Source organism: Neobacillus drentensis (assembly GCF_021560175.1).
In the GTDB taxonomy this organism is placed as follows: domain Bacteria; phylum Bacillota; class Bacilli; order Bacillales; family Cytobacillaceae; genus Neobacillus; species Neobacillus drentensis_A.
Genome location: NZ_CP091110.1, coordinates 3643187 through 3700857 on the forward strand (window position 1 = coordinate 3643187; position 57671 = coordinate 3700857).

38 protein-coding genes (2 of these 38 running past the window's edge) are annotated in these 57671 nt (G+C 37.7%); 2 read left to right on the forward strand and 36 right to left on the reverse strand.

Annotated elements, in window-relative coordinates; all coding sequences use genetic code 11:
• From L1999_RS17125 to L1999_RS17140, 4 genes are all read right to left on the reverse strand, one after another.
• Positions 1-146, reverse strand: partial view of a response regulator transcription factor gene (locus L1999_RS17125; protein ID WP_235739654.1) — the beginning only. It extends 526 nt beyond the left edge of the window; only the first 146 of its 672 coding nucleotides appear in the window; it begins with the start codon at positions 144-146; its stop codon lies off the left edge, out of view.
• Between the two features lie 321 nt (positions 147-467).
• Positions 468-1763: a glycoside hydrolase family 1 protein gene (locus tag L1999_RS17130; protein WP_235739655.1), complete on the reverse strand. Its 1296-nt coding sequence runs from the start codon at positions 1761-1763 to the stop codon at positions 468-470.
• A 47-nt stretch (positions 1764-1810) separates the two neighbouring features.
• Entirely contained in the window at positions 1811-4444 is a 2634-nt protein-coding gene (locus tag L1999_RS17135) for a glycosylhydrolase-like jelly roll fold domain-containing protein (RefSeq protein WP_235739656.1), read from the reverse strand.
• 224 nt (positions 4445-4668) lie between these two features.
• Positions 4669-6072, reverse strand: a complete 1404-nt coding sequence (locus L1999_RS17140) for an MFS transporter (protein WP_235739657.1) — start codon at positions 6070-6072, stop codon at positions 4669-4671.
• A 443-nt stretch (positions 6073-6515) separates the two neighbouring features.
• Between L1999_RS17140 and L1999_RS17145 the strand changes: the two genes are divergently transcribed.
• Entirely contained in the window at positions 6516-7745 is a 1230-nt protein-coding gene (locus L1999_RS17145) for an AraC family transcriptional regulator (RefSeq protein WP_235739658.1), read from the forward strand.
• 48 nt (positions 7746-7793) lie between these two features.
• Here L1999_RS17145 and L1999_RS17150 read toward each other — a convergent pair whose 3' ends face one another.
• From L1999_RS17150 to L1999_RS17185, 8 genes are all read right to left on the reverse strand, one after another.
• A complete protein-coding gene (locus tag L1999_RS17150) occupies positions 7794-10094 on the reverse strand; it encodes a glycoside hydrolase family 2 protein (RefSeq protein ID WP_235739659.1) in 2301 nt (766 codons plus the stop codon).
• Positions 10095-10441: 347 nt separating this feature from the next.
• Complete coding sequence (locus L1999_RS17155; protein ID WP_430539974.1) at positions 10442-11092, reverse strand: response regulator; 651 nt, start codon at positions 11090-11092, stop codon at positions 10442-10444.
• 20 nt (positions 11093-11112) lie between these two features.
• On the reverse strand, positions 11113-12312 hold the full coding sequence (locus tag L1999_RS17160) for a sensor histidine kinase (RefSeq protein WP_235739661.1): 1200 nt from the start codon (positions 12310-12312) through the stop codon (positions 11113-11115).
• A 350-nt stretch (positions 12313-12662) separates the two neighbouring features.
• Positions 12663-13895, reverse strand: coding sequence for a cytochrome P450 (locus tag L1999_RS17165; RefSeq protein WP_235739662.1), 1233 nt, complete (start codon positions 13893-13895; stop codon positions 12663-12665).
• Positions 13896-14151: 256 nt separating this feature from the next.
• Positions 14152-15996, reverse strand: a complete 1845-nt coding sequence (locus L1999_RS17170) for an ABC transporter ATP-binding protein (protein WP_235739663.1) — start codon at positions 15994-15996, stop codon at positions 14152-14154.
• Positions 15989-17749 (reverse strand): ABC transporter ATP-binding protein, encoded by a 1761-nt coding sequence (locus tag L1999_RS17175; protein ID WP_235739664.1) that lies wholly within the window; start codon positions 17747-17749, stop codon positions 15989-15991. The genes L1999_RS17170 and L1999_RS17175 overlap by 8 nt, the downstream gene beginning before the upstream one ends.
• A gap of 24 nt (positions 17750-17773) precedes the next feature.
• Positions 17774-18271 carry a MarR family winged helix-turn-helix transcriptional regulator gene (locus L1999_RS17180; RefSeq protein ID WP_235739665.1) on the reverse strand — a complete coding sequence of 166 codons (498 nt, stop codon included), beginning with the start codon at positions 18269-18271 and terminating at the stop codon, positions 17774-17776.
• 203 nt (positions 18272-18474) lie between these two features.
• Positions 18475-18993 carry a PadR family transcriptional regulator gene (locus L1999_RS17185; protein WP_235739666.1) on the reverse strand — a complete coding sequence of 173 codons (519 nt, stop codon included), beginning with the start codon at positions 18991-18993 and terminating at the stop codon, positions 18475-18477.
• A 283-nt stretch (positions 18994-19276) separates the two neighbouring features.
• On the opposite strand from L1999_RS17185, the gene L1999_RS17190 reads away from it, so the two are divergent.
• A complete protein-coding gene (locus tag L1999_RS17190) occupies positions 19277-20509 on the forward strand; it encodes a cytochrome P450 (protein WP_235744377.1) in 1233 nt (410 codons plus the stop codon).
• Between the two features lie 291 nt (positions 20510-20800).
• Here the strand turns inward: L1999_RS17190 and L1999_RS17195 are convergent, their stop codons facing one another.
• The 24 genes from L1999_RS17195 to L1999_RS17305 form a co-directional block, all read right to left on the reverse strand.
• Positions 20801-21817, reverse strand: coding sequence for a DnaD domain-containing protein (locus L1999_RS17195; protein ID WP_235739667.1), 1017 nt, complete (start codon positions 21815-21817; stop codon positions 20801-20803).
• A 636-nt stretch (positions 21818-22453) separates the two neighbouring features.
• Positions 22454-24802, reverse strand: coding sequence for an alpha-L-rhamnosidase-related protein (locus L1999_RS17200; protein ID WP_235739668.1), 2349 nt, complete (start codon positions 24800-24802; stop codon positions 22454-22456).
• Between the two features lie 114 nt (positions 24803-24916).
• Entirely contained in the window at positions 24917-26431 is a 1515-nt protein-coding gene (locus L1999_RS17205) for an ABC transporter substrate-binding protein (RefSeq protein WP_235739669.1), read from the reverse strand.
• A gap of 181 nt (positions 26432-26612) precedes the next feature.
• Positions 26613-28223 carry a response regulator transcription factor gene (locus L1999_RS17210; RefSeq protein ID WP_235739670.1) on the reverse strand — a complete coding sequence of 537 codons (1611 nt, stop codon included), beginning with the start codon at positions 28221-28223 and terminating at the stop codon, positions 26613-26615.
• 8 nt (positions 28224-28231) lie between these two features.
• Positions 28232-29917, reverse strand: a complete 1686-nt coding sequence (locus tag L1999_RS17215; protein WP_235739671.1) for a sensor histidine kinase — start codon at positions 29915-29917, stop codon at positions 28232-28234.
• A gap of 247 nt (positions 29918-30164) precedes the next feature.
• Positions 30165-30290 carry a hypothetical protein gene (locus tag L1999_RS29655; protein ID WP_275677009.1) on the reverse strand — a complete coding sequence of 42 codons (126 nt, stop codon included), beginning with the start codon at positions 30288-30290 and terminating at the stop codon, positions 30165-30167.
• Positions 30291-30343: 53 nt separating this feature from the next.
• Entirely contained in the window at positions 30344-31603 is a 1260-nt protein-coding gene (locus tag L1999_RS17220; RefSeq protein WP_235739672.1) for a cytochrome P450 family protein, read from the reverse strand.
• Positions 31604-31905: 302 nt separating this feature from the next.
• The gene (locus L1999_RS17225; protein ID WP_235739673.1) at positions 31906-33843 is read right to left on the reverse strand and encodes a Tat pathway signal sequence domain protein; all 1938 of its coding nucleotides are present in this window, start codon (positions 33841-33843) and stop codon (positions 31906-31908) included.
• A gap of 93 nt (positions 33844-33936) precedes the next feature.
• A complete protein-coding gene (locus L1999_RS17230) occupies positions 33937-35325 on the reverse strand; it encodes an MFS transporter (protein WP_235739674.1) in 1389 nt (462 codons plus the stop codon).
• A 348-nt stretch (positions 35326-35673) separates the two neighbouring features.
• Entirely contained in the window at positions 35674-37224 is a 1551-nt protein-coding gene (locus L1999_RS17235) for a DUF5060 domain-containing protein (RefSeq protein WP_235739675.1), read from the reverse strand.
• Between the two features lie 275 nt (positions 37225-37499).
• Positions 37500-38957 (reverse strand): DUF5605 domain-containing protein, encoded by a 1458-nt coding sequence (locus L1999_RS17240; protein ID WP_235739676.1) that lies wholly within the window; start codon positions 38955-38957, stop codon positions 37500-37502.
• Positions 38958-39104: 147 nt separating this feature from the next.
• On the reverse strand, positions 39105-39839 hold the full coding sequence (locus L1999_RS17245; protein WP_235739677.1) for an SDR family NAD(P)-dependent oxidoreductase: 735 nt from the start codon (positions 39837-39839) through the stop codon (positions 39105-39107).
• Positions 39840-39894: 55 nt separating this feature from the next.
• Positions 39895-42303 (reverse strand): glycoside hydrolase family 3 N-terminal domain-containing protein, encoded by a 2409-nt coding sequence (locus L1999_RS17250; RefSeq protein ID WP_235739678.1) that lies wholly within the window; start codon positions 42301-42303, stop codon positions 39895-39897.
• Positions 42304-42498: 195 nt separating this feature from the next.
• On the reverse strand, positions 42499-44829 hold the full coding sequence (locus L1999_RS17255) for an alpha-L-rhamnosidase-related protein (protein WP_235739679.1): 2331 nt from the start codon (positions 44827-44829) through the stop codon (positions 42499-42501).
• Positions 44830-45005: 176 nt separating this feature from the next.
• Complete coding sequence (locus L1999_RS17260; protein WP_235739680.1) at positions 45006-45188, reverse strand: hypothetical protein; 183 nt, start codon at positions 45186-45188, stop codon at positions 45006-45008.
• On the reverse strand, positions 45182-47242 hold the full coding sequence (locus tag L1999_RS17265; RefSeq protein WP_235739681.1) for a beta-galactosidase GanA: 2061 nt from the start codon (positions 47240-47242) through the stop codon (positions 45182-45184). Before L1999_RS17265 ends, L1999_RS17260 begins: the two co-directional genes overlap by 7 nt.
• Positions 47243-47611: 369 nt before the next feature.
• On the reverse strand, positions 47612-48718 hold the full coding sequence (locus tag L1999_RS17270; RefSeq protein WP_235739682.1) for a family 43 glycosylhydrolase: 1107 nt from the start codon (positions 48716-48718) through the stop codon (positions 47612-47614).
• Between the two features lie 194 nt (positions 48719-48912).
• Positions 48913-50505, reverse strand: a complete 1593-nt coding sequence (locus L1999_RS17275) for a response regulator (RefSeq protein WP_235739683.1) — start codon at positions 50503-50505, stop codon at positions 48913-48915.
• A 31-nt stretch (positions 50506-50536) separates the two neighbouring features.
• Positions 50537-52075 (reverse strand): DUF5060 domain-containing protein, encoded by a 1539-nt coding sequence (locus L1999_RS17280; protein WP_235739684.1) that lies wholly within the window; start codon positions 52073-52075, stop codon positions 50537-50539.
• A gap of 256 nt (positions 52076-52331) precedes the next feature.
• A complete protein-coding gene (locus L1999_RS17285) occupies positions 52332-54038 on the reverse strand; it encodes a cache domain-containing sensor histidine kinase (protein ID WP_235739685.1) in 1707 nt (568 codons plus the stop codon).
• A 234-nt stretch (positions 54039-54272) separates the two neighbouring features.
• Positions 54273-55109, reverse strand: a complete 837-nt coding sequence (locus L1999_RS17290) for a carbohydrate ABC transporter permease (RefSeq protein WP_235739686.1) — start codon at positions 55107-55109, stop codon at positions 54273-54275.
• Entirely contained in the window at positions 55099-56058 is a 960-nt protein-coding gene (locus tag L1999_RS17295) for a carbohydrate ABC transporter permease (RefSeq protein WP_235739687.1), read from the reverse strand. Before L1999_RS17295 ends, L1999_RS17290 begins: the two co-directional genes overlap by 11 nt.
• A gap of 83 nt (positions 56059-56141) precedes the next feature.
• Positions 56142-57425: an ABC transporter substrate-binding protein gene (locus L1999_RS17300; protein ID WP_235739688.1), complete on the reverse strand. Its 1284-nt coding sequence runs from the start codon at positions 57423-57425 to the stop codon at positions 56142-56144.
• A gap of 231 nt (positions 57426-57656) precedes the next feature.
• On the reverse strand, positions 57657-57671 hold the end of the coding sequence (locus L1999_RS17305; protein WP_235739689.1) for a hypothetical protein. It continues 297 nt past the right edge of the window; 15 of the gene's 312 nt are visible here — the last part of the coding sequence; the start codon falls outside the window, past its right edge; its stop codon occupies positions 57657-57659.

The window sequence follows — 57671 nt, forward strand, 5'->3', positions numbered from 1 at the left end:
ATTAAATCATATAAACAGTTATACATTAGATCATAAGCTTCGCTAGGATTAAAACAACCTGTCGCATGGTAACCATTATCATTTATATAGGTACATACAATCTGATTGAGCTTTACGTCATCTTCAACCACCAGTATATTTGCCATCACATTTTCACGCCTTTCTATAAACTAACTCTTTTTCATACATGAAAAAAAACACTACAATCTAGTTTAAATATTTATCGTTTGCCACTATATCATATAAATGTTAAAGAAATGTTAAACAAAATAATATCAGTTGTAACAACTTCTTTATCTAAACTAGTTCGGTTGTGAGGTATTTAATAAGATTCCATTATCCTTAAATTTTCCATATAATTCAAGAATTCCCTAACTATTTTAGACTCAATTCACATAAATAAAAAATCCGCTATTCACATCGGAACGCGGATTTTATCATTTAATTCATTGTATTTACTTAAAACATTAAAGCCCAGACTTCTTTATATGTCCCAAATAGGATAGACTTTCCTTTGGATATCTAGTTTGTGTGGATCGATCAACTGCTATCAAACCAAATGTTTGAGCATAACCTAATTGCCACTCAAAATTATCTAATAATGACCAGTAGGTGTATCCAATCACATGGATTCCTTCTTCAATACACTGATATACCCCATTTAGTGCCCGTTCGATAAACTCGACTCTATCTGCATCGTTATCTGTAGAGATACCATTTTCAGTAACAATGATTGGCTTTTCCCAATGTTTCGCTACAAATCGAATAACATTACCTAACGCCTCTGGATAAAATTCATACCCCATTTTTGTTACTCTAGTATTCTCATCCGGTTGAACAACTCCATCTGGCCCATGAATCTTTCGAGAGTAATTTTGCACTCCTAAAAAGTCATCCTCTTGAAGAAACGGCAGATAGTTTAGAAAGTCCTCGTACTGCTCTTTTTCAACGGAGGATTCTCCACCAGGCAGCGCTTGATGATCATAAAGTGAAAACGTAATTCCGACCTTGATAGTTGGATTGACTTCTTTGATTACGTTTCTTGCTTTTTCATGGCATTTCATAATGATAAGTTCACCATTTTCCGTTCTTGGTGAAAGGAAAGGCTGCACTTTCCTCGGATCAATTCCGAAGGCTTCTCCCAAAGCACTAAAATATTGCTCCATTTTCGCTTTCATATCCACATTCAGACCAACTTGGACATCTACACTTTCCTCTTTTTTGCTCGAGTTCTTACTATTAGCACTTGTCATTCTTTTCATGATCTTGGCGATCTGCTTACCCATATTGGCCTCATTTATGGTACAAATATAAGGAATTAAATCGCCCAATTTTGAAACAACATAGCGACAATAATTCCCGAAGTACTCAATTGTTGATTCACTTTCCCATCCACCCTCGGATATCAGCCATTTAGGTGAGGAAAAATGATGTAAGGTCACAATCGGTGTCACATTATTTTGATGACAGAACTCTAGGACTTGTCTGTAATGTTCAATTTCATTTTGATCAAAGTTGCCTTTAGATGGTTCAATTCTCGCCCATTCAATTGAAAATCGATAGGTATTCAAACCAGCATCAACTAAAAACTGAATATCCTCTTTGTACTTATGATAATGATCCACGGCATCCAAGGACGGCTCTTTGTACATGGTCCCAGGGATATGTTCCATTGTCCAAAAATCACTGCTGACATTATTACCTTCCACTTGGTGTGCCGCTGTTGCAGCCCCCATCATAAAATCATTAGTAAATTTTCTCATCGTGATTCCCTTCCTGTCCTATTAATCTTTTATTATTATTACAACTATTATTCTTCAACCAATATACGAACGGGTCCTATCAGTCCGCTTGGCTCATGCTGTGCTACCCGCGAAAGCGTGTCAGGGTTTTCCTTCACAAGGGTATTAGTTACCTCGACAACAAGTGAGTTTCCCCCCTCTTGAAGAAATCCGCTTATTTCAAACTGATATGGAGCGGAAATCCGAACGCCTAGAGACTCACCATTTACGAAAACTTCAGCTGTTTCATAAACATCTCCAAGATCAATCACTACTCGTTTCTCTTCAGTTTTCCAATTCAATTCTGTTTCGTACCTCATAGTTCCAGAAAAAGTCTGCAAACTTTCAAGACGGCTTATATCTGATAACAATTCAAGTTGTCCCCAAAGGGTAAATCCCGGATATTGCAAAGACGTTGCGGTTGAAAGTGACCAATGACTTTCTACCGTAGAAGCAATTTGCAGTTTATTTAAACAAGGTCTACCCTCTATTCCTGAAAGGTCAGTACCAGAAACCACTACAATCGTTTCAAATGGTGCTAATTTAATAGAAACAAAAGACTTCACTCCCTCTGTGCGAACAGGAGCATCCCTGACAATATTCTCATATGCATCATAGAACAATACTTTCCCTGTAAGTGGCAGCTCCACCTCAGTCTCTATCTCATGAATAGGATGCTCATTAAAGAACATGAAGACATCCATTTCCTTTTGGTTCACATGATAATAACGTAAATATGGCTGGCGATCTTTTACTTGGATATCATAGAATCCAGTGTTTTTCATTTTTTCAGCTAGGCCCTCTAATAAAATGACTTCAACGTTTTCGTTTGCTCCTAAAAGCTCCATTACATCGTCTATTACTTCACCTTCACATGTACGTTGAGGTAATCCATCGATAAAGAAAATTGGAAGACCTTGTTGAGCAAATTCAGCAAATCGTTTTAGCACTCCAGTTGGTAATGCTTCAGAATAGGGAACGATTAAGCAATCAAAAGTTTCTTCTTGAGAAACAAGTTTTGCCTTTTGAACGTGTACATCCACTATAATGGCATCACATGGAAGAATATCGCAGTCGATCTGGTTTCTCATTAATTCCTTCACAGGCTTTTGAAAATACATAAAGTCACCTGACCATTCTGCTTCCGCATGATATAGAACAGCTGCAGATGCCACATGCGTACCGCCTGACAAGAGATGACTCATTCGATTGGTATACTGATTCAAATATTGATAATAACGGTATTGAGGATTTTTCCCTCGCGCATACATGTGCGGCGGACAATCATAATCCGGATACTCCTTCGGCGAGAAAGCGTGCGGTACAAAATAATTAACACCCCGAACAAGCATATGGTCAGTAAGCCATTTCATTAGTTTTAACCCTTCAACCCATCCATAGGCACCAAACACTTCTGCCATGGTACGTCCCTTCTTTTTCGGATCCAAATGGGCAAGTGAAACGGCCATTTTAGCCAATCCATAATTATAAAACTCGTTATCGGCTTGTCCCGAGAAACTTCTAGAAGGAATTTCATCGTAACCTGGATTAAGCTGCCAGAGTACAACGTCAAGTCCAGACATATCCTGTCCTCCCAATGCTCTGAAGAAATGCCCTGTACCAGCTCCTAATCTAGTATGTATATTGTTGTCCTCTAGAATATGGCCAATATACTCAACACCGTGCTCCCTGCACCAATCACCAATCTGCATGGTAAAATTTTCCGCATATAGCTTACTTACTAGATTCATATAACTGAAACGAATTTTCGACATCATCTCTCCGCCATCATGCCAAAGAAACGGTAAGTACTTCTTGAAGTCAGAACCAAACTCTTCTTCAAGCATTCGATCCATTTCGGCACTCCAAGGTAAAGTAACCCCTTTTTTACCAAGTTTTGATTCATAGTCAAACGTATCCTTATCATTATAGAAACCAGGTTCATCAGAGAAAAATCCCGCAATGGTATGCCCAAAGTCTTCACGATACCGATCGTAAAAGGCCTCATGGACGGTATCTATCAACACTCGAACCGATTCCTTTACCAAAGGATTCAGGTAATCCTTCTTCTTGGCATCTCCGTTTTTATCATTTTCAGTAATGGTGAAGATTCTCCAATACCCCTCTGGAACATCCCAGTAAAGCTTCCCATTCTCTACTTTTGCTGTTAAATCCTCAATGACGTCTGTTAATTCGCCAGTTTTCTGCTCACGTTTAATGGCTATTACTGCGGAAATGATGCCTCCACCTGTTTCGAAATAACCCGGAACGTAAGGCATTGGCGCTACCATAAAAGAACTGCTGCTTCGTGGTCCCACTGCATCAATATGATCGACCGAAATAAAAAGCCTGCGCAGTTCTTTAGGGGCATCCTTCAAACGGCCCGCTGCATGACCGGTTGGAAAATGGTCGTCGTCAAGGATCCATACACGCATATCACGCGCTCTTGCTTCCTCCAGAATAATATCCATGTCTTTCCACCATTTGGGACCAAGAAAATCGGGATGCGGTCGTGCCTCCACACACACCGCTCGTATTTTTGACTCATGAATACGGGCCATTTCTTCTCTAAGTACTTCTTCCTCTTCACCATGCTGCCAGAAAAAAGGTAAGATATAATTCTCTTCCTTACCATTTAACACATCATTTAATCTAGTTGACATATTTTCACCTCATTAAATATAAGCTTATTTTGAACCGTTTACATAACTGTATTTGATTAATCTCATGTTTTAATAATAATCAAATCCGCACTTTCCCTCTCGTATTTTTTTGCGTATTTCCGTAAAATCATGTACTAAAATCATTAAAGAAGAGTATTTTACATAGATTTACCTATGTATAATACTCTTATTGGTTGATAAGCTATTCCAGTTTTTTACTAATCTTAAGCATTCTTTCTCCGTTCCGCTAGTTCATTCGTAATCTCGGCCTGCTTACTCTCTGAAAGGTCAAACCAGAGAACAGCTAATTGAAGTAATGTTACAACAGCCGGTATAACACTCATTAACAGCTTAAAGCCTAACAGTGTAGAACTACTTTGTTCTGCCGCTCCAGCTACATACCCAATAACAGAAAGCGAACCTGCAGCGATTGCACCAGAAATGGCGGTAGCGAACGTTTGCAAAAATCCTAAGAAAGACCCCATAAATGCGTTCATATTTTTCCCGGTTTTCCACTCCGAATAATCAATTGCCGCTGGCATCATCGTACCTTGTGCTGGGGTTGACAGTCCAGCAAATAAGCTGCCGAACGCAGACAGGACTAAATACATTGTTACACCTGCTGATGTTGGTGGAACAAATACAATGGCAGCCGTAGTAATCGCACCAACAATAATACCGATAAGTAAATTTTTTCTAATACCAATCCGTTTAGTTACCATAGGACTGAATGCTACACCAATGAGGGTTGGGAGCATACCAATCATGCCGGCAATAACCATCAAACCTTCATTATGGAAAAAGTATTTGAAATAATAAATGGTGAGGCCAGATCTTATACCTCCCGCTAAATTAATAGCAAATACATAGATAAAGACAATTAAAGCATATTTGTTTTTAATAAGTGCTACAATCATTTCCTTAATAGAAGGTCTATCTTCATCTTTTATGACAGGAGCAATATATCTTTCCTTAATCGAATATTGCTGGAATGCAGCTATTAATATACCAATAACTGCAACCACTCCCATGATTACGGAGAATCCAAGCGCAGGATTACCGCCACCTACTCTTTTATATAATGGCTGGATACCTATTTGTGCGATTAAAATCGCAATCATCATAAAAAAATAACCAATTTGATTAATCGATATTCTATCCTTAACACTTTTAGATATAGCAGGTATCAACGCGTTTGCTGGTGCTTGTTCCATTGACTTAAGTCCACTATAAATAAAATAGGTGATTGTGGCATATATTATATTTCCAGTATGCCCCAAATTAGGATTGGTAAAGGTAAGCCAGCCAAAAACCCCAATAAGGGCGCCAGTCCAAATATACCACGGCTTGTATTTACCCCAACGAGTATCTACTTTGTCAATATATATACCAAAAATAGGAGCCAAAAATGCATCGACAATACGTGCAACAAGGAATAATCCGGCCACATAGGCAGCACTAATTTCCATAATATCAGTATAATAGAAGAGCAGAAACATTTGAATCACTTGACTATGAAAAACACCCGTAGTTCCATTGATAACGGCTGCTAACTTTTCGCCGAATTTAAGCTTCCTTTCTTCCGGTTCAACAACATTGACACTTTGAATTACTTCAGTTGAATTCATTCATACACGCCCCTTTTCAATAAAAATTATTTCCCCATCCCCATAAAAAAAACTAAGACAAACGATCATACTTGCATCTAACCGTCTGACAAAATAATTCTATCCCCCCAATTAATAGTAACCGTTTACATTCTCTGTTCGACTTAATCATAAATTAATACTTTTTTAGACTCTCGTAATTTCTTGTGTTTAACAGTAGAAATTTGTACAATAATCTTGTAGCTAAGATTTTCTATTCTCTTTTCCCCCTCCTAAATTCTTCATCTCCGTTTTTTGACGTTCTTACATTAATCTAATCGGCACTAGACTTTGCTGAATATCTAGGTTTAGATTATTTGAAATCGCTTTATTTATCTCGTAATATCTTGTGTTTAGTCGTAAAATTCATATAATTTAAATTAGGTATTTTGTCCAGTATCTAAAAAGGAGAATTTATAGCCCATATGGTAAACAAAATTGAGAAACTCTGCAAATTTGCCTTTCAATTTTCCAGTATGGATACTTATTTTATCGATAACACGTCAAAAATAAATTTGGAGTATGGTCTTTCAGCAACCCCAGAGTCTTTAAGGCCATATTTTTCCGAGATGGTCGATTATCTGAACCTTCATGATTCTGGATTCGATGTGTTATTTCACTCTAATTCTTATAGACTTAATTTTATTTCGGCTAAAGTACATGACGATGGAGAGTATATAGGAAGTATAGTGGTAGGTCCGTTTCTTCTTGAAGAACCCACCATATTAATGATTGAGTCGATTGTTTCAGAAAACAAAATGGCCATTTCCCTAAAAAACATCATGAAACAGTATTATTTGACCCTGCCCATTATGAGTACTAGTAAGGCGAATAATACCGCTGAATTTTTAACCTACTTGGTATCAACTTATCATTCTTACAATTTTACAAATTCAAAAACAGGGACCTTATCCTATGACATTCAATCGGAAAATCCTGTACCTTATGAAATAATAAGAGAGAATACAGAACAGGCAATGGAAACGATTGAAAAAAGATACCGTAAGGAAAATGAGATGCTGTATGCTGTAGAGTCAGGAAACATAGAGTTATATAATTCAATCCTAATAGAAAACAAATCGATCATGACTAGTGTTCCTGACCGGGTTCCAAACGACCCTTTACGGTCTGTTAAAAATAATGGGTTTGTGTTAAATACGTTACTCAGGAAAGCAGCTGAAAAAGGCGGGGTTCACCCCATCTATCTTGATAGTTTATCATCGAAATTCGCCGTACAAATAGAAAAATGTTCATCACTAAATCAAATAAGAGAGTTATTTCAATCGATGCAATTTGGTTATTGTGATGCAGTTAGAAAACTTTCATTAAAAAACTATAGTTCTGCAATACGTAGATCTGTCGAATATATCCGGATCAATTTAAATCAGGATCTCAGCTTGGATTCTATTTCAAGTGCTCTCAACCTTAGTTCCTATGAACTTTCCAGACAATTTAAAAAGGAAACGGGCAAGAATATTACTGAATATATAAACAATCGAAGAATTAACGAGGCCATATACATCCTGGAAAATGATCATATTTCGATTACAGATGTTGCTTTTACAGTGGGCTTTAATGATGTGAATTATTTTACGAAGGTCTTTAAGAAATTGAAAGGGGTTACTCCCTCTGAATATAGAAAGCAGAATAGTTAATATCAACAAAAAGAGGCTGTCTGCAGACAGCCTCGATCCGATAACTTACTATTTTTTTATCTTAGTTAAATCTTTATTAAGCATATACATCATTTTTTCGGTGTAAACCTCTTTTGCCATCTTGGATACCTGGTCAACCGTCATCCCTACTGTCATGGCGAACATAGGATGTTCATCCAGTTTTCCCATGTATTTTCTTAGTACTGCCTTAGCTTCTTCATTATTTACAATATCTCCGAATGTACAACGAGTGGAGTATACATCATCCGCAATCTCAATTTCTTCAACTACCACATCACTAAAGTCCGGCATTTGAAACCAGTTTTCTGCTGCTTTTCCCTTTCCATCATCTGGTGCCTCATAGCTGAGGTTTGGCTCAGCTACCTTATTGAAAAACGTAGTATCTTCAATTAAAGACCCTTCTTGACTGCTGACTACTCTAATTACGGTTATTCCCTCTTTTAACGGTATATTTTCAAAAATAAAGACTCTATCATCACTAACAATTGTTTTCATTTCTTTTCCGTTCACAAAAAGAGTGACCTCTTGGCAATTAGAATAGATTTTGAGATCGATAGACTCTGCCTCTCTATCTACAAATCGTTTGCTTGTAATATGAACGAACTTTTCCTCACTCCAATGAGCTTTGTACATATAAAAAGCATCCTTTTTAATCCTTCTGTCGTATGTCACCAAACCTTTATTGTTTCTGCCCTTAACTCCGCCTTCATCCCGGATATTGGCTCCAAAATCGAACATATTCCAGACATAGGTTCCCCAAAGGAACGGGCGTTTCTCGAAGATCTTCCAAATTTTTTCATGGCATAATGCATGGTACTCTTCGGAATAATCTCTTACCTTTGGATCATTATTGTGATATTCGACAATTCCCTCTGCACCGTATTCTGATATGCCTAAAGCCACATTTGGATTCACTTTATGGAAGCTGTCAATCCAATCCGAAAATTCTTCCGGTATACCGGTATACCAGCCAAAATAGTGATTAAATCCAAGGATATCCGTAATAAAATTGTATTCGTCTGACTCCTCGACAAACGAAACATTGGCCATGGTCGACAGTCTGGTTGGGTCCTCCAGTTTGGTTAACTGGTTAAGATCCTTCACAAGTCTTCTGACTTCAGGTCTGTCTCCGCCAATTTGAATTTCATTCTGGATTCCCCAGAACATAATGGAGGGATGATTAAAGTTTTGCCTGATTAATTCAATCATCTGCTGCTTGGCATTCATTCCTTCCAATTCAGAATTGGACATGACCGAAATAAAAGGAATTTCCGCCCAAATCACCATGCCTTCGCGGTCACACAAATCATAGAAAAACTGATCATGCTGATAGTGAGCAAGCCTGATAGAAGTTGCTCCAATCTCCTTGATTAGTTCCATGTCTTCTATTTTATCTTTTTCTGTAATTGCCCAGCCCATGTCTTTTCTGTCCTGATGCCTGGAAACACCATTTAAGCGAAGAGGCTCACCATTTAAGAAAAATCCTTTTTCTGGGTCAACACTAAAATATCTTACACCAAAAGGGATGGATAGCTCATCAATGGTATCATTGAAACTTTGGATAGATACTCTTGCTTCATACAAATAGGGATTCTTTCTGCCATTCCATAGGGTTGGATTCTCAATAGCAGCAGGCATTTCTACCAATTTTGTTTCTCCTGCAGGTATGATTACCTCTTTTGCTGCATATGAAACAAGATTACCACCAGCATCCAAAATATCAGCCCATAGTCTTACCTTCTTATCTTCTTGATTGGCATTCACTAAACCCGCTTTTATATTTAAAGAGGCTTTCTCATGATTTACTTCTTCTTGAATCATATATACTCCAGTTGAACCATAATCCATTAGATCAAAGTGAACTGGATTAGCAATAATTATGTTTACATCTCGGTAGATTCCGCCGTAGAAGGTGAAATCCGCTTTTTGTGGATAAACATCATCAACGACAGTGTTATCAACTTTTACTGATAAAATATTCTTACTGCCATATTTTACTGCTTCTGTTATATCAAACCTAAAAGTGGAATAGCCACCTTTGTGCTGCCCTATGTACTGACCGTTAACATAAACATCTGTAATACTGTTTGAACCATTGAATTCAATAAATACTTTATTACCATTCGCTAAACTGTCTATGAAAATTTCTTTTCTATACCAGCAAGCTCCCTTATAATAATTTAATCCGTTGGCGCCATCGATGGCATTCCAAGTATGCGGGACATTTACTACCTCCCAGTCCTCATCATTCCAATTCCGATTCATTGCCTGTCCTTCATCCTGCCGGATAAACTTCCAATTATTATTTAAATTAATAACTCTTCTCATGAAACTGCCCTCCGTTTTATCTGTTTATCGTAATAAGATATTTCAAACCTATTTATTGTTAATGATTTCAGAACTTGCGTGGCTCGATTCATTTATCCTCCTTAATCCTTCTGAAAAAACATCAATGTTATGCTCTAATATTAATAAAAAGAGAGATTAATCGCTCGTAATTTTTTGTGAGAATTCGTAATATATTTGCTTTTTTCATCCATAAAAATACCCCGACATTTGTCGAGGTATTTAAAGCTATTTGATATTTTAATAAGCCGTCCATCCGCCATCAACGGAAATGACCGTACCATTTCACCCGCAGGTTAAAAATTATCCTATGTACGATTGGGCAAATGTTAAAGGTGTATTAATCCCTGCTCTAGAGAGACGGCAACCGCTTCTGTTCTAGTATTGACACCTAATTTATTGTAAATATTCGTTAGATGAGCCTTTACAGTCCGCTCCGCAATCCCCATATCAAAAGCTATATCTTTATTTCGATAACCCTTGGCAGCTGCCTGTATGATAAAAAGTTCCTTTTCAGTCAGGTTAAACGTTGCAAAGGAAGACATGACTTTAATTTTCTTTTCTTTTGCTCCCATGAGTTTAAGCATGATATCCGGTTGTAAAAGCGTTTCTCCTCTGATGGCAGATTCAATAGTCCGGAAAAGATCTTCCCGTCCTGTATCCTTTAGCAAATAACCTTTAGCACCTAATTCTAAACCCCTAATCATTAATTCATCCTCATTATAGGTAGTTAAGATGATGATTGGAATCAATACTAGTCTGTCATTTAGGGCTTTAATGGTATCAAGACCGCTCATAACCGGCATATTCAAGTCCATTAAAATAACATCAGGATTTTCATTTTCTATGAACTTTAGCGCTTCTTCCCCATTCTCTGCCTCTCCGATTACTTGAAACAACTCATTGGTTTCTAAGATTAATTTTAACCCTTCTCGAACAACCAAATGATCATCCACGATTAATACCTTATGTTTAGTCACTACATCTAACCCCCTTAACATTAGATTGGTACAGTTACTTTAATTTTTGTTCCCCTGCCAGGCATACTTTTAATATCTATCTCTCCATTGATTAACCTGACTCTTTCGTATAATCCGAGTAAGCCGTATTTCCCTAAATTGTTACCAATCGTATTTTCCTTAAACCCGATACCGTCATCTTCAATTTCCATCCTTAATTGATGGTTTATTTTTTTTATCACGATACGAACTTTCTCGGCTTGTGCATGCTTGGCCACATTCGCTAAACTTTCACTTAATATATACAGACAGTGCTCCATTTTAAAGGTCGATAATTTTTGGACCTGACCAATCTCATAATTTACATGGATAGAAGTGGCATCGGTAAACCCTTTTATTTGTTTTAATGCCTCCCTGTACAAATCTGTCTCTTCTATTGCCATTTCTCTTAGATTATCAATGGCCGTCCTCGCATTTTTCAAGGTTTCTCTAGCCCGTATCATAGACTTTTGGATAATCTCTTCCGAGCGATTCATATTCCCATTTTTTAAATGAGCATCGACTGCTTCTAATTGCATGATTAGACCAGCTAACCCCTGGGCTAAAGTATCATGGAGATCCCTTGCCATCCGCTGTCTTTCATTGGCTAAAGTTAGCTGCTCCACCTTTTGATGAGCTTTTTCTAGTTCATGTAAATAAGATTCCATTCGCAATCTCGCATGAACCTGCCTGTTGTATATAACCGAATAAAAATTTACAATTGTCACATTTATAAAAAATATTAATATATAAATGGGTAATTCATGTAAACCGTAGTTTAACCAGATCGCTGTGCCATAAAAACAATAGGCGGCCGTAAAAACGATGAGGATTTTTATATTGTTTTGAAAAATAATAATACTTTGGGCAACTAATAAAGGAAGAAGGCCAACCAATATAACGGGTGAACCTTTTGGAACCAAAAAGGAAGAAACAAATATTAAGCTGCCTTGAACGAAAAAGTAAAGCCAGCTTCGTTTTTTTGTAAGTGAATCGGAAAACCAATAGATAAAAATATAAATTGCTATAATTAATGTAGTAGTCACCGCACTTTGGATGACCAATACACCTTTAAGATACTGTAAAATTAATGCTCCGCTATAAATTAATATGATCCAGAAAATATTTACAATTTTTGAGATTAAAAAGCCATCTGTTATATTAAAAATAGTAAAATCCTTATAAGTGTGAAATTTACTCACTTTTGCACCACCCTTCTTCTATTATAAATGAAGGATAAATTTATGCCATGTCCAATAGTACATGCCCTTTAGTACATTTAGACTATATTCTAGTTATTAGATTCTTTGTTCCCCACGATCATCATACCTGTAGCTGTTTCAGAAAAAGTTGTGTTAAATCTGGATGTTTATTCCCACTCCAATTAACATCTACACAAAGAGCAACAAAACATTTAACAACTTAAAAAAAGCCGACTCTCCTAACCAGAATTTTTGGCAGGCGAGTCGACTTTTTTTCATATATTAGATCTGTTAGAATCACAAATTAAATTCAACTCGTTTTCTTAACTACTATTCTTCTAATATTATTGTTATTTATATATTTTCATAGGTAGATGCACCAACGATTGACCTGGGGCTGAATTCATCAAATTATTCTCCAAATCAAATGACTCAATTGGTTCAATTCGCGAAATTTTTTGTAAGAATGTTTTCAAGGCGATGTTTAGTTCTAATCTAGCAAGAGGGGCACCAAGACAAAAATGCGGGCCGTTACCAAAGGTTAGATGTTTTTTATTATTCTTACGATGAATATCCAATTTAAACGGATTCTCAAACATACGTTCATCCATATTGGCTGCACTCATCCACGCTATGACGACATCTCCTTTTTTCATTGGTACACCCAATACATCAGTATCCTCTTTTACGAATCGTTCTCTCTTTCCGACATTGAACCGGTAACGAAGCATTTCTTCCACAGCTTTCGGAACAAGATCCAGGTCGTTTCTTAATTGGCCATATAAGTCTTGATCATCATATAAAAGTGAATAAAACATACTTGAGAGCGTATGACCTGTTGTTTCAACACCTGCCCCTAATAATAGCATCGTTGTACGCACGATTTCATCGTCTGTAAATCTATCACCATCTATCTCCACTCTCAGTAAATCTGAGATGATGTCATCAGAGGGATTTGAACGTTTTTCCACAACAAGTGGATACAGGTATTGGAAGTATTCTTTTGCAGTCTGTTGCTTTTTCTTATCGATTTCCCTCTGATTTTCCTTGGTATAAGGTTGAAATAGAACATCCACCCATTTTTTATACTGAAGACTGTCCTTCGAAGGCACACCAATCAAATCTGCCATGACCATCGTAGGTAAGAGTCCAGCCAAATCTTCGACAATATCAATTATGGTGCCTGGCACCATGTCATCTACTAATTTATTTGCAATTTGTTGGATCCGAGGTTCCCAACTTTTTAGGCTCCGTGGGGTGAACGCTGCTGACAATAAAGATCGGCTTTTAAAATGCTGGGGCGGATCGACACTTGAGATATTTACTTTTTCTGGGATCGATCCCTCTTTATTATTCGCGCCAACCCCTATCGTGGTTCTATAACCTACACTTGAAAATATTTCATGGTTGCTTAATACCATTTTAACATCATCATACCTAAAAACATTCCAGGTATCTGTACCTTCATGATAATAAACTGGATTATTATTAAGCATCTTTCTATACCACTCTAATGGAAAAAACTCTTCAGATCTCGTTTTAAATTGTGTGATATCTTGCATAGAAATAATTTCCTTTTGCATGTGTTCACCCTTCTTTTCTTCTTATTTCCTGTAAAAAACCGTCATGACTTTAAAACTATTAATTTTGAAAACCTTTACTTTTCTATTATATAAAACATGCAAATATTAGAAATCGGACTTTTGGGCATGTTCGGATGTACGTTCGGGCAGAAAATTCGATTTATATGCTTTTAAAAAAGAAAATCCCTGATATCAACATTCCTTTTGGGATTGACAATATCAGGGACTATTTATATTAGAAAAGAATCTTTTAAAATTATGATGCTTCTTCAAACTGACTGTTGTACAGCTCTGCATAGAAACCATTTTGCTTCAACAGTTCTTCATGGGTTCCTGTTTCGAAGATGTCGCCATCCTTCATGACAAGAATCATGTCAGCATTTTTAATGGTTGATAGCCTGTGGGCAATGACAAATGATGTTTTCCCCACTGTCAATTTGTCCATTGCCTGTTGGATGAGCATTTCTGTCCGAGTATCGACGGAACTTGTTGCTTCATCTAAAATAAGCAATGGTGAAGTTTTCACCATTGCACGGGCAATGGTAATCAGCTGTTTCTGACCTGCGGACAAGCTCGCTTTATCATCAAGGATTGTATCGTATCCATTAAGCAAGGTTTTAATAAAGTGGTGCAGCCCGACTGCTTTACAAGCTGACTCCAGCTCTTCCTCAGTAACTCCCTTGCTGGAATAAATGATATTCTCACGGATCGTGCCCTCAAACAGCCATGTATCCTGAAGGACCATACAGAACAAATCATGAAGATTCCCCCTGGTAAGCTGACTAATCGGCACACCATCAATCAAGATTTCCCCATCATTTACTTCATAGAAACGCATCAGCAGATTGACCAAAGTCGTCTTGCCCGCTCCGGTCGGACCGACAATCGCCACTTTTTGCCCTGCCTTGACATTTACCGAGAAGTTTTTGATGACTGGCTTATTTTCGTTATAGCCAAAGTGTACATTTCTGAACTCTACATCGCCTGTAACCGTTTCAAGCCTGTCTTTCTTTTCACTTTCATCGGCTAGTTCTTTTTCATTCAGAAATTCAAAGACACGCCCACTGGCCGCGGCTGTTGACTGCAACTGTGTGGCTCCCTGGGCAATCTGGGTAAGCGGCTGAGTGAAAAGACGAATGTACAACATAAAGGAAACAATGACACCGAATGAGATATGGCCATTGACAGCAAGGGCCGCTCCGACAATACAAACCACGACATAGCCAAGGTTTCCGACAAACATCATAAATGGCATCATCAGACCGGATAGGAATTGTGATTTCCAGGCGCTGTCATACAACCCAGTATTGATTTCCTGAAAAGTTGCTTTCGCCATCTTTTCTCCATTATAAGCTTTTACTACATTGTGTCCTGAATAGGTCTCTTCAATATACCCGTTCAATTTGCCAAGCTGCTTTTGCTGACGTCCAAAGAAAACCTGTGACTTTGAAATTAGTAGGGACATTAACGCAAAACCAATGAATGTGGATAAAACAGCAGCAATCGCCATGATCCAATTCGTCCAAAACATCATCACCAACGAACCCAGGAATAACGTAATGGCTGAAGTCAACCCGCTTATACTCTGGTTCAGTGTTTGACCGACCATATCGACATCATTGGTCACACGGCTAAGCACATCACCAGTACTTGTTGAGTCAAAGTATTTTAACGGCAAACGGTTCATTTTTTTTGATAGATCATTTCTTAAAGATTTCGAAATCCGCTGTGTGGCGGTCGCCATGATAAAACCTTGGACATATTGAAACACGAACATTAATGAATAAAAAATAACAAGAATAGTTGCCACGTGAACAACGGCATCCATATCAATTTTTGTCATCATTCCTTTGGTGATTGTATCAGTTATATCCCCAAGCATGTGAGGACCAACGATATTAAAGATGGACCCCGCCATTGATAGGATCAGGGCAACAACAATCGCCGGTACATATGCACGCGAATAAGTGAATAATTGTTTAAAGCTTTGCGAAAGGTTTCTGCCTTGACTCGCTTGAGAGCCTCTTTGGCGTCCTTTTAGGCGTGGCCCTTTAGATTGTTCAGTTTGGTGACCCTGATTAGCAAACTCTTTCTCAGCCAACTTCCAGCTCCTCCTTTGACAATTGCGAGTAAGCAATTTCTTGATAGACGTTACATGTTCTCATAAGCTCCTGGTGTGTACCGATGCCTGCCACTTCGCCCTGATCAAGGACAATTATGCGGTCCGCATCAATAATGGTCCCAATCCGCTGCGCAACAATGATGGAGGTAGCATCTTTAATCTCTTTTTTTAGGCGTGAACGCAGGATCCGGTCGGTCTTATAATCCAAGGCCGAAAAAGAATCATCGAACAAATAAATTTCTGGGTTTTTATAAATGGAACGGGCAATGGATAATCTTTGTTTCTGGCCTCCCGAGATATTCGTTCCTCCCTGAGCTATTTCTGCCTCATACTGGCCTTCCATTTTTTCTACAAACTCTTTCCCCTGTGCTATATCAACTGCTCTTTCAATATCACTTACGGGTTTGTTCTCTACTTCACCAAATGCCACATTCGAAGCAACGCTGCCGCTGAACATGATCGCTTTTTGGGATACATATCCCAGCTTATTTCTTAAGGCTTCCAGGGAGTATTTCTTCACATCGACACCGTCAATGAGCACTTCTCCTTTGGATGTATCCATGAACCGTGGAACCAGGTTTAGAAGTGTGCTTTTTCCGCTGCCTGTAGATCCGATGATGGCGACTGTTTCCCCCTGATGGGCTTTAAAACTTACATTTTTTAATACATAATCTTCTGCATCTGGATATTTAAAGCTAACATTGCGGAATTCAACTTCTCCTACACCTGTGACTTTTTCGGTATCCTTTGCATTTCCATCTTCAATTTTGACCTCAGTATCCAGCACCTCATTAATCCTTTTTGCCGAAACGGCTGCACGCGGCATCATGATAAACACCATCGACAGCATCATAAAGGACATGATAATCTGCATGGCGTAAGAGGAGAAAACGACCATGTCGGAAAACCGGGATAATCGATCCACCATCGGAGCATTATTAATTAACACGGCCCCAATCCAATAGATGGCAAGGTTCATCCCAGACATCATGAGCCCGATGGATGGGAACAAGATGGCCATCGTCCGACCTGTGAATAGATTTGTTTTGGTCAATACATTATTCGCCTGCTCAAATTTTTCTTCCTGATACCCTTCCGCATTGTAGGCACGGACGACTCGGATACCCGACAAATTCTCTCTTGTTACCCGGTTCAATTGGTCTGTCAAAGATTGAATGACCCTGAACTTTGGTAATGCCACCAAGACTACGATGGCAATCAACACACATAGGAAGGCAACCGCAATACCTGTCGCAGCCGTCCATTCCCAGGCCTTCCCTGTTATTTTCAATATAGCCCACACGGCCATAATCGGAGCACGGATTACAACCTGCAATCCCATAATAATTAACATCTGGACTTGCATGATATCATTTGTGGACCGCGTAATTAGGCTGGCAGTGGAAAAACGGCTGATTTCCTCCATTGAGAAAGACAATGTCTTATCAAACACCATGCCGCGCAATCGGACCGAAAAGCCTGCCGCCACCCTCGCTGCCAAAAATACAGTTACCATCGATGCCAACATACTGCCAATAGCACATAATAGCATATAGCCGCCTTGGATGAGGACGTCACTTATTTTGCTTCCGTCTGTCTGTACAAGCTTGGTGATTTCCTCCATATAATCGGGAATCTTTAAATCCAGCCATACTTGTGTCACGATGGAAACCAAGCTGCACAAAACCAACAGCCAATCTAGCTTTTGAAAATATTTAAAGATTTTCAGCATGAATGAATCTCTCCTCGGTTATGTTTATGAATCATTTCTTGGAATGAAGTGGATATCAAATGACTCCATGTCATCCATTCCATCCTGTTCCATTTTTTCTTTTACGGCCGTGATAAACAACCGCATTCCTTCCTCAACAGTTTCCTGCTCGTTAGGAGTTAAAAAGCTTAAAGCATCTCTTACTGCTTTATTTACAGGTTCTGATGAAATCTCTTTTATGGCATTCAGTGTTTCGTTTGTAACGGAAATGTTGACAGACCGTTTGTCGTTTGGGTTGGGTGTTTTTAACAAAATTCCTTTTGCTGTCAGTCGTTCCACAATATCCGAAACAGTACTTTGAGTCATTTTTAGGTTTTGAGTCAATTGTTTGATGGTGATGGACTCATTGACTAACACTTCCCCCATAACCCTCATTTGAGGAACTGTGAAACCATGTCCTTCAGCAAATCTCTGTATGCTTTTTACCAAATAACGATGTAAAAATTCAATTGATTCACGGATAAAATCTGCTCGGTCACTCATTTATAATCCCCTTCTTTCAAAATATCCCGTACGATATATCCTACACGATGCATCTTATACGATATATATTATGCTTACATATAGCTTCTGTCAATGGGTTCCTATACATAAATAATAATTTCTTCTAAAGAAAAAAGATGACTCCATAATCAGAGTCATCTTCCTTAAAAGTTTAATTTTTATCGCAGGCTTTTTTAAAAATTTCATCCTGAGATCTGCTTTAAAAAAGTTAAGAGCTTTTCCATCCAATAAATATTATGTTCTGATTGGCTAAATGCGTGTTCACTAATAAATTGAACCGCATTCCGCTGTTTATCATCAAGTAATTCCATTCGTTCTTTGAATTCTACTTTATCTTTAGCACGTTTAAATTCTTCCCATTGATTCTTTTCTCTTTTTATCGTTTTCTCAAGGAAAAGAGCTGCCTTAGCTGAATCAATGTATTTTAACAGATAGATTGATATGTACAAATCCTCTATCTTTGATACTTTTTTAAAGCTGTTATAAATCTCTTGCTCAAGAAAACGTATACCTTCCTGAGTGATTCCGTACAGGGTTTTATTTGGACGATTGACTATCTGAATGGTTTCGACCGGTTCAATGAGTCCTTTTTTTTGTAGCGATTCAAAATTATAGTAAAATTTTCCTTCACTTATTTTTATGGGAATGACATCTAGCAATGCTTTCTTTAGTTGGTAGGGGCTGCTATTTTCATTAGCCAAACTCCCTAGTATAAATAGAGAAAGAGACATGGGAATTCACCTTTCTTATAATTAGTTCTTTTACCCTCTTAAATTTTAACATATTAAGCCATTCTCACCCATACCCCCTCATTTCCAATTCATGATCTAAAGATTCACTATAATGCAAGTGCAACAAAGCCTATTTATCTAATTTTTCAGAAGAATTAAGATATAATATTTTAGTACCAATTACACTATAAAAATTACTCTGATTAGAGTAATTTAAATTAAGCAAGAGGCATTTCAAAGGAGGAAGAAAATGATGAGTCAAGAGGTCATTCCAATGAATGAAATCACAAATTTCCAATCTCGTGCAGAAGAGTTTTTTCCAATTAATTGGTACAAAGAAATGCTTTACAATCACCCTGTTTATTATCATGAAGGAACAAATACTTGGAATGTGTTTAAGTATGAACATGTTAAACAGGTGTTAAGTAACTATGAATATTTTTCGAGTCAAGGACCTAGAACCACCATTTTTGTTGGAGCTAAAGACAAACAAGAAGAAACTTCACCTATTATGAATATTACTCTTATAGACCCACCTCAGCACCGGAAAGCACGCTCTTTGTTAGCTGCTGCATTCACTCCCCGCAGTTTAAAGAACTGGGAACCGCGTATTCAACAAATTGCTACCGAGCTTGTGGATGCCATAGAAGAAAACTCAACTGTTAACATTGTTGAAGCCTTGGCTGCGCCGCTTCCTAGTATGGTCATAACCGATTTATTTGGGGTACCGGTACAAGACCAGCATCAATTCAAAAGATGGGTTGATATTCTTTTCCAACCTTATGACAAGGACAGGCTGGAGGATATTGAACTGGCAAAGCAACAGGCTGCCAAAGAATATTTCCAATACCTTTATCCGATTGTCGTCCAAAAACGTTCGAACCTTTCTGATGATATTATTTCCGATTTAATCCGTGCAGAGGTAGATGGCGAAAGGTTTACGGATGAGCAGATTGTTCAGACTACCATGCTGCTTTTAGGTGCAGGGGTTGAAACCACAAGTCATGCGATTGCCAATTCTTTCTTTTCCTTGCTTTATGATAACCAGTCTTTATATGGGGAACTAAGAGATCATATAGAATTAGTGCCAAACGCAGTCGAGGAAATGCTCCGCTATCGTTTTCAAATGTCAAGGAGAGATCGTACTGTAAAACAAGATAATAATTTATTAGGCACTGAATTGAAAAAAGGTGATGTAGTCATTGCATGGATGAGTGCTTGTAATATGGATGAAGATATGTTTGAAGACCCATTTTCTTTAAATATTCATCGTTCCAATAATAAAAGGCATTTGACCTTCGGAAATGGTCCACATATCTGTTTAGGTGCACCACTTGCACGATTAGAGATGAAAATTGCTTTAGAGGCATTCTTACAAAAGTTTGCTCGGATTGAATCTGTTGAAGGGTTCAATTTAGAAGAGAATTTAACGGCTTCAGCTACGGGACAGTCCTTAACTAATCTACCGATGAAGGCTTATAAGTAAAGATTTGAGTAAGGGGATACCAGATTATTCCTGGTAGTTCCCTTTTTTGGTTGCTTTCTTTATTCTATAGGATGTTCCTTTAGGAGCCTAATGGACAAAATTCTCTAGGATTTCTTAAAATTGTCTTATAGAGAAACTCTATTGGACAGTTTAATTATGAGATCCGAAGATTTTGTCCAATAGGAAGGTTCTATTGAACAGATTAACTATTATATCTGATAATTTTGTCCAATAGAAAGGTTTTTTTTGGACCGTTTAACAAAGGCTCTTATGACGATCGAAAACGGGAAATTACGCAGAGCTGTCCGAAATTATTTGTGATTTACAATTCTCACTAAGGTGAATCGTCTGTTTTACTGTTCTCCAATCTTCACCATCCGTTACGTCAAATACAAAATCGCTTGGAATATCACTTCCAGTTAAAAACAATTGTGGTTCTTGCCTATATTTTGCTTGGAACTTTTGGTTCACCTGATACGCATCGATATCTTCAACGGTAAGTATCGATTCATTTTCCCAGTTTTTCAATATTCCGACGACATAGCTCAGCCTTCGCTTGTTATTTGCACAAGCAATAATCATCGCTTTTAAAATCATTTCTTTCGGCTGTAAAAAACTTGAATGATCCAACCAAGATAACAGCTGCTTTTTCGCATTCACGTTCTCAAAACCAAATTCATTAGCGTCCCAAAACTCGATAATTTCATTGACATCCTGTTGTTGATTCTCTAAACGAATATCTATGTCTGGATTTCCCTCAATGTCCGGAGAATCTTGTTGTTGGTGGTTTTCTTTTCCAAGCATATAACTAGTAAGAATTACATCTGCTTGTTCTCCAATTCCATAGTCTTGATCGATACCTTCCTTTTCAATTAACATCCCTTCTTCCTTACAAAAAGATTCATATAAACTATGAATTTCCTGTTTCTGAATGGTCTCTGAAACATAATGAATAAGTGAGGTATCTTCAACTTCCTTTAGTTCAGAATAAATACAATCCATGACTGGTCTCCCTGCTTTATGCAGATTGTCTTTACCCCAGTTTTTAATGGCGAGTTCCCTCGTCTCAGGATTGTAACGGATCAGCTTGTGATGAGTGATGAATCGTTCCATTAATGAATGAACCCCCTCTATCGAATAGCCCAAATCAAAAGCAATTTGTTTTTTTGTAATCTTATAGATTCCAATTTGAGTGGTATTTGGATTTGTAAGAAGATAAAGATAAAAAAATTTGTCCTCTGGTGTCATCTCTTCCAGAACAATCGGGTTCTTCCAAAAATCAGTACGTACCATTCTATACTTTGCCATCTTCCATCCCAAACCTTTCTACTAATAAAATTGATCACATAGATTATATATAGAAAATAAAAGAAAACGGATAGGATGGTTTTCAAGTAGATGTGAATTATTATTGTATAGACAACAACAAGGTTTCTAAGACCTCTATTTTAAAATCGGGAAACCTTGTAAACCACTGATTTGGATTTTCCTCTATACTTGGCTAAAGAACTTGTTGTTGTTTTTCTTTTTCTTTTTCTTTTTTTTTCTTTTTCTTTTTTGTCCGCGTATCGTAAACCGTCCATAAACGTACCGAAAATAAAAACAGACTAGTTCATATAATATGAGTCAGTCTGTCTTTAAGGTTCGCTGATTACCAATTTGCTTATTACTCCACTTAAATCAATAGAAAAAGAGCAACCGGAAGTCCTCACTTCCAAATTGCCCTTAAAAGGGTTAGATGTAAAGCCATCTATTTTACAATAACTGTTAAAAAAACTCCCAGAGAATTCAAAAAACCAGTTACGATAGCTATATCAATTTATTTAACTGTGAACCTTTCATTAATGATTGTTTGGATTTGTACTATTGTTGCTGGATCTTTAAGCCCTGTGATGTCTCTTCGTTAGCTTCACAGCAGCCTTTTCATTTCCGATTATTACATTATCAAACTCCAGATTCGATTTCTTTTTCTATATCCATTATCTCCATACCTGCTGGCAATACATAATTTAGATTAATTTTTCCTGTTTCACCATTTTTCTGCCAAGAAACTTTTACTATTCCCTTTGGTGTAATGACCTCACCCTCTGCCCATTCAAAGTGACCTACCATAGGTGATATTTCTATTCTACTAAATCCAGGCTCTACAGGTCTTATTCCAAGTACGACTGCCGGGATTTCATAAAGAATGAGCGCACCCCATGCATGGCAGTCACTTCGTTGGTTTACATGATCTTCCACACAAGTAGTGAGATTATTCTCGACCATTGCACGCCATAAATCCCATAGGCCATTGGTTCTTTCGTACATTCCTGTTTTTTCTATCGCTCGGAAAAGATAAAACGACATAGCTACAGAGCATTTGGAATAGGATTCATCATCTAGAACCGTGCTTAAAAGAAAAGCTCCCTGCTCTTTATCAATTGTATCTGTTAAAATCGCAAATACTTGACAGTGCTGGCTATACTCATCTACACCGGGACCATCCTGATATAATCCATTGGTTCCTCTACAGAATTGATTAATTGCCTGTTGAACTTTTACTGCACGGTCCAGATATTCATTTCCTACTTCATTACGGCCAACATAGGCAGCGAGTTTAGCTGCATGCTGCAAACCCATCACATATAGAAAGCTTTCCATTGTGATAGGGCCATTTAATATTGCCCTAGGAACACCCGAGGTTTCATCCCATTGTGTCGTCCAATCAATAAATGACCAGTACCGATCCTTTCCGTTTATTCCTCCGGTTTTCTTAACCAGCCCCTGTTCATTGATATTGCTATTAAAATAATTTAAAATCCCATCTACAGTCGCATAATGATCCTTTATTAATTCTTTGTCTCCAAAAAACATCATATGATCAAATAACATCATAATATAGTAAATAGAAAATCCCGGTATCACGTTCGGACCAGTCGATGGATAAGAAGCATTCAATAACCCATCATATCTCTGTGACCGTTTAAAATCATCGATACATTTACGTGCGAGTCTGTCGTCTGCCGATGTCATATAGGTGTATAGGATCTGTGATCTGGAATCCATTGCATATTGCAATTGTTCATAGAACGGACAATCCTCATAGGTTTCATGCATACATCTTCTTAATGTACGTTCACTAATATCCCAAATCTGTTTTAAAGTGTCATCCGAGGTCCGGACTTTTGTTTTTACCTCAAGCGGATAGCCTGTCTCACGATAATCAAATTTATCAATAGTAAGCGCCTCATTTGACGTGTGGATCTCTAACTGGATAAAACGAAAAGTCCTAAACCAGAAGGGCTCATATTCTTCAAGGTTTTCTTCATCCCCAAATCCACCCACGATATATTCATCGGTAAATCCGGATAAAGTTCCTCCCTGATAGTCCATCCGGTCCTTTTTCTTAGGCATAGGCCAAAAGATTTTAGCGTCATCATTAGGGTAGCTATAGGATTCAGACGTTAATATTTTTACTGTTGTCCCTGCCCCTCCTGACATTGCCAGTCGCAAATAACCTGTTGTCAGCTCACCAGCATTGATTTCGATGATTTCATGAGAATTCGCAGGGATATGAATATTTTTTTTTCCATAAAGCATATCATTCCATTCTTCCTGCTCTTTCTCTGATTGTCTAATACAAAAGACCCCATTAAACTGTTTTTCTAATTGTTTCATAGAAGGAATAGTTCTTGGCAGTAGGTTCCCAGGACTATCAGCACGGTTAATCTCAAAAGTTGTATAGGTTTTTGCTTCTTCCCAAGCTGTGTCATTATAATCCTTGGATCTCCATCCAAAAACCTCAACGTTTCCTTCTGCCCTTTCAAGGATGTGAAGCGGAGCAAAAAATAGCGACTCTGAAACAATGTTATATTTTGTTTCCTTCATACAACGCCATGTCTTATCAGCCATGATCTTTACTTCATTTCCGGCAGGATCGACATACCCGCCATTTAAATAAAACCCAGGGGTTTCTGTCCTCCATATACCATGGTTTCCCTTTTGGTGCTCTCGTGGATAACGTAATACGACAGCAGCAAGTACATTCTTCCCTTTTTCCAAATAAGGGGTGATATTTTTTTCATCGTAAAACCAAACCTTGTTATCGCCCTTGCTCGGTCCTACTTCTACAAGTTTTTCATTGACATAAAATTTATATCTGGAGTCAGCAGATAATTTCACGATAAAGTTATCAGGTACTTCATCTAACTCCAAGACTTTTCTGAAATAAACAATCTGTGCAGATTCTTTATCATCCGCACTCCAAGATGGAATCCATATCCAGCTTGATAAAGGTAATGTAAACTCCATATTCTCTTCACTCTTCTTTCTTATTATTAATAAAATGTTTCCAAATAGATTAATAGGACCCAAAATTAGCAGTAGGGGTCCTATTTTCCTTTACAAATGTGTGATGTTAAAACTTTATTTTTTGTTTTTTGCTACCCATTCATCAAGCTGTTTCTGTTTCTCGGCAATAATCTTATCAATACCGGCAGCTTTTAATTTAGAGATAAATACCGGTAGTTGCTTATTCGGATCCACACTTCCAGTATCAAGTCCTGGTTGATATTGATTCACCACATTCGTTACGCTGGCGATTTCCGTTTTCACTTTTGAGCTGTCAAAAGTAAACCCAAGCGCATTAGAGATAGGAGCTGTTTTATTGTCTTCAGCTAGAATTTTATAGTTATTTGGGTCATTCCCCTCCCAAACATGAGCAATCATTTGATTTCCAAAGAGCCAATCCTGTCCTAAGCCGTAACCTGTGTTATTTGCATCCAAACCTTTAGGATAGCCAATGGTTCCATCTGATTTCTTTACATAATGCTTACCTTCGATACCCCAATCAATTAAGTTAATAAGATCCGCATTTGTATAAGTTAAATTCAAAAACTTCATAGCAGCTTCAGGATTTTTGCTGGTTACCGGAATAACCCAAGTAAGTCCATTAAGTGCACTTGAAGTAATAAGAGGATCCTGTAATTTCTTTGCAACAAACTGGTGTCCAGTATTTCTTGTCAATTGAGTGTCTACACCTACTTCACTAGCAGTAAACTGTGAGAAACCTTTACCTGATTTTAATAAAGTTACTGCTGTTTCTGTAGATGTTGCCGCACCCTTCATAATATAGCCCTTTTTATTCCATTCGCGCATCGTTTTAAGAATAGCTTTATACTCATCTGTTTCATAAACATTTTCCACTTTATAACTATCATTACCAAGTAGTACCCCAAAATTGTCTCCTAAACCATCATACTTCGAATGCATCAATAGGGATGTTGGTGCGATGGTAACATTACCAGCGCTTTGTGGGATAAGCATAGCCATCTCTGGTTCCTTTTTCGATACTACCTCATATATTTTGGCAATATCGTCTAAAGTTTTTACACTGTCAATACTCAAACCGTATTTATCAAGGATGTCTTTTCTCATAACAATAGTAGGTACTGCCGCTTTACCATTTCCAACTGTTACACCGTAGATTTTTCCATCTACTGATGTACCTTTTAAAAAGTTATCTCCGACTGCTGATTGAATTCCCTGACCATACTTTTGTAATAAATCGGTTATATCTATTAATTGTTTCTGGGCGGCCATAGTATTAAACGTACCTAGCGTTGGCATTAAATCGAGATTTTCACCACCAGAAATCATTAGTGTAACTTGTTGATTCCAGTTTCCTCCGCTTACTGGTTTTAATTTAACCTTTACATTGATTTCTTTGATTGATAGTTTATTAATTTCATCTTCTACCTGTTTCAGATCCTTAGGGATTGTCCCAAAGTAAGGAAATGCATAGGTAATCTCAACAGGTTGGTTTTTTGATGCAGCTGTGTCTTTTCCTCCATTGCTACTTTTACTCGCTCCACTGCATCCAGATAGAATTGTTGCAGCTAATAATACTAACAGGGCAATCAGTTTGAATCTCTTTTTCAAATAAATCTCCCCCTCTTTTTTTCCGTAACCGGATTATCTTAAGTGTAAATTAATCTTTAAAAAAACTCTTTAAATATTCTGACTCATGTTATTTCGCTTCCGACTACAAAAAGAAAGGGTTTTCATTATCATTTTACAAAATAAATTCTATCTTCGGCGATTTGCATTTTATCGACTTCTTTTATAAAATTTCCGACTTCCTATATTTTTTTCTATACTCGGATGGAGTTACATTCGTAATTTTTTTAAACTTACTACTAAAATAGGCGAAACTATCATACCCAACATTTAGGGCAATCTCACTAATTGGTATATCTGAATAAATAAGCAAACTAATGGATCTTTCTATTCTTTGTTCTGTTATATATTCAGACAATGAAAGTCCTGTAGATTTCTTAAATATTCTTGCAAGATAATCAGGATTTAAGAAAACAAAATTTGCCATATCATCTCTTGAAATATCATTCGAAAGATTCTTATTGATATATTCTTTGACTTTAGAAATCACTGACTGGGGTTTTGTGACCTCTTCTGTATAATCCACTGCCTTATTTATAAAATATTTGATCCAATTACTCATATTATCAATTGAACCTGTTGATTTTCTATACAAATCCTGTGATGTAGTGTCTTTAAAAAGCTGGTGTGCCTGCACCTCTTTTTGTTCTAGAAAAGAATAGACCATTTGTAACATATCGTGTTGAAAGATACTTAGAGCCTGAACATTAAGCCTTTCTTCTGCTCCTAAATTATGAATATAACTTACTATTTCATTAACCAAATTCTCTTTTTTGCCTTGTCGTAACATAATCGACCAATCAAGAATAATACTCTTCATAACAAAATTCTGTGAATCTTCGTCACCTTTACCTTCATTTAATTCAAAGATTTTACTGGTAAGTGCCACATTGTTTTGGTCCATATCCAAGAGCTGTTTATACATTTCTGCAAGTTGCTCTCCAAAGACGAAGTTCCCTATATAACAACTCACACTACATCGTAAATATTGATTGCAAATGCTAATAAATTGTTCACAAGACTTCTTGATTTTTACTAGATATTGTTCTTTGTTATTAACCGCTGGTAATATTACTGCTAACTGACCTTCTACATTAAACACTGAATTGCAATGTAAATCTTCAGCAATTATTTCACGCACAATATTTTTCAAAGCATAATCTAGTAAAAGATCATTCCAACTACCTAAGTCGGTTACAAGTCGTTTTTTACTAATCAAAACTAAAAGATATTGATCAGCTATTTTATAGTCTACATTTCTTTTTTTAGCATCTTGTGAGATGACCGAAGGACTTTCAGATATCGTTCCTTTTAAAAGGTCCGACCAGAAACCTTCTTCTATTATAGATTGATTATGAATCCATAACTCTCCGTATTCACTATATTCTTTTAACTTTTTTCTTGATTTAATTTTGGATATCACTTGAAAAATAACATCTTCTAACTTCTCAAAAGGGATTGGCTTTACCAGATAATCAGAACACCCAAGTTCGATTGCCTTTTTGGCAAATTCAAACTCCGCATGAGAAGTCAATAAAATACTTTCTGTATCTGGAGAATGTTCCTTCATCCATTGAAGTAATTCTATTCCACTCCCTTGAGGCATCTCTATATCACAAATAGCTAGATCTATTTTTTTCTCAATCAGTATTTCCTTGGCATGAGAGATATTAAATGCTGAGAATACTTCTGTAATATGGAGTCTTTCCCAGTTAATACTGTGTTTAATTGCTCTAACTGTTTGTATTTCATCATCTACTATGATAATATTCATGACTTTTTCTACTCCTTTTCCAAAGGTAAAATGATATCGATACGTGCACCTGAATTATTACTATTACTTGCTTTTATACAAGCTTTGTCCCCATATATCAGTTTGATCCTTTGCTTGACATTCCAAATACCGATGCTTTGTCCTTGATCTTTATGAATAATACCTTGATTTATCTTTACTAATGCCTCGGCAGAGAATCCCTTTCCACTGTCTTGAATCATGATATTTACATATTTGTCATGCTCATTTTCTATTAAAGCTGCCTTTATTAATACTGTTATTGGCTCGTATATGTCTAAAGCATGCTTTACTATATTTTCAATGAAAGTAAGTAGAATAAGTGGTGGTATATGAATATCCATTAACCGTTGATCAGTATCAATTTCACAACTTAAAGAAACGCCTGACCTAATTCTTTGAATTTGAAGAAAGTTCTGGACATGCTTCAACTCGTCTTCGAAGGGAACCAGCAGGGAATCCTTTTTGCACATATACCGTAGATAATCCGCCAAATACCGTACTAACTCTTGAATTAACTTATAATCCTTCATCTCTGCCATACTAAATATCGTATTGAAAGCGTTTAAATAAAAGTGCGGTCTAATCTGCATCTGAAGATACTGCAGTTCTGCCTTTTGTTTATGAATCTGTTCTTCGTAAACATCAATTTTTAACTGTTTAATCTGTGAAACCATATTATTAAAGGCTTTATTTAATATCATGAACTCATATGGATGTTCCTCATCTTTTATTTGATAATCCAATTCTCCACTCTCAATCTTATCAATGGCAAACTTTAGTTTATTTACCGGTTTGAAAATCCATTTTTTCAATATGAGAATGGTTAATGGAACTAAAAATATCGATATAATGGCTATAAAAATAATAAAAATTTGAATAGAATTTAGCCCTTCTAATAGACTTTTATCTTTGTTAACAGACAATAACCTAAAACTACCAAGTTTTGAATCTTTCCCTATAACCATAAAATTTTTATTAGAACCTGAAAAATAATAGCTTTTTAAATGATCTGATAAATCTATTTTGTTATTTTTTATATAATCGATATTGTTCATGGGCTTCCCTGAGGATGTAGCTAATATGACAGACCCTATTTGCTTTAAATCAATACCATTTAGGTAATTTAAAAAGGTTTTAACATTTATCCAGGCTCCTATATAGGTATCTCCTACCTTTATATTTCTCAGTATATAATAGGACGAATTAACAGAAGCTGGAAACCAATCTCTTTTATTAAAACTAGTTCCATTTTCAATGGAACTTATCGTGTATTTCTCCATAGCAATTCTCTCATTATAGTTCGTTCTAGCACTATAAGAATATAAATAGTCCTTTGTTGCCTTTGAATAGATGTAGATTCCATCCACTAATTGATAGGAGGATATGGATTCTACGATATTTTTATTTAAACTTACCTTTGCTGCCATTCTGTTTCCTTCATCTGGATTTTCCAAATTAGAAATATTACTATCAGAGGTAATTATTCTGAGGAGATAGGCATCGATATTTTTTAGTTCAGAATCAATTTGATCCATATAAAGAGTAATCGTATCTCTTTTTGATTCTGCCACCTTTTCATGGAAAAGTTTTATTGAATAATAATTATCAAAAATAAGGAAAAAAACAAGTGGAATAATAATTAATTGCGAACCAACTGTAAGCTTAAAAATCAAAGATTTATAGATGTTCTTTTTCTTTTATCTTTGCATTTTTTCAACTTCTTTCGAATTTTAATTAGAAAATTCTTTATTTTATTATACAATAAGCGACAAATAATCCTAGCTTATTACATAAGTATTTCGAAAATCTGCCCCTTCTAAATCCACTTGAAAACTTGACATATAAAAACCCCCATAAGTTGGATTATTAGTCCAACTTATGGGGGTCACTTCATCTTTGGAAAGAGATTTGTACTTTAAACTAGTAAGTATATTGCCCTCCCTCTGAATGAGAGCTCCAGCCACCATCAACCACTAATTCTTCACCACTATTGCCACTTGCAGCACCTGTAATAATGGAAACTTTGTTTGTTAAACGTCCCTTCAAACATCCTCCTCAGTTCTGATTATTTATTTTAATAGAGTACAAACTTTTCCCTATTAAAAAGCAACAGGCAAGGAGGTTAAACCTTGTGAGGCTAGCTTAAATTGCCAGCTAACGTTTTCGCGAGGAATGCTTAGATGAAGATTTGGCATTCTCTTAAGCAAGGTTTTAAACGCAATGTCCCCTTCAATCCGGGCAAGAGGAGCCCCTAAACACATATGAATGCCATGGCCAAAGGCAAGATGCCGTTTGATTTTGCGCGTAATATCTAGTTCTTCTGACTGCGAAAACTGAAGTTCGTCTCGATTGGCTGATTTCATTAAAGGAAGAAGGACATCCCCTTTTTTGATTTGTTGCCCGCCAAGCTCGGTTTCATCAAGAGCATAACGCGGTCCAGCGATTGTAGAAGGGCCATTAAATCGCAGCAGCTCTTCAACTGCGGAAGGAACCAAACTATGATCGGCCTTGAGCATCTCCCATTGTTCTGGATGATCAAAGAGTATTATAGTACCAGTAGAGATTAAGGTCGAGGTGGTCTCATGTCCAGCAAATATTAATAGCTGAATCATCGAGATGAGTTCCTCTTCGTTCAGCCGATCTCCCTCCTCCTCAATAGCGACTAATTGGCTGATTAAATCATCACCAGGATTTTGACGTTTTTCGGCGACAAGCTGCTTAATGTAATCGCCGAAATCTTGCAGGCCTTTTGCAACCTCTGGATCCATCCTTCCCAAACCAAGACCATTGGCAATTAACTCAGACCACTCATGGATCTTTAAACGATCAGATTTTGGCACACCTATCATCTCAGAAATAAGGTTGATTGGTAATGGATTGGCATAGTCCTTAACTAGATCCATCTCACCCTTCGCTTGAACCTGATCGAGTAATTCATCAGCTACCTCTTGCACACGCGGGCGTAAGCTTTCCATATATTTTGGAGTAAAAGCTTTAGACACCAATGTCCGTAGTCGTTTATGATCGGGTTCATCAATCGCATTTAAGGAGTTGGAAAGAAAAAGAGCGGGACCCGATTCCTCCGTATTCCCGGTTAATGATTGCTGAATGTTATTGTTATCTGCAAGTTTTCTACTGTCAACCGTAAATCGTGCCTGATCTCTCAGCACCTGCATGACCTCTTCCATCCGTGTAACCATCCAGACTTGATTATCCGCGCCACCCATTGGTAATGGAATCGGAAACACCGATCCCATTTCTCTTATCTGTGCAAATAATGGAAATGGGTCTTCTGTATTGTGACCACCTAGTAGGCCTAGCACTCTTGCTTGAATCATTTGTTCCGAATTTTTCATCATGAACTTCCTTTCCCATCTTGAATTGTCTTCTAGTCTTGAATTAACTTAACTATCACTATTGGAGTTTTTATTTTGAAAACACTTACTTTTCTATTATATAAAACATGAAAATATTAGAAATCGGCCTTTTGGGCATGTTTGGATGTACGTTCGGGCAGGATCTTCTTAATATTATTTTTGATCCTGTTAACTTTTATAAAAAGAAAATCCCTGTTATAATCACTCCTTTTGGATTAATGATATCAAGGACCCTTTATTATTAAATTATTACAAATTATTAATATTCAAAATACCTAATGCGCCTAGTGAACCACGACACGAACCCTGTCCAGATTCTGGATCTTCGCAAAAGGTGTGTTCGGGTCACCCTCACGATGGGAGGTCACCCTTATGGCAGGGAAGTAGGTACCAGGCGAGTTGTAGGTAAATAAATCCTTTACCTCCACCACAGACTCAAGATTTCCTATAGGCGATGCCGTGAAATCACCCGTGCCGAGGAAGTCCCATTCAGCGGCCACAACCTTACCTGCCTTTGGCGGAACCTGGATTTTCGCTTCAAAGTTGACTATTTGACCAGAAGTGATTTCAATTCGTGTGAATCCGTTTGCTGTTAGATCTATTACCGGCTGAATACCTTGGCGCTCCTCAGCTTTCTTCGGTAATTTGATCTGACTGTTAACCACATTGTAAAGGGTCGATTGTGCTGGCTCCACACCCTTTTCTGCCCAAGCACTACAGTCACGAAGTGCCTGCTGGAGAATACCTTCGTACTGCACAAGACGGGCAGTGCGGGGACCGATATGATCCGCGTTGTCGTTATACCAGAGCCTGAAATTGTCGTCACAACGCTCGCCAAGTGACTCCTTCACCCTCTCACGATACCAGTCACCATGCCATGGATAAGCATCGTTATCAATGATGTTGGCAACCATTATAACCTTGCCTTGAATCATGCCAGTGTGCGTGCCGCTATCGCTCACTCCAAGGGATATCATTGGTCCAAGTTCTATTGTCCGTTGAGGGTAAAGTGGCGTTCCGTCGAACCCTCTAAGATGATCCCAGGCATCGTAACCCGGCTGCTGTGGCACTTGATGACGGTGGTACGAGAGCAAGGCGAGGTACCACCGATTATCGATCCTTAATTTAGCACCTTCATCGATCACACTCAGCACACTTTCAGGGGTCTCACACCCAATAGTAAAAACCTTCGTGTCTGGATCCAGTGAACCCGCAAGTGTTTCGACCCTAGGCGTTCCTTCGGATGTGTAGAGCGTATACTCGAGACTGTTTTTTGCCAGGTCCGCTGGCAAGCTATTAAGAACTAAACTAATTGGTTCATTTTGTTCGTTACGGTTGACCTTTTTGATGGTAGCGATGTGATCAATCTTGGCGTTACGGAACAGTTCACCGAGAGCTGATTGCTCCGTTCCCAAGTACCCCTTCTTACTCCAGAAGTCACTAACATAATTGGAATCAGTGGTCCGGACTACGCCACCAAAACCAAGAAGACCTTGAGGGTCGTTCATTCCAAGCAAATAGGTGTAGTCCTCCCAGGCTTGCATTGGTACACCCAGTTTTGTCACCTCTTCTAGCACCGCTCGTTCTACCTCATTGAGCCCTATGTACGGATTCCCACTGCCGCCTGGACTCACCGCATCCGCTATCTTCTGTACCTTTTCCTCTAACACGAAACGTGCAAAGGCCCTGGCAAAGAAGTTATTCGGGATGGATGTTGGCACTCCTGGAATGAATGGCACAGCACCGTCCCATACCCCATTGGTGTTCTCTATGGCCCCTATGGTCTGATAGGAGCCGCCGCTTCCACCATAGATATAACCATAAATACGTTCGGATGAGCCGTAATAGCTCGCTGCAACCGTCCTAGAAAACTTCGCCGCGGCTGCGTCCACCCGATATCCACCCCCGCCGTTCGTCTGTACTGTGTACGCCCCGCTGTCTACGCCAAAGCTTATGGTCTCGTCGGTTGCGTTTTCGTCTATGAGCGGGTACACCAAGTGAAAAAAACGGCCCTTCCACTGACTCTTCAGTGGGAAGTAGAAGTTAAACTTTTTATTAGTGCCCTCGAAGTGACCCGATACCCTGTGGTGAGGTACCGGGGTGGTATGATCGGTTTCGCTGTCGATGACCGGACGGTTGTAAAGAGGGTCCTCACAATCAGCAGTGATCCACATAGGTCCATCTTCAGCTGCTAATGTATTTGATTTCTTAGAAGATGTCATAATTACACTCCCATTGTATTAGTTTTCTAATTACTTATTTTTAAGTTCAAATCTAGAAAGTTAGTAAAAGCTTACTTAATGCCTTTTGCCTTTTTATTTTGTTAGTCCCATTTGATTACGTCTTTCCTCATTTTCCTTACGAATCTGTGGAACGAGTTTATCCAGTTTGTAGAATTTCAATGTAAGGGCTACCAATATATAAAGTACCAGTGGAATAATACTGAATAACATCCGTATCATTACATCCGCTGACTCGGGCTGGGTTGCCGTATTCCCAGTATATCCTGACACACTAAGCAAGACACCCATTACACCTGAACCAATCGCGGCCCCTATTTTACTAGTAAAGCCTGTTACACTTCCAAGAGTGCCTTCCGCACGAGGTCTTCCCTGCCACTCGTTATAGTCCGCACAATCGATAATCATCAAAGCACTCAACATAGCGATTGGGACTGAACCAGCTCCAGTTAATATGCCGCCAAGGGCTAAAAGTGGAAAGTTATCTACTGCAATAAAATTAACTAAATAACCTAAGCTGGTGATGAAAATACCTGCAATAATCAGCTTTGTAGTAGAGAATTTTCTGATAATCATTGGGAACAAAAACACCAAAGGTAAGATCACGACTTGGGTCAGGGCAAGAGGACCCATCAGCCCGACATTTTTTACAATATAAGTGAAGTAATAAACACTAACTCCCATATTCGCAACAAAGTTGTATACAAATAACATGATTGCAATGATATAAATATAGCGATTGGATTTAAGTACTAACATTAATTCCTTGAAATTTACCTTTTCACCAGAAACCGTATCAACATTGTTCGTTTCCTTTATGAAAAAGAAGCGTAATAATCCAATTAATAAAAAGGGAACCGCATATATGGCAATCAAAGTCTTCCATCCATCCGCGGAGGTAGCCAGTTTACCCATCAACATAGGGAAGCTAACATTAACCGCAATTGCTCCGAGAAAAACAATAATGGATCCATAGGAACTTATGGCAATATAATGCTCTTGCTTTGAAAAGGCACGTACCATATATACCGTATTGCTTGCATTTAGGAGAGTTGAGAAAATGGAATCAACAAAAATAAACATCGAAAATACCCAGACGGCTTTTGCAGCCATACTGAATTCAGGAGGACAAGCAAACATCAGCCATGTACATATCCACACCCCGATAATACTCAACTCATACGGACGGGCACGCCCAATTTTTGTATTGGTTTTATCCACAATGACACCCGCTAATAAATTGGTAATACCATCTAATAGTTTAGTAGCCATTAACAGTGTTCCTACTAAAGCAGCCGGTATTTTTAATGTATCTGTACAATAAATCGATAGAAATCCTAAAATTAACACATTACCCGATATTGATAGTGCGCGGCTTTGCCAGGCAAACATTCTCCAAGCCCCAACTTTGTCCTTGGATGTTTTTTTCAAGGGTGCTTGTTCTACTAGTACTTCTGCTTCCATTGGATAACCTCCATATGAATAAATTTTTTTCTCCCTTTTAATAAAAATACGGTCCCCTTTGAATTTGTTAGATTAAGATAATAGCGTTTTTTTATTTACCAAAGACCTTAAAAGATTAAATATTTCCTCGTTCTATAGTTTCACCTCCTTTCATGTAAAGGTTTTCATTTCTTTTTTTGAAAATTAAATCTTTTTATTATTTTTTCATATGAACACTTATCTTGTATTTCAATTTTTCTATTTATATTATAAAATTTCTACAATATTTAATGGTGCTTGTTGTGAATCACCATATCTTTAAAAATAAAAAAGGGATTCCCCCCTAAAAGGAGATAATCCCTTCTGCCGTCATTTGTTCCTAGTCGCAATAACCGCTATACCTTCTTTTCCTGGTAAGTTGACCCTTACCTTACCTTTTCCTTTATCAAGCACCGTTTCACGCGTCATTTCCCAAATATCTATTACTTCGATTGAATACTCTTCACCGTTTTCAGGCAGCTCTAATTCAGTAAAGCAAAGACATTCCCTTCCCAAATATTTGATCATGTATTTGTCATCATGTCTTCCTGAAAAGACCGAGGAAAACCCGTACATAAACTCACTTAATTCAACTGGTTCAAGACTAAATAGTGCTTTTGCAAATGGATTCATCTCCACAGAATCAAGTTTTTCCTTTATACTAGGATCATTAGGATTTACATCAAATGTAGCTTTGTCTGGCTGTATGTCCCCTTCAAGTTCAGATATAATATTCTTTAGAAAAGCAATCCGGTTTACACTCTCCCCGTGTAGTTCTCCACCCTTTGCCCACCAAAGAACTTCATCATCCCTATGAAACGTTTCTCCATGAGTACAGTATCCACCCAGTACCATAACAGTCCAAAATCTGTGAACCATTTCAAAGCCCGATATATTTCCCCAACTTGGTTCAATGTTTCCTTCATATTTACACTCATCAATCAAAACCGGCTTTTTATATTGATCTCTAAACATTTTTGTTTTTTGTACACTATTTGTTTGAATAGAGCAGTGGGTAATCCATTGCTTCGATGCATCGTAGACTTTTAGGCAGTTATGGTTGGATAACAAATGGTGATAAGGATCTTCACTACTAATAAACTTGCCAAAGGACTCCCAATCTTCTTCATTCTTATTAAAGACCAAATCATACTCATTTGCTAAACTCCACCAAATGTTTCTGAAGGCTCCCAACCTTCTTACACAATAGTCAAGATACGTAAGATTATCCTCTCTGCTTAAGTTCGCAAACCCCCATCTGTCATATGGATGGAATAAAATTAAATCAGCTTCAATACCTAAATGTAAAAGCGCTGTTAATTGATTCTCTAAATGTTCCCAGAATTCGTAGTTTGGCAGGTTTACGTCCCAATTGCCTGCTTCATCTTTTTCGAAAGGAAATAGCTCAGGATCATTATTGTTATACATAAAACTTTTAGGAAACACACACATACGTACCTTATTAAATGGACTTTGGGACAGTGTTTCGATTGTCTTTTCAATAAGCTGCATTGGTTGATGAATCCAAGCATATAACGTGGTTCCAAATGGAATATACCTTGTACCATCGGCATATTGAAAATTCATACCATTGACAATCACAGGCCCATGATTATTCGCTGTTTCCCTAAAACATTCAAAATCTCCAGATTCTCTAATTTCTTCTGAAGCGTTGAGGATTAATTCATAATGCCATATACCTTCTTCGTCAGGCATAAAGCGAACTAAATATTCACCATTGCCATTGTAGAATCCCTTAATGTTAACCTCTTTGTCCTCTTTTCTAAAGGTTCCAGTAAAATCAACCTTAACATTGGTAGTAGATGGCTCCGGGCCTTTAATACTTCTCTCAAAGATATTATATTTTTCTATTTGTCTCATATAATGCTCTCCTCTCTATTTTTCACTCTTTTGTGGTTTTTGTGGACATGTCCCCATTGTCTTTACTACATTTTCATATATATTTTCCCATAGAACAACTTGTCATGTATTTCAATTTTTCTATTTATTTTATAAAAATCCTATAATATATTGGAGTTTGTTGTGAATCACAATATCTTTAATAAATTAAAAAGGGATTCCCCCCTAAATGGAGAAAATCCCTTCTTTAAATAGAATAATGTACGATTTTCATATTCTATCTTTTAACTGCTTTATTATATTTGGACCGCCCTTAGCGCAATATATGGCTTAGAGGGAAGGCTAATAGTCGACCCACCTGTAAATTCTCCTTCTAAACGCGTTATGGTCATCTCCCATGTATCAATAATTTCTATTTTGTACCTCTCATTTTCCGAAAATGGCAATACTTTAGAAGAAGGTCTACTATCACCAAAATAGGCAAGTAAATACTCCTCCCCTATTTTCCCTGCAAAAACGGTATCTTCAAAATTAAACGGCTTTAACTCTTTTGCTGGTCCATCTTCGATGATAGATCGAAAGAAGGCAATCCGGTCTGGACTCTCGCCGTAAAGCTTACCTCCATGGGACCACCAGATAATTTCATCAGGATTCATAAATGTCTCACCATGTGTAACATAACCGCCTTGGGAAGCACCTTCCCAAAAACATTGAACCATTCTTTCAGCCGTGAGGTTTCCCCATCCATGATTCAAATTTCCCTCATATCGGCATTCATCATAAATAACAGGCTTCTCATATAACGCCAGTAATTCCATAACCATCGAAGTGTCAGGATGCTGAATGCTTGCATGTGTTACCCATGGCTTACTGTGATCATACCAATGAGTATTGCTGCGATTGTCTGGACGATGCCAATTATGAATCGACCTTAAGTGCTGAGATGAATCTTCTTTTTGAATTAATTTAAACAAATCATCCCATTCAGACATCGAACGACTTTCAATGAGATCATATTCATTCGCTAAAGACCACCAAATATTTCGAAAAGAAGCCAAACGAGCAATTACATAAGAAAGGTAAAGCCGATCTGCTTCTATTCCCATATTTTGGAATCCCCATCTGTCATATGGATGAAATAAAATTAAATCGACTTCAATATTTAACCCGTCTAACCTTGCTATTTGCTCTTCCAACTTATCGAAAAAACGGGTATCAAAACAGCTAAAATCAAACCCCTCTTCTAATGAACCGACAAAAGGAAACAAAAGTGGTTCTTGGAGATTATAATCGTAGTGTTTTGGAAATACACACATACGAATTTTATTAAATGGACCACTTTTTAAACTATCATAGGTTTGCTCCTGAATCTCTTCTTTCTGATAGTTCCATACATATGCAGTTGTTCCAAACGGATAGTAGGGTTTACCATCTGAATAGGAAAAATGTGTTTTACCAGAAACAATTACAGGACCATGATTGTCCTCTCCAGCTTTAATACATTGGAATTTACCCTTTAAATGATTTAAGGTTCCTATATTACTCTCCGTTTGAAAAGACCATTCTCCAATTTGATCAGGCATATAACGAATGGTATATTGGCCCTCACCAGCATAAAAGCCTTTAACCTCAACTTCACGATTTGCATTCTTAAAGATGGCTTTAAGCGATACATCTATGAAAGGATTTCCTTCATTAGGTCCTTCCCAACTTGCTTCAAACAGTCCCCATTGCTCAATAAATTGATCTTTCATTTCAAAACTCCAATCTAGTTTGGTAACTGAAATTAAATCATTTTGATCTCCCAATTTTAATATTGTTCTAGGACAACAAAATCTACCTTCCAACCTTGTGGTACATTCAAGCTTACAACAAACGTTTTTCTTCTAATAGATGTAAAGTCAAGATGCTGTTGTGCCACCATCAATCACTAACTCCGTACCCGTAACAAAAGATGATTCCTCTGATGCTAAGTACAATACGCCGAATGCGATATCTTCTGGGGTTCCAAACCGGGGAAGAGGCGTTTTTTCCTCGAATTTTTGCTTCAACACATTATGATAGAGTATGCCTTCAGTCATAGGAGTAATAATTAGTCCTGGATAAATTGAATTTACACGGATTTTATCCTTTGCATAATCCACTGCTGCAGCTCTAGAAATGGAGCGTATCCCTCCTTTTGATGCTGTATAACCGTTAAAACCGCCACCAACAAGTCCGGCAAGGGAAGCGATGTTTACAATAGAGCCACCATCTTGTTTCATTATGGGAATGACTTGCTTCATACCCAAATAGCTCCCCGTTAAATTGATGTTTAACAGGCGCTTCCATTCTTCCGTAGTATCTAATTGGCTGCTAATGCCAGCGCTATTTACAAGAACGTTAATTGTGCCGAACGTGCCAACTGCTTTTTGTACAGTAGCAATCCATTCTTCTTCATCAGATACATTAAGTTTAATACCTATTGCCTCACCCTGAAAAGCTTCGATCTCTGCAACAGTAGTATTTAAGCTGTCTGTTTGAATGTCTGTCAATACAACTTTGGCTCCTTCTTTTGCCAAAAGAATTGCACTAGCTTTACCTATGCCGCTACCGGCTCCAGTTACTAGGGCAACCTTCCCTTTCATTCGATCCATCTTTCATATCCCCTTTCTATTTCTTATTAAATCTTAAATCTATTATTAAACTTCTTTATTTTGCGTAAAATTTTCTATTCTTACCGTCAATATATAAATCTGATGCAACTCTAAAGCTGTCCTTTAGCCTGATATCAATAGAAGAGCTTCCAATTAGCACATCTATGTCACCAGCCTCAATTTTCCACTTCATGTCACGATCAAGAAACGCCATTTGACTTGGTTCTACCTGGAAGGAAACCGTTTGCTTTTCTCCAGGCTCTAGTTCAATACGTTTAAATCCTGCTAATTCCAAGACTGGTCTAGTCATGCTGGCATAACGGTCCTTAAAATAAAGCTGAACTACTTCTGTTCCCTGCGTTTCACCTGTATTTTCTAAATCAAAAGTAATGGTGATTACACCGTTTGGTTCTATTTCTGGACTACTTAATCTCAAATTGGAATACTCAAAACTGGTATAAGAAAGTCCATGCCCGAAGAAATATCTAGGTGTATGAGGCATATCCACATAATCGGAAAAACCTATGCTTTCTCCCTGATGGTAACTGGAGCCATTCGGATGATTGTAATAAATAGGTACCTGTCCAGCGGAACGTACCACAGATATTGGAAGCTTCCCGCTTGGATTATAGTTACCAAGTAAAACATCCGTAATCGCTTCTGCTCCTTTCTCTGCAGGATTCCACGCCTCTAGAATGGCATTTGCATATTTGTCTGCTGCATCACTGGAGATGGGACGTCCATTAAAATGTACGGCCACTACCTCTTTGTGTAATTCAGATAATTTCTCTAATAAGGTTTCCTGACAGATTGGGAGATTAATATCCGTTGCATCAATACCTTCTCCCATAGAGGCAATAGAGCTGGTGCCATGTTTGCCACCCAATGTAACGATAACCAAATCGGCATCACGGGCTATTCTTAAAGCCTCTTCATGACCAGACATATCATTTCCTGCCACTGGATATCCAAACGAATAAGCAATTTCAGTCTGAGGCAGACTTTCCAGTAATTGTTCAAGTAAATTCTTGATTCCTGGCTTTTGTTTCTGTAATAGTGCCTCAAAAGCTGGATCATCATCTACCTGTATAGGGGTTCCAGGGATTGTCTTCATCACAGATTTCTTCTCGTCTGCCTTTGTTTCTAGACCAGCCATAGTAGAAATGGCAGCTAACAGTCCTTCCGCCATACTAAAATGAGTATAGCCTCCAAAGAAAATTCGAGCGTCTGAAGCATGGCATCCGATTACAGCAATTTTTTTCACATTCTTTTGAATAGGCAAAGTACCATCATTTTTTAAAAGCACTAGTGATTCTCTGGCTGATTGCAGCGTAACGTCCTCATCTTTGGAGCAATGAAAAGCCTTTGTCAGCTCTTCACCAGATAAGGCATAAGGGTTCTCAAAAAGCCCCATTCTAAATTTAGTAGCTAAAATACGCCTTACAGCTGTGTTCAAAATATCAATATCTGCTTTCCCAGTTTCAAACCATTCCGCTAACTCGTCATTAAAGCATTTCTTAAACATTAGCTCCATATCCATACCAGCGCTTAATGCACGAAGTCCTGCTTCCGTATAACTTTCACATACCTTCTGAACCCCATGAATATTCATAATCGCACAATAATCTGATACAGTGATTCCATCAAAGCCCATATCGTCCCGCAAGATTCCTGTCAATATTTCTTTGGAAGCGGACACCGGTTCTCCATTGATAGAATTATAAGAAGGCATGATTCCTCTTAAATTTGCTTCTGTAATTGCTGCCTGGAAGGGCTTCCCATAGATTTCTCGTAAAGGTCTTGCCGGCATATCAACATGAGTCCCGTGTATTCCGCCATCAGAAGCATGAAAGCCCAGAAAATGCTTTGCGACACTTTCAGAACGTCGATGGCCCGTTTTTTCTAATTGAATACCTTTCGTATAGGCAACGCCCATTGCCGCTGCTAAAGTAGGATCCTCACCATAGGTCTCTCCTTGTCTACCCATTCTTGAATCTCTGGATATATCTAATACCGGTGCAAAGACTTGTGTGATGCCAACCGCGCGCTCTTGCCTGCCAACTATTTTCCCGATTTCTTTCTCTAATTCAGGATCCCAAGAAGAGGCTCTTCCAATCCCTGAAGGAAAGCTGGTAGCCCCTTGTACATACGCACCACAAAGACCTTCCATATGAAAAATGGCCGGAATACGATGTTCACTTAGCGACATGACTTTTTCCTGTATTTCACGCTGGAACCTTGCAGCATCTTCAAGTGTGTCTAGCGACCTCATCTCAAGAGTACTAACCTGCCCCACTCCATGTTTATAATTTTCTTCTAAGTATTCATATTCCGATAGTTTTATAGGGAAGTAACAAACAATCTGCCCCATTTTTTCATCAATACTCATTCTCTGCAACAAATCATCTGCACGTTTTTCAGCTGAGAGCGAAGAATCCATATATTTTATACTCGTTTTCTTCATAATTTTTCTCCTTGCATACTTGTTATATAGCGAAATCTATTAATAATTTATAAGTTGTATCCCGAGAATCTTCCATTATATTGATAAGTGAATTCATTGAAAAAAAAGTACTGCTGTGCAGTTAATTATTCCATCAGCCTTTCAGCAGCACCTTCTCATATTTACGATTATTTTCTACTACTTCAAAAATCACATTTATTTACGAACAAGGGATAAACCGGTCATATTTTCCACTTCCAGATTAAATCCTCCCGGTTTTTCAACACTGTAAAAGATAGTGTTATCTTCTTTCCACCATTTAACACTTAGAAAGCCGTTGTTTATCGGTACTCTCCCTTCACACCAATCCAAGTCTGATGCTTCAAACCTCAGGGAAATAAATTTATTTAACACATCAATATCGCTAATACCTAATACATTTTTATATAGCCAGTACACAATATGTGATCCAAATCCATGATTGCAGCTTGCAGAATCATCAGCATGCTCCCAAATAGTTCCGGTTTGATTTACCATATAAGTCAAGTAATCGCTGGATTCGTCTACCAATTGTTTCCCTAGCCCATATCGTGAGAGTAAATCCAACCTTAAATAGTTTCCAATAAATGCATTTGCCGGATCTACATCGGGATGAGCTCCAGTTGCCTTTCTTTTAGGTCCAAACTCAGTCAACAATGTATTCCATAAATGTTTATGTGTTTCCGGTGTAGCAACCTCAAAGAAAAAGGCGTAGTATTGACATACTTCTGATTTGTTTTTTGTAACTCTTAGGTCACCATTTTCACGCACTGCATTATCTACAAAAAATGTTCCATTATAAGATTGCTTTCTAATTTCCTCTTTTAATCTGTAAGAATGTTCAATCAACTCATTCATATTATAAATTCTTCCCGCAGCAGCCAAAGCTCCTGCATAAAGCATATTGCTAGGATAATTGACATCCTGGACATAATCATTTGCCTTAGACCACTCAACAAACACCCAGCCATCAAGTTTTTCAAGAAGTCCATTTTCATTTTCAAAAGCTTTAAAATACTCAAACAGCCTTAATACTTTCAGCTTAAATTTCTCTACAAGCTCTGTATCTCCGCTTCTTTTAAGATATTCTTCTAGTTGCACTACAAACCACAGCGACCAATTTGGAATGAAATCCCCGTATTCCGATTTTAAATCTGTCACGATTCCAATAGCATCCGCAGGATAACACATTGGCAACATGTTCTCAGGCAATTTATCAAACCTATCTACCAAGAGGTAGTTTTCAAAGAAGTTCCTTTCTACCTTGGTGTTTCCTGATAATCCAAAAGCGGCTCTTGCAGTAAAGAAACTATCACAAAGGTATCCGCCCCTTTCACGGGAGGGACAGTCAGTAAAAACATCCACTGAGTTTTGCCACAATGTTTCTCTGCCAGCTTCAAAAAGAGGGCTTAGTTTCATATCACTACATGAAAAATATGCTTTAAATACATCTGGGTTTGCAAACTCTCTTAAATGAATATTGCTAATCTTACAGGAACCTTCAAATACCATTACTTTTAAATATCTTAAAGTGTAGGCTTCAAATGCCTCTAGGTTGTATGTTCCCGTTTCAAGTTCATATACAATAAAAGGATTAATTCCTGCACGTTTGAAGTCTACATCTCCTTCAGTAAGTTTTTCATCAAATATAATGATAATTTTAGTCTTTTCTTCAGCTATTACTTTTGCACCGATAAAGCCTGTTAAATTGGTACCGAAGTCAAAGGTTTTGTATGAACCTATATGTAACTCGGTTGTAGAGTCACTGGTGAGAAAACTGTCGCTTTTAAGTTTTTGACAGTACCTAATCTTTTGTAGGTCAATGGCTGGATCCTCTTCGAATTCATTAATGGTATATCCCTTTTTAACTCGGCCAACCATATCAGTAAATAACGAGACCCATGATGTTTCTGCTGTTTCATCTTCTTTAAAAATGCCCTCTTCAACTTCTTTAACTGGCATTTTCAAAGCAAACTCAGGATACTCAACCACGCGAGGCAAAAATATTTTTTCGGGTACTACTTGACATTCGACAGCCTTCAAATCGTAATCCTGTTTTGTTCTCCAATCTGCATACCGAGAATCAAGCTTATAATATTCAACAAACGATCCTCTTAGAAAGCTGTTGAAAGGAACTTTTTGCACCCGTTCATTGCATAACCTTGCTTCAAACAACACACCATTACCTTGAGTTGAAGCAATTACTACATCTCTACACAACAGCTCGGCCTGGATAAATTCAGGTTGTTCCATAATATAGTAATTTTCTACATTATAAGCAGCAACTTCTATTGTAATTATATTTATACCATTAGCTAGCTTCTCGGAAATATCGAGTTCATCAACCCGGAAGTAACCTTTTGCTGCTCTTGCAGGTCCATAACCTGCAAACTGTCCATTAATAAAAACTCTATATATGGTAGAGACTGCTATTTTTAGTTTGCATGTTTCAAAACTTTGCATGTCAATAACTGCTCTAAATTCTAAAGTATAATTCATTTGCCCCATTAATTCCTCAGGCTAAATAGGTTTAGCCGACTTAAAGAAATTGGCCTTTTTTTCAATGTAGGTTTTCATTTATTATTTTCCCTTTAACTATTTATTTTTAGAAAATGTTGCAATTGTTAGGAGTAAGTCTTGGATCTGGTTTGATCTTATCTACTCCGATCGACTCTGGTTGACGGTTAATCATAATCTTCCACTTTCCATTCATCTTTCCAGTCTATATAAGCCATCTCACCATCAAACCTTACAGTTAGCCATACATAATCTGATACGGAGGTATCAACATCTAAATCTAGGCCATATTCTTGTCTTTCCGCATCCTGTTTATTTTGATTTCCTTGCATTTTAAACAGACTCAACATTTTTCTTTTTCCACAATCCTCACTTGATACTTTTCTAAAACAACTTCACCAGACAATTGTTCTCCAGTGACCATATCTTTAACAGCAGATTCAAGCACGACGGTTTGGTCTTCCTCCGTAAAGTTCATTATGAAAATATAGTCACACTCAGGGGATTGTCTCACTTGTACAGATACTCCCTTACCGTGCTTAACGGAAGCAGCAGGTTTAATCGCTAATTCGTTTATTAGCCCCGAATAGAATTCACGATGGAAATCATCCTCTAACCGGGCGCCAATATAATAGGTTTTTCCCTTCTGAAATACGTTGCTTGTAACAGCCGGTGTATTCGCGTAAAAATCCTGCACATAATGGGCTTCTGTTTTAGCTGCATTTAATTGAATAACTGTTGCATAATCTTTTAACTCATACGATTTACCATTGAAATGGACTGCATTGCAATCATTTGGATACAGCGTATCGGTTTCAACAGGAATCATTCCAAAAATCTCTTGAAGGTCTTTGTGCCAGCCCCCTAAATACGTTAAATCATGTTCATTAACAATTCCGCTTATGTAGGTCATGACTAACGTACCGCCGCTGGCTACATATTTCTTCAAGCGTGAAATCGTTTCTTCGCTTACTAAGTATAGCATTGGCACAATTAATAATTTATACGAGGTGAAATCCTGGTCTTTGGTAATGACGTCGACAGGAATATCCATTTCCCAAAAAGTTCGGTAATGTGTCTGCAAGGTTTGCGGATACCGTTTCGTTTTTAAACCAAAGCCTGATGCATCGTTAAGGGCCCAATTGCTTTCCCAATCATAAAGAATAGCAACGTCTGAAGGGCGATTTGTTCCCACTACATCAGAAATCTTTTCCAAGATCCCCCCCAATTTTGCAACCTCTTGGAACACACGGTTATCCAAGCTATTATCATGGTCAACAACCGCACCATGGAATTTTTCCGCAGAACCTCGTGACTTACGCCATTGGAAGTACATGACGCTGTCCGAGCCATGTGCCACCATTTGCATGGAGGAAAGCAGATGCATTCCTGGTCGTTTTGCTTTATTCACTTGATGCCAGTTTACAAGACTCGGAGTAGATTCCATTAAAATAAACGGCTGCTGTTTAAGACTGCGATACAAGTCATCTATGAATCCTACTCTCATTGCCAAGTCAGCTGTACTCTCCCAATTATTGTGCCAAGCAGGGTAGGCATCCCAGCTGATCACATCAAGATGTTTCGCAAACTTGCTATAGTCAAGAGCTTGGAACGGAATGAGTTCATGTGTATCCGCCATGAAATTCGTCGAAACTGGAATTTCAGGTGTAACTTCCTTTATGGGGATAATCTCATTCTCAAAGAAATCAATCGTCTGATCGGTTACAAATCTGCGCCAGTCAAGGTTTAATCCGTGTACCGTATTTTCTCCAATTGGAGAAGGAGATTCGATTTGTGACCAATCTGTAACAGTGTGGCTCCAAAATGGACCCCACCAAGCATGATTCAAGGATTTAAGGTCAGGATATTTCTCTTTTAACCAGTTTCTGAAGGCTTCCTGACATAGATGACAATGGCATTCGCCGCCATATTCGTTTGAGATATGCCACATTAACAAAGCAGGATGCTGACCGTATCTTTCAGCTAACAGGCGGTTGATCTTCTGAGTTTTTTCACGATAAATCGGTGAAGTAAAGCAATGATTATGTCTTGCTCCATGCAGCTGCTTCACTCTTGCTGAATTAACTCGCAGTACTTCAGGGTATTTTTGAGACATCCAAGCAGGACGAGCCCCACTTGGTGTGGCTAAAATCACTCGTCCTCCTATACCGTAGATATCATCAAAAATTTTATCTAACCACTCAAAGTTATATACTCCTTCTTCCGGCTCTAATGCAGCCCAGGCAAAAATGCCAACAGAAAAAGTATTCGTATGGGCAAACTTCATCAATTTGATGTCATCCGCTAATATATCAGTTCTATCTAGCCATTGATCAGGATTGTAGTCTCCCCCATGAAGCATAAAATTAGCTTTAGTAGTATATGTTCTATGAAACTTTGTCATCGTCTCTCCCCAATTCATCTGGTCAGTCGCCCATCGCTTATCGTCTGGACCAAGTTCGCTATAACTTCATCGCACCGGTTAAGCCAAGCTCCCCACTTCTTTATTCCGCTCTACAGTCTCTCCTCGAACCCTTCACATTATTACGGGAACACCTGGAAGACTTTTAAACCCCATTGAAGCTTGCTAAGCTGCGGTTCAAAGTTAAATCATATAATTTCAATTCGTTCATATGCATTTTTTCTCCATCCTATGAGATATAATTTCAAAGGAATAGAATTCTTTATTATTTAATTGTTTTCAAGTATGTCCAATTGAGCAAGTCTTGGATTTGGTTTGATCTTATCAACTTCGATCGACTCTGGATGACGGTTATTCATAATCTTCCACTTTCCATTCATCTTTCCAGTCTATATAAGCCATCTCACCATCAAATCTTACAGGAAGCCATACATAATCTGATACTGAAGTATCAACATCTAAATCTAGGCCATATTCTTGTCTTTCTGCATCCTGTTTATTTTGAGATTCTCCCGATATAACAGTATCTCTATCTGGCCCAAATAATAATTTAAATCTCTCTTCAACTGTTCGATACCTATTACCATTATAAAAATCTTCTCCGATTATCTCCGGAAGTTTTGGAAGCCATCTATCCGCCAATGCAATATACAAATCTTTTTTAAACGGATGTTTAAATACAGAGGTGATCTGTGAATTAAATGAAGTGCAGGTAGGATCCTCTGTATGCGGATTCCCCAAAATCTCCCATGGACCATGAAAAGTTTTGGCACGAGCGACCTCCGATGGGTTTGGATGATATCCTGTTGTGCCGGATGTGAACAAGTAGTGTAGTCCATTCCTATAAAAGTAAGCTGGTGCCTCACGAACATATGGAGGTTGGATATTTGGAAAATGAGTAGAATAATAACCAGTTACATCCGTGAAATCTTCTGTTAAATCGGCACATACAAGTTCACTATGAACTCTTTCAAAATAGTAGTAAGCCTTTCCATCTGGCGCCAAGACCAAATCAAAATCACCGGCACTCATATTTAATGGACGGAGACCACTTTTCACCATGGTATATGGTCCTAAAATATGGTCACTAATCAAAACCGTTGATTCCTGTTTTCCTTCTTTTTTCATAATCTTCAGCCAACATACAAACTTACCTGTTTTTTCATTAAAAATAATATGTGGTCTATCCATGAATTGAGAAGGATGCAGGGGAGAGTTCTCATCTTCTTCATTAGGAGGAATGATGATTCCTTTGTCTTCCCAGTTATACAAATCTTTTGATGCATAGCATTTAACTCCCCAATGCCAAATTCCATTTCCAGCCTTTGTGTTTTCTTTATTTTCACCATACCAATAAAAAGTATCTCCTACAGTAATGATAGATCCCCCATGCGCCTGAATGCGCTTTCCATCGGTATCTAACCAAACTTGTCCTGGTCTGATTGAATTATATTGCATTTTATACTCACTTCTCTCTTTCTATCTTTTCCTACATTTTCGCATAAAACTAGTTATCTTTATTTCAATAAATTTGGTTATGTTATAAAAAATCTAGATTATATTAATTGGAGGCTGCCCCTTAAAATTAGAATAAAATAGAGTCCTCAGGGTCTTCAAATATCTCATTAATACATGTATAAATTAGTTGGCATTTATTCCCCAATCACTACATTTTCCGAAGATCTTTTTCTTAATTCAGCAGGTGAAAACCCCTCCATTTTCTTAAAAACCTGCGTAAAATATGTGTAATCACAAAAACCTACTTTCTCGCTAATTTCGTAGATGAGCTCATTTGTATTGAGAATAAGTTCTTTCGCTTTGTCTATCCTTAAACGGGTCACATATTCCTTGAAGGAGATTCCAAATTCTCTTTTAAAGAGATGACTAAAATAGTTTGGTGTTTTCCCGACATGCTCGGCAACCATCCCTACCGTAAGATCACATGTATAGTTTTTACGGATAAACTCATCCGCACGGTTCATTGCCGGACTGAGATCCTTTGATAACCTTTTGCCAATCTCTTCAACAACCTGAACAGCTATATTCCTGAATTCATCAATTACTAGAATTTCCTCATTACCTTCAATGAATTCTATTTGCCCCTGAATGTCATAGATCATATCAACTGGGATGTTACTTACTGTGACCATTATTAGTTGAAGCAATTTACGGGAATAGGCGGAAACACTTTTTCTACTATAATTTCTTTCTTTCTTAAGGCGGTCATATTCACTATTAACCAACATTACTATAGTAGCAAAGTCCCCTTGGGACAATTTCAATATGAAATCTATATTCTCTAGCAAACCAATTATCATACTACTTTTTAATTCCATGAATCTGTCGTACACTTTGATAGAATTAGACCCCTCGTAAAGTCGCATACATAATGCTTGGTTTGCTTCGTGATAGATTTTACTAAACTCTGAAACGCTGCCCGGACTGCTGATTCCAGCCGAGAATGAGATGCGGTAAATGGCATTCAACTCTCGATTCCATACCCTTAGCCGTTTTGTCATTTCATTTGCAAATTGAACATTGTACAGATAAGATTGTGTTTCCGTCCTCATCAAAAGTAGGAATTTGTCTTCTTTTGACCATAAAATGACCCCTCTAGAGGCTACATCACTGGTTGCAAACAGATGGTTTATCGTATCCGCCACGCTCTTCAATCCATCCTGATTCTTCCTCCAGTCACCATCCATTTGTGCGGATATACAGAGGATCAATCCTGTTGCATGAAAATTATAATATTGCTGCAAGCCTTGCAGAACAATCAACTGGTCCGAAATCTTACCGGAAATCAATTCTTCTACAAAAGTTGTTTTATACGAATCGAGATATTTATAAAATTCTTGTTCCGTGACACGTTGCCTTATAATTTCTTCTTTTACATTCTTAATGAGTGCAATTAAATTCCGTGCCCGAATGGGCTTCATTTCATAATCAACAGCACCTAATTGAATCGCTTTTTTTAGGTAATCAAAATCGTTATATCCACTAAGAATGATCACTCTCGTCTGCGGTTTCTTCTCCTTAATTTTCCTCAGCAGCTCCAAGCCGTCCATTCCAGGCATTCTGATATCCGTAATAACGATCTCCGGCAGAAACTCAGTAAAAAGTTGCACCGCCTCAAGCCCATTAGAGGCGGTAATAACCTGTTTAATGTCCAAAGCTGACCAATCAATTCCTTGTTCAATCCCTGACCTGATCTGCTCATCATCATCTGCTATCATCAACTTCATTCCGTATCACCCGCAATTATTAATTAATCTCTCATGATACCTTTGTTGCCAGAACGGCTATACCTTCTTTACCTGGTAAATCTAGTAATTGCTTTCCAGTTGCTTTTTCAACAACAGTTTCACGTGTCATATCCCAAATATCTATTACTTCTACCCTATATTCTTCACTATTATCTGGAAGTTCTAAATTAATGATACAAGGACGTTCTCGCCCTAAATATTTAATAATATATTTATCCTCATGTCTTCCAGAAAAGTTAGTAATGCTACCAAACCTAAAAGTATCAAATTCTACAGGATCAAGAGTGAGAAGAAATTTCTCAAATGCAATTTCATTTTCATTCTTTTCTTTCGGTTCATTAGGATTCATATTATACAAATCTTTGTCTGGCTGTATTTCCCCTTCCAATTCATGCATAATTTTCTTTAGAAAAGCTATGCGTTCTACACTTTCTCCATGTAATTCTCCACCTTTTGCCCACCAAAGAACCTCATCATCCCTATGATAAGTTTCACCATGCGTACAGTAGCCGCCAAGTACCATTACAGCCCAAAATCTATGAACCATTTCAAAAGCTGTTATATTCCCCCAACTATGTTCAATATTACCTTCATACCTACACTCATCAATCATAACTGGTTTTTGATACTGATCCCTGTACATTTTCGATTTATGAAAGCTATTTGTTTGGATGGAACAATGCGTAATCCAAGGTTTTGATGCGTCATAGACTTTAGTTAAGTTATGATTTGAAAGCAAATGATTGTATACATCTTCACTACTTATAAACTTGCCAAATACCTCCCAATCTTCTTCGTTAATACTAAAGACCGTGTCGTACTCATTTGCCAGACTCCACCAAATATTTCTATAAGCAGCTAGCCTTCTTACACAATAATCAAGATATGTTAGATTATCGTGTAGACCTAATTTTGAGAAACCCCATCTGTCATATGGATGGAATAAAATTAAGTCAGCTTCAATACCTAAATCTAAGAGCGCCTTCACTTGAGTTTCCAGATGGTTCCAGAATTCGAAGTTTGGCTGATGCACATCCCACTTGCCTTCTTTATCTTTTTCAAAAGGAAATAGTTCAGGCTCATTATTGTTATAAAACAAACTTTTTGGAAACACACACATCCGAACTTTATTAAAAGGACTCTTAGATAGTGTCTCAATTGTTTTTTCTATAAGAGCCTTAGGTTGATGAATCCATGCATAGATTGTGGTCCCAAATGGAATAAACTTTGCACCATCCGCATATTGAAATTTCATCCCATTGGTAACAGCAGGTCCATGATTTTCACCTGTTTGCTTAATACATTCAAACTCTCCAGATTCAGTAATGAGCTCTTTAGCGTTAAGCTTTAATTCATAATGCCAAACACCTAAATCATCAGGCATAAAACGGACTACATATTCACCATTTCCATTGTAGAATCCCTTGACTTCAACCATTTTATTATCTTTACTAAATGTTCCAATAAAATCTACTTTAACGTTTGATTTAGTTGGCTTTGGCCCATTAATACTTCTCTCAAAAATATTATATTTTTCAATTTGTATCATTTTGTTTACTCCTCTCTAAATAAATCCATGATCCAATTCTTTTAATATCACTTTCATTTTTAAACCTACTAAAACTAGAAATTCGATATTGGAATTGTTCAAGCTTGCTAGAAATATTTTCGCATAAACACACCAATTAATATTTCAATTTATTTGTTTATGTTATAAAAATTTTACATAATAATGAAATTAGAAGGTAAAGCCTCAGTTTGTTAGATACTTTTACATATGTTTTTTTGTAGTAACAAAATTTCCTTTATTCTACAAGTGGAATAAGTACTTCTACTCTAGTGCCAACCCCACTCTTACTAGTAAAAGAGAGACCATATTCTTGTCCATAATTGATTTTGATTCGGTCGTCTATATTTTTTAATGCGAATACATGTTTCGCCTCTTTGATATTACTCATCATTTGTTTAATTTCATCTTCATCAACGCCAACACCATTATCGGAAACAATAAATTTAAGCCCTTTATCCACTCTGTTAATATTTATTTCAATTAAGCCACCTTCAATTACCTGCTCTAACCCGTGTATAATCGCATTCTCAACTAACGGTTGAAGCACTAATTTTGGCATTTTATAGTCCAAAATTTCAGGAGGTATATCAATGTGAAGCTGCAAGCGTTTCCCATACTTTTGTTTTTGAATAAACATATAATTTTCCAAGAAGTCAACCTCTTGGCGAAGAGTAACAAAGGGTTCTCCCTTATTCAGAACATGCTTGAATATATCTGCTAGGGCTTCAATTTGCTCGCTAACATCATAGTTTTTATGCTTAATTGCCAGCCAATGAATAGAATCCAATGTATTGTATAAGAAATGAGGGTTTATTTGAGATTCTAAAGCTTTTAATTCAGCCTCTCTTTGCTTGATTTTTGTTAAATAAACGTCATTTATCGTATTATTCAACTGCTTTGCCATCCTCACAAATCCATTGCTCACTTCCCCCATTTCATCTTTTGAATCAATGTTCAATGAAATATCAAAATTACCAGTTTTAAGTTTCTCCATTTCCTTTTGTAAATTTCGCAACGGCTTAACCATATATTTGTGCTGGACGAAAGAAAACAGAATACCAAAAAATATGCATAACAGTATGACAATGAACAAAATGGTATTAATCGTAGTTTTAACTGACGTGAACGAATGTTCCGGAATGCTTTGTATCAGTGTCCAATTTGTTGCCTCAATTGTATAAAAGAGCACAATACTCCTTTCTCCTTGAATACGGGCAGTAAAATAACCATTTTTCAAATGCAGTGTTTTCCGAACATAATCGATGTGATCAAGGTTTTCGCCCATCCGATTTCTTTCCGTTGAAGATAAGACCCGTCCGGACGAGTCTATTAGAAAGATTTGAGAACCGGAATAAGAATTCATTTTTTTGTAAAATTGGTAGAGCGATTCTTCTCGAATATCGAATCTTTCTATACCAAGCATCCTTCCCAAGCTTTGCATGTCCATAATAGCACGATAATAACTGATTTTTCCCGAAGAGGTTTCCCAGTAGCCTCTTCCTTTGAGCCGATTAGCACGCCCAAATATCTTTTGATCCAAGTCCTGAGCTTGCCTTCCTCTATGAAAAATGACATGGTTTAGGGAGTACAGACTTATCGAATCAAAGTAATTTTTTGATCCAACTACGTTATCAACCCAGTCGCTAATATTCCAATACATTTTTTCATATTCCGCTTGGTCGCCCATTTTGCCTTTGGTGTACTCTTGTACCAACTCATTCGACAGAATTCGAACCGAAATATCGTTCGTATCCGTGACCAGTGAATCAAAACTATTTTCGGTTTGCTTCAACGTTTGAAGCGCATTTTCGCTTGCTTTGTTCAGTGCAAATTGGGAAAATTGATGATTCAAATAGATTCCTACAATGATTAAAGGAATGATAATTAATACCAATATTGAGATATATAATTTTAAACTTAAAGACAGATCCTTGAACTTCATGATGAATTTAACCACACTCCAGGAAGTCTTTTTTATATACAAATAGAACGGCTTCGCAGCACCGAGCCGTTCTTCTTACCTTGCCTGAGATGGACAATTAAGTTCCCATAAGGCACCAAGTGATAAATACAAAGTCAACTGTTATATTTTCTTCGCCGTACCTTAAGATTCAACGTTTAGGCCCAATCGAATTTATTTCCGGCCTGATTTTTTTAAACCCTGCAAACAGACACTCTACCCTTTGACGGCTCCTGCAGTTAGACCTTGAACAAAATAGCGTTGCAGAAAGATAAAGAGAACAATAAGCGGAATTATGATCAAACATATTCCGGCAGTCATTAATCCCCAGTTTGTTGTGTACTCCCCTTGAAAATTTACGAGACCAACAGATAGCGGAATGCCTTTATCTGTCGTCAAAGTAGCAATTTGTGCCCACATTAACTCTCCCCATACAAATGCAAAATTAAACACCGTACATGTGGCGACGGCACCGCTTGATAATGGAAAGACAATTCTGAATAGCAATCCTAATTCACTGCAGCCGTCCATTCTCGCCGATTCTATTAATTCTTCGGGTATCGTCCGGAAAAAATTATACAAGATAACGATACTTCCCGGCATCAACCATCCTACATAGGCGACAATTATCGGAAGATAAGTGACATTTATCATTTTTAATTTAGCCATCATCATATATAGGGGTATAATCATAGACTCCGGCGGCAAGATCATCAAGATAAATAAAAAGCTTACGAACGCTCCTGCGAACGGGACGCGTAATCTAGCCAAAGCAAAAGCTGCAAAGGTTGCCAACACTGTTACGGTAAACAGCGTTACAACCGCAATAACGACGCTGTTTACTAAATAATCTCCTATATGCCCAACCTTAAATGCCTCAACATAATTCTCAGTATGGAATTTGGTAGGTAATGACCATAAATTCGAATAAAACTCTTCTGTTGTTTTAAAAGAGGTGGATATAGTAAAAAGAACCGGATAGATGTTGACTACTGCAAATATAATAAGAGAAAGACGAATGAATATGGGGGAATTCTCTCTTCTAGTATTCATAAACATCACCCTTTGATAGCTTTTGAGAAATGAAAATAATAATGGCAACGAGAATAGTAAACACTACACCGATAGTTGCTGCATATCCGAATTGATTAAAACGGAAACCTACATCCAACATCTGGATTGGTACGATTTTCGAATAATCACCGGGTCCACCTTTTGTCATCGTATAGACGAAATCATAGGCTTTAAAGGCACCGATGATCACCAACATTGATACTAAACCGATCGTTGGCTTGATAAGCGGCAGGATAATCATTTGGATTTGGCGGAAGTAGTTTGCTCCTTCGAGTCTTGCAGCTTCAAACATAGAAGCCGGAATTGTAACAATGGCTGTATAGAAAAGCATCATAACGGAACCAGTACCTTTCCAGCCGCTTACGACAGCCAATGTCCACAGAACAAGTCCAGGTTTTGCTAGCCAGGCTTGTCCTAAACTTCCCAATCCGATTATTTTTAAAAATTGGTTTATTAGTCCGTCAGGGCTTAAAATAAAAGTAAACAATAATCCGATGACGACAAAAGGCATCATGCTTGGTGTAAAGAAAATCAATCGAAATACCGATCCCTGCTTATCGCTAATCTTATACACCATTAATGCGAGCACTAGCCCTCCAAGTATAGCAATCACGGAAGAGATAACTGCGATAAAAATGGAATATCCAAATCCTTTGAGGGTAATCGAATCATGGATTAGTTGGCTATAATTTGCCAAACCCACAATTTTAAGACCTGATAATGGACTCCAATCCGCAAAAGATAATACGAAATTCCAAATAATCGGTATTAACATCGTAAATATGATTAAGATAGCTGCTGGCATAAGTAACGTAACCCCTAATAACCGCTGCTTAAAATTTATGGATCGACCTTTTGATCTACTGGTCACTGGGTACTTTGACTGCTGCTTAATATTTATGGCTTGACCTTTTGGTTGACTGGTCACCTTGCGCTCTCCTCCTCCAAATGATAATGGGCATAAGACAAATCGTTTATGCCCATTATCGTAATCACCTATTAATGAACTGACTACTTTTTCTGCTTGATGGCATCCAATCTCAGCTTTTCGAGATCTTTCAGTGTTGTCTTGGGATTAAAGATATAATTCGCTGGGATTTTATTACCGATATAATCATTCATTTGTGGAGAAATACTAGTAATTTCTTTCTCAGTATAGAGATTCCCAGCGTCCCTAGCATAAAGTGCAATTTTTGGATCATCAGATTTCACGTCTTTAATCGAAACCGGCGAACCGTTATCTACTCGTTTCTGAAGAACTTCCTTACTAGTTAAATATTTCAAGATCTCAATCGAAGCTTCCGGATGTTTCGCATTGGCCGGAATCATAAAACCATTGGCCGTACCCATAACTTTTGAACGAGGACCCATATGCGGGAAGGTTAAGATTTGTGCATTTTTTACTCCAGAGTTTTTGATCGCTGTACCGGCAAGGTAATTAATGTAACCCATAAATGCTATCTTTTTAGACTTAAAGGCGTTCAAAACTTGATCCCCAGTCATGGTAAGCGCACCCTCGCCCGGATAAACATATCCCTTATCATAGAGCCTCTTTGTTGCATCAAAAACTTTTACAACTTCTGGGTCATTGAACGAAATTTTACCTTCTGACCATTCTTTAACTTTTGAATCATTCGGCCATACTGCACGTAAATTATTTCTTACCAACCAGCCTGCCCAATCGCTTTGCATTCCAAGAGGTGTAATTCCTAACTTCTCTTTAACTTTAGTCATTGCAGATGTGAATTCATCCCATGTCGGCTGGTCCGGAATTGTGACTCCAGCTTGATCCAAAAGGTCTTTATTTGCTATCATCATCGGATATACAGGGGTTTGCGGGACTGCATATATTTTACCTTTTATGGTTGCCAAGTCTAAGGAACCGTCAATGAATGTGTTCATCCACTCATTATTATTTGCTTTCAAATAGGGAGTGAGATCCAATGCCATATCGCCCTCGGTGAAATCTCCCATACCACTTGTCCAATAAAAAGAAAGGTCAACGGGTTCGCCTGCGGCGATCGAAGTTTTAACAGTCTTTAAAACGTTACCATCAACTGGTTTGAATGTGATATCATATTTATTAGCGAATTTTTTAGTGACCAACTCTTCTTCTCGTTTCCCATTCACATCATCTGGCCAGGCGATCATTAAGGTGAGATTAATTTTTTCACCTGACTTGGAACCTGACGATGAGTTAGAGGTTGCCTCGTTGGTAGAGCTGCAAGCACTTACAATTAGAGAAATGCAAATTAACAAGATTAGAACAAGACTAGTTTTCTTGGAAAATTTCACTTTTGACCCTCCTGATATTTAATATAAAATATTTTAATATTTGAATGCGCGCGCTTTCATATAAAAATTATAATATTCCAAAAAATTAAGGTGTATAAGAAAAACTACAAATACTTTAGATTTTCTTTGGGTGAGTCAATGCGATGTAAATTTAATAGAAAAAATTAATCAAAGATTAGTCCATTACTTTACAAGACTACGATTTTCTTACTTTTGTTTCCAAAGTCTGTGTTAATATGGCTTTTC

What these genes read in the sequence shown, in the direction of transcription:
- L1999_RS17250 (WP_235739678.1), bottom strand. Translation starts at nt 42,303, where the DNA reads ATGAAGAAAACGAGTATAAAATATATGGATTCTTCGCTCTCAGCTGAA.
- L1999_RS17245 (WP_235739677.1), bottom strand. Translation starts at nt 39,839, where the DNA reads ATGGATCGAATGAAAGGGAAGGTTGCCCTAGTAACTGGAGCCGGTAGC.
- L1999_RS17255 (WP_235739679.1), bottom strand. Translation starts at nt 44,829, where the DNA reads ATGGGGCAAATGAATTATACTTTAGAATTTAGAGCAGTTATTGACATG.
- L1999_RS17260 (WP_235739680.1), bottom strand. Translation starts at nt 45,188, where the DNA reads ATGTTGAGTCTGTTTAAAATGCAAGGAAATCAAAATAAACAGGATGCG.
- L1999_RS17130 (WP_235739655.1), bottom strand. Translation starts at nt 1,763, where the DNA reads ATGAGAAAATTTACTAATGATTTTATGATGGGGGCTGCAACAGCGGCA.
- L1999_RS17150 (WP_235739659.1), bottom strand. Translation starts at nt 10,094, where the DNA reads ATGAGAAGAGTTATTAATTTAAATAATAATTGGAAGTTTATCCGGCAG.
- L1999_RS17190 (WP_235744377.1), top strand. Translation starts at nt 19,277, where the DNA reads ATGAGTCAAGAGGTCATTCCAATGAATGAAATCACAAATTTCCAATCT.
- L1999_RS17290 (WP_235739686.1), bottom strand. Translation starts at nt 55,109, where the DNA reads ATGAATACTAGAAGAGAGAATTCCCCCATATTCATTCGTCTTTCTCTT.
- L1999_RS17235 (WP_235739675.1), bottom strand. Translation starts at nt 37,224, where the DNA reads ATGAGACAAATAGAAAAATATAATATCTTTGAGAGAAGTATTAAAGGC.
- L1999_RS17275 (WP_235739683.1), bottom strand. Translation starts at nt 50,505, where the DNA reads ATGAAGTTGATGATAGCAGATGATGATGAGCAGATCAGGTCAGGGATT.
- L1999_RS17165 (WP_235739662.1), bottom strand. Translation starts at nt 13,895, where the DNA reads ATGCAAAAGGAAATTATTTCTATGCAAGATATCACACAATTTAAAACG.
- L1999_RS17180 (WP_235739665.1), bottom strand. Translation starts at nt 18,271, where the DNA reads ATGAGTGACCGAGCAGATTTTATCCGTGAATCAATTGAATTTTTACAT.
- L1999_RS17220 (WP_235739672.1), bottom strand. Translation starts at nt 31,603, where the DNA reads ATGATGAAAAATTCGGAACAAATGATTCAAGCAAGAGTGCTAGGCCTA.
- L1999_RS17270 (WP_235739682.1), bottom strand. Translation starts at nt 48,718, where the DNA reads ATGCAATATAATTCAATCAGACCAGGACAAGTTTGGTTAGATACCGAT.
- L1999_RS17285 (WP_235739685.1), bottom strand. Translation starts at nt 54,038, where the DNA reads ATGAAGTTCAAGGATCTGTCTTTAAGTTTAAAATTATATATCTCAATA.
- L1999_RS17280 (WP_235739684.1), bottom strand. Translation starts at nt 52,075, where the DNA reads ATGATACAAATTGAAAAATATAATATTTTTGAGAGAAGTATTAATGGG.
- L1999_RS17225 (WP_235739673.1), bottom strand. Translation starts at nt 33,843, where the DNA reads ATGACATCTTCTAAGAAATCAAATACATTAGCAGCTGAAGATGGACCT.
- L1999_RS17135 (WP_235739656.1), bottom strand. Translation starts at nt 4,444, where the DNA reads ATGTCAACTAGATTAAATGATGTGTTAAATGGTAAGGAAGAGAATTAT.
- L1999_RS17175 (WP_235739664.1), bottom strand. Translation starts at nt 17,749, where the DNA reads ATGCTGAAAATCTTTAAATATTTTCAAAAGCTAGATTGGCTGTTGGTT.
- L1999_RS17195 (WP_235739667.1), bottom strand. Translation starts at nt 21,817, where the DNA reads ATGGCAAAGTATAGAATGGTACGTACTGATTTTTGGAAGAACCCGATT.
- L1999_RS17240 (WP_235739676.1), bottom strand. Translation starts at nt 38,957, where the DNA reads ATGAAAGATCAATTTATTGAGCAATGGGGACTGTTTGAAGCAAGTTGG.
- L1999_RS17140 (WP_235739657.1), bottom strand. Translation starts at nt 6,072, where the DNA reads ATGAATTCAACTGAAGTAATTCAAAGTGTCAATGTTGTTGAACCGGAA.
- L1999_RS17210 (WP_235739670.1), bottom strand. Translation starts at nt 28,223, where the DNA reads ATGAATATTATCATAGTAGATGATGAAATACAAACAGTTAGAGCAATT.
- L1999_RS17230 (WP_235739674.1), bottom strand. Translation starts at nt 35,325, where the DNA reads ATGGAAGCAGAAGTACTAGTAGAACAAGCACCCTTGAAAAAAACATCC.
- L1999_RS17265 (WP_235739681.1), bottom strand. Translation starts at nt 47,242, where the DNA reads ATGACAAAGTTTCATAGAACATATACTACTAAAGCTAATTTTATGCTT.
- L1999_RS17200 (WP_235739668.1), bottom strand. Translation starts at nt 24,802, where the DNA reads ATGGAGTTTACATTACCTTTATCAAGCTGGATATGGATTCCATCTTGG.
- L1999_RS17145 (WP_235739658.1), top strand. Translation starts at nt 6,516, where the DNA reads ATGGTAAACAAAATTGAGAAACTCTGCAAATTTGCCTTTCAATTTTCC.